The 57,106-nt window shown below is 61.6% G+C and carries 50 protein-coding genes and 1 pseudogene (2 of these 51 only partly in view); 32 read left to right on the top strand and 19 right to left on the bottom strand.

The features are described from left to right. The 6 genes from galE to GBEM_RS16025 form a co-directional block, all read left to right on the top strand. Window positions 1–276, top strand: partial view of a UDP-glucose 4-epimerase GalE gene (gene galE, locus GBEM_RS16050; protein WP_012531646.1) — the 3' end only. 714 nt of this gene lie to the left of the window's left edge; only the last 276 of its 990 coding nucleotides appear in the window; the start codon falls outside the window, past its left edge; it ends in the stop codon at window positions 274–276. Between the two features lie 29 nt (window positions 277–305). After that, a complete protein-coding gene (locus GBEM_RS16045) occupies window positions 306–1,184 on the top strand; it encodes a YicC/YloC family endoribonuclease (protein ID WP_012531645.1) in 879 nt (292 codons plus the stop codon). A gap of 58 nt (window positions 1,185–1,242) precedes the next feature. Further along, window positions 1,243–1,851, top strand: a complete 609-nt coding sequence (gmk, locus tag GBEM_RS16040; RefSeq protein ID WP_012531644.1) for a guanylate kinase — start codon at window positions 1,243–1,245, stop codon at window positions 1,849–1,851. Window positions 1,852–1,879: 28 nt separating this feature from the next. Next, complete coding sequence (rpoZ, locus tag GBEM_RS16035; RefSeq protein WP_012531643.1) at window positions 1,880–2,086, top strand: DNA-directed RNA polymerase subunit omega; 207 nt, start codon at window positions 1,880–1,882, stop codon at window positions 2,084–2,086. A 121-nt stretch (window positions 2,087–2,207) separates the two neighbouring features. Further along, window positions 2,208–4,358: a RelA/SpoT family protein gene (locus tag GBEM_RS16030; protein ID WP_012531642.1), complete on the top strand. Its 2,151-nt coding sequence runs from the start codon at window positions 2,208–2,210 to the stop codon at window positions 4,356–4,358. Window positions 4,359–4,389: 31 nt separating this feature from the next. Further along, window positions 4,390–4,773 (top strand): RidA family protein, encoded by a 384-nt coding sequence (locus GBEM_RS16025; protein WP_012531641.1) that lies wholly within the window; start codon window positions 4,390–4,392, stop codon window positions 4,771–4,773. A gap of 74 nt (window positions 4,774–4,847) precedes the next feature. Here the strand turns inward: GBEM_RS16025 and rpmB are convergent, their stop codons facing one another. Continuing rightward, the gene (rpmB, locus tag GBEM_RS16020) at window positions 4,848–5,039 is read right to left on the bottom strand and encodes a 50S ribosomal protein L28 (RefSeq protein WP_012531640.1); all 192 of its coding nucleotides are present in this window, start codon (window positions 5,037–5,039) and stop codon (window positions 4,848–4,850) included. A 105-nt stretch (window positions 5,040–5,144) separates the two neighbouring features. Between rpmB and GBEM_RS16015 the strand changes: the two genes are divergently transcribed. Further along, window positions 5,145–5,735, top strand: coding sequence for a YdcF family protein (locus tag GBEM_RS16015; RefSeq protein ID WP_012531639.1), 591 nt, complete (start codon window positions 5,145–5,147; stop codon window positions 5,733–5,735). A gap of 129 nt (window positions 5,736–5,864) precedes the next feature. Here GBEM_RS16015 and metG read toward each other — a convergent pair whose 3' ends face one another. From metG to tmk, 4 genes are all read right to left on the bottom strand, one after another. Continuing rightward, the gene (metG, locus tag GBEM_RS16010; RefSeq protein WP_012531638.1) at window positions 5,865–7,394 is read right to left on the bottom strand and encodes a methionine--tRNA ligase; all 1,530 of its coding nucleotides are present in this window, start codon (window positions 7,392–7,394) and stop codon (window positions 5,865–5,867) included. Then, window positions 7,391–8,329 carry a PSP1 domain-containing protein gene (locus tag GBEM_RS16005; RefSeq protein ID WP_012531637.1) on the bottom strand — a complete coding sequence of 313 codons (939 nt, stop codon included), beginning with the start codon at window positions 8,327–8,329 and terminating at the stop codon, window positions 7,391–7,393. Before GBEM_RS16005 ends, metG begins: the two co-directional genes overlap by 4 nt. 144 nt (window positions 8,330–8,473) lie before the next feature. Further along, window positions 8,474–9,436 (bottom strand): DNA polymerase III subunit delta', encoded by a 963-nt coding sequence (holB, locus tag GBEM_RS16000; protein WP_012531636.1) that lies wholly within the window; start codon window positions 9,434–9,436, stop codon window positions 8,474–8,476. After that, complete coding sequence (tmk, locus tag GBEM_RS15995) at window positions 9,437–10,114, bottom strand: dTMP kinase (protein WP_012531635.1); 678 nt, start codon at window positions 10,112–10,114, stop codon at window positions 9,437–9,439. Between the two features lie 213 nt (window positions 10,115–10,327). Here tmk and rnc point away from each other — a divergent pair, with 213 nt between their 5' ends. The 6 genes and pseudogenes from rnc to GBEM_RS15965 all read left to right on the top strand — a co-directional run bounded on the left by rnc (window position 10,328) and on the right by GBEM_RS15965 (window position 17,875). Beyond that, window positions 10,328–11,026: a ribonuclease III gene (gene rnc / locus GBEM_RS15990; RefSeq protein ID WP_012531634.1), complete on the top strand. Its 699-nt coding sequence runs from the start codon at window positions 10,328–10,330 to the stop codon at window positions 11,024–11,026. Beyond that, window positions 11,023–12,051, top strand: a complete 1,029-nt coding sequence (locus GBEM_RS15985) for an elongator complex protein 3 (protein WP_012531633.1) — start codon at window positions 11,023–11,025, stop codon at window positions 12,049–12,051. The genes rnc and GBEM_RS15985 overlap by 4 nt, the downstream gene beginning before the upstream one ends. 188 nt (window positions 12,052–12,239) lie before the next feature. After that, window positions 12,240–13,132 (top strand): annotated as a pseudogene (gene era, locus GBEM_RS15980) (GTPase Era). 314 nt (window positions 13,133–13,446) lie between these two features. Continuing rightward, the gene (locus tag GBEM_RS15975; RefSeq protein WP_012531631.1) at window positions 13,447–14,970 is read left to right on the top strand and encodes a NapC/NirT family cytochrome c; all 1,524 of its coding nucleotides are present in this window, start codon (window positions 13,447–13,449) and stop codon (window positions 14,968–14,970) included. Window positions 14,971–15,194: 224 nt separating this feature from the next. Beyond that, entirely contained in the window at window positions 15,195–15,872 is a 678-nt protein-coding gene (locus GBEM_RS15970) for a PTS sugar transporter subunit IIA (protein ID WP_012531630.1), read from the top strand. Between the two features lie 2 nt (window positions 15,873–15,874). After that, window positions 15,875–17,875: a proton-conducting transporter transmembrane domain-containing protein gene (locus GBEM_RS15965; protein ID WP_012531629.1), complete on the top strand. Its 2,001-nt coding sequence runs from the start codon at window positions 15,875–15,877 to the stop codon at window positions 17,873–17,875. A gap of 110 nt (window positions 17,876–17,985) precedes the next feature. On the opposite strand, the gene nrfD is transcribed toward GBEM_RS15965, so the two are convergent. The 3 genes from nrfD to GBEM_RS15950 are packed head-to-tail and all read right to left on the bottom strand — an operon-like array spanning window position 17,986 to window position 20,482. Beyond that, window positions 17,986–19,221, bottom strand: coding sequence for an NrfD/PsrC family molybdoenzyme membrane anchor subunit (gene nrfD, locus GBEM_RS15960; protein ID WP_041263354.1), 1,236 nt, complete (start codon window positions 19,219–19,221; stop codon window positions 17,986–17,988). Window positions 19,222–19,226: 5 nt separating this feature from the next. Continuing rightward, complete coding sequence (locus GBEM_RS15955; protein WP_012531627.1) at window positions 19,227–20,009, bottom strand: 4Fe-4S dicluster domain-containing protein; 783 nt, start codon at window positions 20,007–20,009, stop codon at window positions 19,227–19,229. Then, the gene (locus GBEM_RS15950; protein WP_012531626.1) at window positions 20,006–20,482 is read right to left on the bottom strand and encodes a cytochrome c3 family protein; all 477 of its coding nucleotides are present in this window, start codon (window positions 20,480–20,482) and stop codon (window positions 20,006–20,008) included. Before GBEM_RS15950 ends, GBEM_RS15955 begins: the two co-directional genes overlap by 4 nt. Window positions 20,483–20,894: 412 nt before the next feature. Here GBEM_RS15950 and GBEM_RS15945 point away from each other — a divergent pair, with 412 nt between their 5' ends. From GBEM_RS15945 to GBEM_RS15885, 13 genes are all read left to right on the top strand, one after another. Beyond that, on the top strand, window positions 20,895–22,874 hold the full coding sequence (locus GBEM_RS15945; RefSeq protein ID WP_012531625.1) for a proton-conducting transporter transmembrane domain-containing protein: 1,980 nt from the start codon (window positions 20,895–20,897) through the stop codon (window positions 22,872–22,874). 158 nt (window positions 22,875–23,032) lie between these two features. Then, a complete protein-coding gene (locus GBEM_RS15940) occupies window positions 23,033–24,169 on the top strand; it encodes an IS481-like element ISGebe1 family transposase (RefSeq protein WP_012528777.1) in 1,137 nt (378 codons plus the stop codon). Window positions 24,170–24,417: 248 nt separating this feature from the next. Beyond that, on the top strand, window positions 24,418–25,326 hold the full coding sequence (locus tag GBEM_RS15935) for a respiratory chain complex I subunit 1 family protein (protein WP_012531624.1): 909 nt from the start codon (window positions 24,418–24,420) through the stop codon (window positions 25,324–25,326). A gap of 4 nt (window positions 25,327–25,330) precedes the next feature. After that, entirely contained in the window at window positions 25,331–25,972 is a 642-nt protein-coding gene (locus GBEM_RS15930; RefSeq protein WP_012531623.1) for a hydrogenase, read from the top strand. Window positions 25,973–25,976: 4 nt separating this feature from the next. Beyond that, window positions 25,977–27,410 carry a proton-conducting transporter transmembrane domain-containing protein gene (locus GBEM_RS15925; protein ID WP_012531622.1) on the top strand — a complete coding sequence of 478 codons (1,434 nt, stop codon included), beginning with the start codon at window positions 25,977–25,979 and terminating at the stop codon, window positions 27,408–27,410. After that, window positions 27,407–28,918, top strand: coding sequence for a hydrogenase large subunit (locus GBEM_RS15920; protein ID WP_012531621.1), 1,512 nt, complete (start codon window positions 27,407–27,409; stop codon window positions 28,916–28,918). Before GBEM_RS15925 ends, GBEM_RS15920 begins: the two co-directional genes overlap by 4 nt. A 60-nt stretch (window positions 28,919–28,978) precedes the next feature. Then, complete coding sequence (locus GBEM_RS15915) at window positions 28,979–29,737, top strand: NADH-quinone oxidoreductase subunit B family protein (RefSeq protein ID WP_012531620.1); 759 nt, start codon at window positions 28,979–28,981, stop codon at window positions 29,735–29,737. Window positions 29,738–29,873: 136 nt separating this feature from the next. Beyond that, window positions 29,874–30,641, top strand: a complete 768-nt coding sequence (locus tag GBEM_RS15910) for a hypothetical protein (RefSeq protein WP_012531619.1) — start codon at window positions 29,874–29,876, stop codon at window positions 30,639–30,641. Window positions 30,642–30,856: 215 nt separating this feature from the next. Beyond that, window positions 30,857–31,057 carry a cold-shock protein gene (locus GBEM_RS15905; protein WP_012531618.1) on the top strand — a complete coding sequence of 67 codons (201 nt, stop codon included), beginning with the start codon at window positions 30,857–30,859 and terminating at the stop codon, window positions 31,055–31,057. 296 nt (window positions 31,058–31,353) lie between these two features. Continuing rightward, entirely contained in the window at window positions 31,354–31,812 is a 459-nt protein-coding gene (locus GBEM_RS15900) for a hypothetical protein (RefSeq protein ID WP_012531617.1), read from the top strand. 79 nt (window positions 31,813–31,891) lie between these two features. Further along, a complete protein-coding gene (locus GBEM_RS15895; RefSeq protein WP_012531616.1) occupies window positions 31,892–32,128 on the top strand; it encodes a YMGG-like glycine zipper-containing protein in 237 nt (78 codons plus the stop codon). A 74-nt stretch (window positions 32,129–32,202) separates the two neighbouring features. Next, window positions 32,203–32,898: a lipid-binding SYLF domain-containing protein gene (locus tag GBEM_RS15890; RefSeq protein WP_012531615.1), complete on the top strand. Its 696-nt coding sequence runs from the start codon at window positions 32,203–32,205 to the stop codon at window positions 32,896–32,898. A gap of 289 nt (window positions 32,899–33,187) precedes the next feature. Further along, the gene (locus GBEM_RS15885) at window positions 33,188–35,641 is read left to right on the top strand and encodes a hybrid sensor histidine kinase/response regulator (protein WP_012531614.1); all 2,454 of its coding nucleotides are present in this window, start codon (window positions 33,188–33,190) and stop codon (window positions 35,639–35,641) included. Here GBEM_RS15885 and murB read toward each other — a convergent pair. From murB to GBEM_RS15865, 4 genes are all read right to left on the bottom strand, one after another. Further along, window positions 35,613–36,596, bottom strand: a complete 984-nt coding sequence (gene murB / locus GBEM_RS15880) for a UDP-N-acetylmuramate dehydrogenase (protein WP_012531613.1) — start codon at window positions 36,594–36,596, stop codon at window positions 35,613–35,615. The genes GBEM_RS15885 and murB overlap by 29 nt on opposite strands. A 247-nt stretch (window positions 36,597–36,843) precedes the next feature. Next, window positions 36,844–38,091, bottom strand: coding sequence for an exo-beta-N-acetylmuramidase NamZ family protein (locus GBEM_RS15875; RefSeq protein ID WP_226373879.1), 1,248 nt, complete (start codon window positions 38,089–38,091; stop codon window positions 36,844–36,846). A gap of 231 nt (window positions 38,092–38,322) precedes the next feature. Next, window positions 38,323–39,534 carry a M20 family metallopeptidase gene (locus tag GBEM_RS15870; protein WP_012531611.1) on the bottom strand — a complete coding sequence of 404 codons (1,212 nt, stop codon included), beginning with the start codon at window positions 39,532–39,534 and terminating at the stop codon, window positions 38,323–38,325. Next, window positions 39,531–40,043 (bottom strand): GNAT family N-acetyltransferase, encoded by a 513-nt coding sequence (locus GBEM_RS15865; protein ID WP_012531610.1) that lies wholly within the window; start codon window positions 40,041–40,043, stop codon window positions 39,531–39,533. The genes GBEM_RS15870 and GBEM_RS15865 overlap by 4 nt, the downstream gene beginning before the upstream one ends. Window positions 40,044–40,513: 470 nt before the next feature. Between GBEM_RS15865 and GBEM_RS15860 the strand changes: the two genes are divergently transcribed. Further along, entirely contained in the window at window positions 40,514–42,385 is a 1,872-nt protein-coding gene (locus tag GBEM_RS15860) for an autotransporter assembly complex protein TamA (RefSeq protein WP_226373878.1), read from the top strand. After that, entirely contained in the window at window positions 42,382–46,839 is a 4,458-nt protein-coding gene (locus tag GBEM_RS15855; RefSeq protein ID WP_012531608.1) for a translocation/assembly module TamB domain-containing protein, read from the top strand. The genes GBEM_RS15860 and GBEM_RS15855 overlap by 4 nt, the downstream gene beginning before the upstream one ends. A gap of 56 nt (window positions 46,840–46,895) precedes the next feature. Here GBEM_RS15855 and GBEM_RS15850 read toward each other — a convergent pair whose 3' ends face one another. From GBEM_RS15850 to GBEM_RS15840, 3 genes are read right to left on the bottom strand one after another with little or no spacing between them, the layout of a single operon-like run. Next, entirely contained in the window at window positions 46,896–47,822 is a 927-nt protein-coding gene (locus GBEM_RS15850) for a zinc ribbon domain-containing protein (RefSeq protein ID WP_012531607.1), read from the bottom strand. A 33-nt stretch (window positions 47,823–47,855) separates the two neighbouring features. Next, entirely contained in the window at window positions 47,856–49,997 is a 2,142-nt protein-coding gene (locus tag GBEM_RS15845) for an HD domain-containing phosphohydrolase (RefSeq protein ID WP_012531606.1), read from the bottom strand. 12 nt (window positions 49,998–50,009) lie between these two features. Beyond that, the gene (locus tag GBEM_RS15840) at window positions 50,010–50,525 is read right to left on the bottom strand and encodes a prepilin-type N-terminal cleavage/methylation domain-containing protein (protein ID WP_012531605.1); all 516 of its coding nucleotides are present in this window, start codon (window positions 50,523–50,525) and stop codon (window positions 50,010–50,012) included. A 345-nt stretch (window positions 50,526–50,870) separates the two neighbouring features. Between GBEM_RS15840 and GBEM_RS15835 the strand changes: the two genes are divergently transcribed. From GBEM_RS15835 to GBEM_RS15820, 4 genes are all read left to right on the top strand, one after another. Then, window positions 50,871–51,377, top strand: a complete 507-nt coding sequence (locus GBEM_RS15835; protein ID WP_012531604.1) for a zinc ribbon domain-containing protein — start codon at window positions 50,871–50,873, stop codon at window positions 51,375–51,377. A 34-nt stretch (window positions 51,378–51,411) separates the two neighbouring features. Next, window positions 51,412–52,125, top strand: a complete 714-nt coding sequence (locus tag GBEM_RS15830; RefSeq protein ID WP_012531603.1) for a class I SAM-dependent methyltransferase — start codon at window positions 51,412–51,414, stop codon at window positions 52,123–52,125. A gap of 11 nt (window positions 52,126–52,136) precedes the next feature. Continuing rightward, on the top strand, window positions 52,137–52,943 hold the full coding sequence (locus GBEM_RS15825) for an RNA polymerase sigma factor (protein WP_012531602.1): 807 nt from the start codon (window positions 52,137–52,139) through the stop codon (window positions 52,941–52,943). Window positions 52,944–53,008: 65 nt separating this feature from the next. Then, on the top strand, window positions 53,009–53,926 hold the full coding sequence (locus GBEM_RS15820) for an alpha/beta fold hydrolase (protein WP_012531601.1): 918 nt from the start codon (window positions 53,009–53,011) through the stop codon (window positions 53,924–53,926). Window positions 53,927–54,156: 230 nt separating this feature from the next. Here GBEM_RS15820 and GBEM_RS15815 read toward each other — a convergent pair whose 3' ends face one another. From GBEM_RS15815 to GBEM_RS15800, 4 genes are all read right to left on the bottom strand, one after another. Further along, window positions 54,157–55,065, bottom strand: a complete 909-nt coding sequence (locus tag GBEM_RS15815; protein ID WP_012531600.1) for an MBL fold metallo-hydrolase — start codon at window positions 55,063–55,065, stop codon at window positions 54,157–54,159. Between the two features lie 76 nt (window positions 55,066–55,141). Then, window positions 55,142–56,362, bottom strand: coding sequence for an MFS transporter (locus GBEM_RS15810; protein WP_012531599.1), 1,221 nt, complete (start codon window positions 56,360–56,362; stop codon window positions 55,142–55,144). 148 nt (window positions 56,363–56,510) lie between these two features. Further along, complete coding sequence (locus GBEM_RS15805; RefSeq protein WP_012531598.1) at window positions 56,511–56,942, bottom strand: hypothetical protein; 432 nt, start codon at window positions 56,940–56,942, stop codon at window positions 56,511–56,513. A 105-nt stretch (window positions 56,943–57,047) separates the two neighbouring features. Beyond that, a protein-coding gene (locus GBEM_RS15800; protein WP_041263347.1) for a nucleoside 2-deoxyribosyltransferase crosses the window boundary here: on the bottom strand, window positions 57,048–57,106 show its end. It continues 400 nt past the right edge of the window; the window shows 59 of its 459 coding nt (coding positions 401–459); its start codon lies off the right edge, out of view; its stop codon occupies window positions 57,048–57,050.

Here is a 57,106-nt window from a genome sequence, read left to right as displayed (position 1 = left end):
AAGTACCTGGAGCAGGGGGGGACGTCGAGCACCATCAACGTCGGATATGGGCAGGGCGGGAGCGTCCGGGAAGTGATCAAGGTGGTCAAGGAGGTAAGCGGGGTCGACTTCAAGGTAGTCGAGGGGCCGCGCCGCCCGGGGGATCCGGCTGATCTGGTGGCCGTCGCCGACCGCATCCGCAGCGTGCTCGGCTGGACCCCCCGCTACAACAGCCTGCGCACCATCATCGAGGATGCCTGGCGCTGGGAGAAAAAACTGTTCGAAAAACAGAAATAGCCGTACAAGGCTTTCACTAAGGAGAGCGCATGATCAAGAGCATGACGGGGTATGGCAAGGGAGAGTCCACCCACGAGGGGGGAAGGTTCGTAGTCGAGGTGCGCTGCGTGAACCACCGCTACGGCGAGGTGACGGTAAAGCTCCCGCGCGCGCTGATGCAGTTCGAGAACGAGATCAAGAAGCGGGTGGCCGAGAGGCTGGTGCGCGGCAAGATCGACGTATTCATCCAGGTCGAAAACGCGGTGTCGCTCGGGGTGCCGACGGCGAACCTGCCGCTTGCGCGCGGCTACCTCAAGGCGTTCACCAGCATCAAGGAGGCGCTGGGGCTGGAAGGGGAGGTGAAGCTCTCGCTGATCGCCTGCCAGCGCGACGTGGTCACGGTGGCCGCCGAGGCCGAGGCTACCCTGGAGGAGATCCCGCCGGAGCTTGTCGTCGCCTTGGAGGACGCGCTGCGCCGGGTGGACGAGATGCGGCTTTTCGAGGGGGAATCGCTCTACGCCGATTTCCAGAAGCGGCGCGAGGTGCTGGCCCAGCTGATCGCCAAGGTGGGGGCGCGTTCCCCGCTCGTGGTGCAGGAGTACGCGCAGCGCCTCAAGGAGAGGATCGGGCAGCTCCTCACCGAGGGGAATGTTCCGGAGGAGCGCCTGGCAGTCGAGGTCGCCCTTTTGGCCGACAAGTGCGACGTGACCGAAGAGCTGGTGCGCCTGGAGAGCCATCTGCGCCAGTTCGACGAGACGCTCAATAGCGGCGAGCCGGTGGGGCGCAAGCTCGATTTCCTGCTCCAGGAGATCAACCGCGAGGTGAACACCACAGGCTCCAAGGCGAACGACGCGCAAATGGCAGCCCTGGTGGTGGAGCTGAAGGCAGAGCTGGAGAAGATCCGGGAGCAGGTGCAGAACATCGAGTAGCGGCTTGGGCCTTGCCGGGAACTCCCGGCGGGCATAACGCATAAACGGATGGAGAACCATGAAACGAGAAGGCGTACTGTATGTGATATCGGCACCCTCGGGGGCGGGCAAGACCTCGCTCTGCAAGGAAATAATTGACATTTTCCCGAACCTACGGCATTCTGTCAGCCACACGACGCGCCCTCCCCGTACCGGAGAGGTGCACGGGCGTGATTATTTTTTTGTGGGCAAGGAAGAATTCAACCGCATGGTCGAGGCGGGCGAGTTCGCGGAGTGGGCCGAGGTTCACGGCAACCTGTACGGCACCTCGCTTGCCACCTTGAAGGAATCCCGCACCGACGGGATCGACCTGATCCTTGATATCGACTGCCAGGGTGCGCGGCAGCTCAAGGGACGCTTCGAAGGGGGCGTTTACATCTTCGTGCTCCCACCGAACATCGAGGAGCTGCGCCGCCGCCTCGACCACCGCTCCTCCGACTCCCCGGAGGTGATCGAGCGCCGCATCAACAACGCCGCCGGCGAGATCAAGGAAGCGCGCTGGTACGACTACATCATCGTCAACGACCGGTTCAGCGAGGCTGTCGAGCAGCTGAAGAGCGTGCTTATAGCCGAGCGCTGCAGAACCACCCGACTCATCCAGGGTCTTTCCGCGACCTTCGAGATCTAACAGTTAAACCACAAAGGGGATTCAAATTATGGCAAGGGTAACCGTAGAAGATTGTCTCGAGAAGGTGGACAACCGCTTCCTTCTCGTCATGCTCGCCTCCAAGAGGGTGAAGCAGCTTTTCAAAGGGGCAAGGCCGCTCATCGACAACAGGGGCGCCAACAAGAACGTGGTCGTCTCCCTGAGGGAGATCGCCGCTGGCAAAATCGGCTGTGAAATAGGCAAGAAAGGTCGTTAAAAGACAGGAAGGGGGACTCGCTGCGCGGTCTCCCTTTTTTTCACGAGCTGGGGGCTAACGGCTAAAGGGGAATCGGGACCTGCTGCCGCTAGCCCCTTCTTTTTCAGCAAAGACAGGCGCGATGATAAGACTCAACGACATACTTGAAAAGGTCGCCTCCTACAATCCCGGTTGCGACCTCGACCTGCTCCGCAAGGCCTACGTCTTCTGTGCCAAGGTGCACCAGGGGCAGACCAGGCTCTCGGGAGAGCCGTACCTGATCCACCCCATGGAGGTGGCCGGGATACTGGCGGACCTGCGCCTGGACCTCCCTGCCGTGGTCACCGGGCTTTTGCACGACACGGTCGAGGACACCCTGACCACGCACGAGGAGCTGGAGTCGCTTTTCGGCGCCGAGGTGGCGAGGCTCGTCGACGGCGTCACCAAGATCGGCAAGATCCACTTCAAGACCAAGGAGGAGAGCCAGGCGGAGAACTTCCGCAAGATGCTCCTCGCCATGGCCACCGACATCAGGGTCATCCTGGTGAAACTCGCCGACCGTCTGCACAACATGCGCACCCTGCAGTACCAGCCCGAGCCCAAGCAGCGCACCATCGCCAAGGAAACCCTCGACATCTACGCCCCCATCGCCAACCGGCTCGGGATCTCCTGGGTCAAGGGGGAGCTGGAGGACCTTTCCTTCCGCTACCTGGAGCCCCAGCTCTACTACGATTTGGCCGGCAAGGTGGCGAAGAAGAAGCAGGAGCGAGAGTCCTACGTCGCGACGGTGAAGGAGATCATCAAGAAACAGTTGGAGGAGCACGGCATCAAGGGGGACGTCTCCGGGCGCTCCAAGCACCTCTACTCCATCTACCGCAAGATGCAGAGCCGCAACGTCGACATCGACGAGATCTACGACCTGATCGCCATCCGCGTCTCGGTGGAGGACATCCGCGAGTGCTACGAGGTGTTGGGGATCATTCATTCCACCTGGAAGCCGATCCCGGGACGCTTCAAGGACTACATCGCCATGCCCAAGGGGAACATGTACCAGTCGCTGCACACGACGGTCATCGGCCCTTACGGCGAACGCATGGAGGTGCAGATCCGTACCGTGGAGATGCACCGCGTGGCGGAGTCCGGGATCGCGGCACACTGGAAGTACAAAGAAGGGAAGGGGTACGACGACAAGGACGTCAAGCGCTTCACCTGGATCAGGCAGCTCCTCGAATGGCAGCAGGAACTCGACGACTCCAAGGAGTTCATGGACACCGTCAAGGTCGAGCTCTTCCCCGAGGACGTCTTCATCTTCACACCGAAAGGGGACGTGAAGGGGTTCCCCAAGGGGTCGACCCCCATAGATTTCGCCTATTCGGTCCACACCGACGTGGGGCACCGCTGCGTCGGCGCCAAGGTGAACGGCAAGCTGGTCCCGCTCAAGTACGAGCTGAAGACAGGCGACATCGTCGAAGTGATTACCTCGCCGCACCACACCCCCTCCAAGGACTGGCTGAAGATAGTCAAGAGCTCCCGCGCGCGCAACAAGATCAGGGCCTGGGTTAAGACCGAAGAGCGGATGCGGAGCATCACGCTGGGTCGCGAGATCTGTGAGAAGGAGTTCCGCCGCTTCTCGCTCAACTTCGGGAAGCTGCAAAAAACCGGCGAGTTGAAGAAGGTGGCCCAGGAGTTCGGCTTCGTGGCAGAGGACGACCTGATGGCGTCGGTGGGCTACGGCAAGCTCTCCGTGAACCAGATCCTTTCCAAGCTGATCCCTGCCGAAAAGCTCGATGCCGCGAAGGAGCAGAAGGAAACGCGCATCGGTAAGGTGATCGAGAAGCTGAAGGGGAAATCCTCCTCGGCGATCGAGATCAGCGGCGTCGAGGACGTGCTGGTGCGCTTCGGCAAGTGCTGCAACCCTCTTCCCGGCGACGAGATCACCGGCTTCATCACCCGCGGGCGCGGGGTCACCATCCACACTGCGGACTGCCCCTTCGCCATGGCGCTGGAGCCCGAGCGCCGCATCGAGGTGGCCTGGAACAAGGGGAGAAAGAGCGCGCTTCCGGTCAAGATCCGCGTCGTCTGCAACGACGAAAAGGGGATCCTGGCGAACATCGCCACCGCCATCACCAACTGCGAGGCCAACATCTCCAGCGCCTCCATCCAGAGCACCCTCGACAAGCGGGGCGAGAACCTCTTCGAGGTGGACGTAACCGACCTAGACCACCTGAAGAAGGTGTTCGCCGCCATCATGAAGGTGAAGGGTGTCATCAAGGTGGAAAGGCTGAGAAGCTAGGAACAACATTCAAGGCAGCAAGGGGGATAGCATGAAAAAGGAGATCATCGTAACGGAGCAGGCGCCCAAGGCGATCGGCCCGTATTCGCAGGGCGTGAAGGCGGGAGGGTTTCTCTTTCTTTCCGGCGCCATCGCTCTCGACCCGGTGTCTGGGGAGATAGTACAGGGGGGGATCGTCGCCGAGACCGAGCAGGTGATGAAGAACATCGGCGCGCTTTTGCAGGCGGCAGGCGTCGACTTTGGCGACGTGGTGAAGACCGTGATCTACCTAGCCAACATGGCGGACTTCGCCACGGTGAACGGGATCTACGGCCGTTTCTTCGAAGCCGAGGCTCCGGCACGGGTCACCGTCGAGGTGAAAGGGCTGCCGCGCGGCGCGCTGGTCGAGATCGAGGTGACCGCCCTCTGCGGCTAGATGTATCCTGCGGGCAAAAATAAAGCCGCGGACGCATGCTGCGCCGCGGCTTTAATTGCTTTGCGGAAGATCTACTAGAGGGCCTTGGTGACGTGACCGGAGCGGATGCAGCGGGTGCAGACCTTGATGCTCCTGACGGTACCGTTTTTAACGGCCTTGATCTTCTGCAGGTTCGGGCGCCAGATTTTGCTGGTCTTGTTGTTAGCGTGGCTGACATTATTCCCGAAGCTAGGGCCTTTACCGCAAATCTCGCATATTCTGGACATTTCTTTCTACCCTCCGGTGGTTACTGAAGTCGTAATTAATAGCAGAGTCGCACTTTCGATGCAAGCAAAAAGTGGCGAACGATGCTTTTTTTCGGGTGCTAAATCATGGCTTTATTGAAGGGACTGTTTTCGCTCATGGTGTTGATACTGATCGTCCTGAGTGTTTTGTTCGTGGACTTCGTCTATAAGACCTTTTCACTGTCTCAGCGCGACGTGCACGCCGACGCCATCGTGGTCTTGACCGGCGGTCGGGGGCGGGTCGAGGAGGGGGTGAAGCTGTACCGGGCCGGACAGGGAAAGCTCCTCTTTCTGATCGGGGTCGATCCCCTGGTGAAAAAGCACGAGCTTTACCAGGGAGCAGGCGCTGAGAACGTCTATCTGGAGAAGACGTCGAGGAACACCTTGGAGAACGCCATCTACGCCCGGGACATGATCATGAAGCACAAGGTGAGCTCCATCAAGCTGATCACCTCGCGCTACCATATGAAGCGCTCCACCATCCTGTTCCGGAACGCGTTCCCCAAGGACGTCGCCATTTATCCCCATCCGGTCGACTCCAGCAACTTGAAGGAAGAGTGGTGGAACCACAAGGGGAGCTTCAAGCTTCTCTTCTCCGAATTCTACAAGTACTGCATCCTGCGTGTCTTCTTCCTGTTCGCCCCCGGCGAACTCCGCCCGCTGCCGGGCACGGGGTAAACCGCTCTCACGCAAAGACGCAAAGGCGCAAAGAACTGCAAAAGCAAAAAAGGCGCTTCACAAGGGGGACCCTGTGCAGCGCCTTTTGTCTTTCTTTGCGTCTTCGCGTCTTTGCGTGAACTGGTTTTGCTATTCCGCTTTTTCCTCGATCCTCGGGAAGAGCGCCTCGGCCTTGGCTATGGGGGTGCCGGGCTTGAGCCCACCCCAGGCGAGGTCGCCGGCGTCGGGCGCCTGCGGCCAACCCAGGCAGCAAAGCCCCTTCTCGGAGGTCTTGGGCATGAAGGCGGAGAGAAGCGAGTAGACCACCCTCTGCGACTCCAGCATGTAGTACATGACGGTCGCCAGGCGCTCCCTTTTTTCCGGGTCCTTGGCGAGGGTCCAGGGGGCGGTCTCGTCGATGTACTTGTTGCCGGCGGAGATGACCTCCCAGATCGCCTGCAGCGCGCGGCTGAAGGCTAGGTCCTCGATGAACCCGTCCACCTGGCCGATCATGGCCGCGGTTTTCTCGCGGTAGGCCGCGTCCAGGTCGGTCTCCTCGCCGGGGGCCTGCAAAACGCCTCCGAAGTATTTCCCCAGCATCGCGGTGGAACGGTTCAGGAGGTTACCGAGGTCGTTGGCGAGATCGGAGTTGATCCTGTGCACCAGCGCCTGGTGCGAGAAGTCGCCGTCCAGGCCGAAGGGGACTTCGCGCAGCAGGAAGTAGCGCACCGCGTCCACCCCGTACTTGTCGACCAGCATGTTGGGCTCGACCACGTTCTGCAGGCTCTTGCTCATCTTCTGCCCTTCGACGGTCCACCAGCCGTGGGCGAACACCTTCTTGGGGATCGGGAGCCCGGCCGCCATCAGGAAGGTGGGCCAGTAGACGGTGTGGAAACGCAGGATGTCCTTGCCGATCAGGTGCACGTCGCAGGGCCAGTACTTGCCGAAGTTCCCTTGCTCGTCGGGGTAGCCGAGCGCGGTGATGTAGTTCGTCAGCGCATCGAACCAGACGTAGACCACGTGCTTGTCGTTGCCCGGGACCGGGATCCCCCACTGGAAGGTGGTGCGGGAGACGGAGAGGTCGCGAAGCCCTTCCTTGACGAAGGAGATGATCTCGTTTCTGCGGCTCTTGGGCTGGATGAAGTCCGGGTTCGCCTCTATGTGGGCCAGAAGCTGGTCCTGATACTTGCTCATCCTGAAGAAGTACGACTCCTCCTTCAGCTTCTCGGTAGGCCTGTTGCAGTCAGGGCACTTGTAGTCGATCAACTGCGTCTCGGTCCAGAAGGTTTCGCACGGGGTGCAGTACCAGTCCTCATACTCCCCGAGGTAGATGTCCCCTTTCTCCATCACCCTCTCGAAGAGCACCGAAACGCCTTTCTTGTGGCGCTCCTGGGTGGTCCTGATGAAGTCGGTGTTGGAGATCTCCAGCTTCTCCCAAAGCGACTGGAAACGCTTCATGACGCGGTCGGCCAGCTCCAGCGGGGTCTCGCCGGCGGCGATGGCAGCCTTCTCCACCTTCTGTCCGTGCTCGTCGGTGCCGGTCAGGAAGAAGACGTCGAAGCCCTTGAGCCGCTTGTAGCGCGCCAGTACGTCCGCGGCAAGCGTGGTGTATGCGTGGCCTATGTGCGGGACGTCGTTTACGTAGTAGATGGGGGTGGTGACGTAGTAGGCGGGCTTCATTGTGGTTTCTCCTTTTTTCTTTCCTTAACGTCCTGGGGCCTGTTGCGGCGCTGCTTGCCGGAGCCCTGCGGGCCTTTGCCCTTGTCGCCCTGCTGCTGCTCTCCCTTGCCCTGCGGTTTCTTGACGCGGTCGCTGACGTTCTCGGGGCTGATCTCGTCGCCGTTCAGCGTGACCATAGTGTCGTCTACGTTTCTCACGGTGACGGTCTGCTGCAGCACGTTCACCTTCACCACTTCGCCGTCGACGCAGCCGCACTGGACCCTTTTGCCGCACTTGGGGAGCCCCTTTCTCAGGCTGCAGTAGGTGTCGAACTCGTAGGAGAGGCAGCAAAGAAGCCTGCCGCACTGCCCGGAGATCTTGCTCGGGTTGAGCGCCAGGTTCTGCTCCTTGGCCATCTTCACCGAGACCGGCTCGAACTCGCGCAGGTAGGAGGAGCAGCAGAGTTCGCGCCCGCAGATCCCGATGCCGCCGACCATCTTCGACTCGTCCCTGACGCCTATCTGGCGCATCTCGATCCTGGTGTGGAAGGCATGCGCCAAGTCCTTGACCAGTTCGCGAAAATCGACCCGGCCGTCGGCCGTGAAGTAGAAGATCGCCTTGCTGCCGTCGAATAGGTACTCGACCCGCACCAGCTTCATGTCCATGCCCCGTTCCTTGATCCGGGTCAGGCAGAACTTGTGCGCCTCTTTCTCTTTTGCCGTGTTGGTCGCCAGCGTCGCCAGGTCGCTGGCCTCCGCCAGGCGTTGAACCGGTTTGATTCCTTCCGGCACCAGCGCGTCGTCCACTTCGATGGGGCCGGCAACGACCTGCCCTATGCTCTTGCCGCGCTCGGTCTCGACGATGACCCGGTCGCCCGGCTTGACCGTGGTCTTGCCGAGGGTGAAGTCGTAGAGCTTGCCTGCTGTGTTGAATTGTATCCTTGCGATCTTAGCCAAAAAATCCTCCAAAAGAGAAACAGGCCGTGGTCTGAGGTCCTGTCGTTTGCTGTGTCTGGGTGCTGCATTGCCCGCCGGCCAAGCCGGCATCAGGCGCTTCTACTGCTATCTTAATCCCGCCCGGGAGCTGAAGCTCTCGCGGCCCTAGCGCGTCGCAAGCTTCATGAAGAAAACTTCCAGGGCGAGCCGCGCGTTCACGTTGCGGGCGAGCATCCGGCGCATTGCCGCCAACTGCTCGATCAGCTCCATCACCCGTCCCTCGCGGCAGCGGGACGCCTCCCGCTCCACCAGTTGCGCCAGGTCCGCGTTGGCCAAGGCCTCCGGGGCTGAGCGGTAGATCAGCACGTCCCTCAAAAACGAGAGCAGCAGCTCCAAAAGCCCAGGGAGCCCTTCTTTGTCGGCCGCGAACTCCTCGGCCGCGGCGAAAAGCTTGGCAATATCTTTAAGCTCCAGGGCGAGCACCCGCTCCAGGAACCTCACCCTACCTTCGAGCACGCCGTCGGTGGCGATCTCGATTCCCCTTCTGAGACTCCCCCCGCAAAGGGTGGCGGCCACCCGCGCCGCCTCCGCCGGGAACTGCTCCCTCACCAGCCGCTCCTCGATGAGCGCGGCCGGAAGCGGCTGAAAGGTGAGCGCCTGGCAGCGCGACAGGATGGTCTGCAGCACAGTCGAGCGCTCCGTGGCGATCAGGATCATCAGGGCGTTCCCCGGCGGTTCCTCCAGCGTCTTCAGGAGCGCGTTGCCTGAGGCGAGGTTGAACTTGTCGGCCCCGTCGATGATGCACGCCTTCTTGGGAGCCTCGAAGGGGCGGTAGGATAGCTCTTTTTGCAGCTCACGCACCTGGTCGATCTTGATGAACGCGCCGTCGGGCTCCAGGATGTGCAGGTCCGGGTGCTGCCCCGAGGCGATCTTGCGGCAGGAGGAGCAGACGCCGCAGGCTTCGTCGCGGCCGCAGAAGACCGCCTGCACGAAGGCCAGGGCGGTCTTTTTCTTCCCGCACCCCTCGATTCCGGAGAAGAGGTAGGCGTGGGAAACGCGGTTCATGGCGATGGAGCGCCTGAGCACGGATACGGCCAAGTCCTGGCCGAGTACCTCGGAAAAAGGCATCTAGCACCCTGCCTTGACTGCTGCGAGTCCGGCCTTGCCAAGGCTCTGCATCCTCTGGCGAAGGGCCTCTGCGACGAGGAGCCCGGTCTGCCGCACGTCTCCCGAGCCGTCGACAACCACGAAGCGTTCCGGGAAAGCGGCCGCCAGCGTCAGGTAGCCGTTGCGTACCTTTTGGTGGAAGAGCAGGGACTCGCGCTCGAAACGTTCTTCCTTCGCCCCGCTGGTCGCCTCGATCCGGGCCAGGGCGCGGGAAAGTCCCACTTCCACCGGGCAGTCGATGAGCACGGTGAGCGCCGGCTGCACCCTCCCGGTGGCAAGGGTGTTGAGTTCTTCGATGACGGTGAGGTCGAGACCCCTGCCGTGCCCCTGGTAGGCGACGGTCGCGTCGGTAAAGCGGTCGCAAAGGACCGTCTCGCCACGCTCAAGCGCTGGGACGATGACTTCCTGCACGTGCTGCGCCCGGGCCGCCGCGTACAAAAGGAGTTCAGCCAAAGGGGTGATGGCGCTGTTTTTGGCATCCAGCAGGATGGCGCGCATCTGGTCGGCGACCGGGCACCCTCCAGGCTCCCGGGTCACGGTCACCTTCTCGCCCGCAGCTTCCAGACGCTCCTTCAAAAGCCTCAGCTGGGTGGTCTTGCCGCACCCTTCTATACCTTCAAATGTAATGAAAAAGCCCATAGCTCTTGTCTCATGATCCTTATAAAATCACTGAATTATATGGGAGGGGGGATGAATATGCAAGACTTAAATGGCCGCAAACCCGCGTGGCTAGTGCCTTGGTACGGCCCCCGGCAGCAACGGGGCGCGGGGTGCGCCGGAGATGGCTATTGCCTGCTTTAACCCTTTGCCTTATAGTTACGCACATTAAACTCAGGAGAGCAGGTTTTCATTATGAGCGACATGCTGCATGACCCCCTGGAGGGGATCGAGGGGCGCCTAGGCTACCGGTTCAGCGACCGCGGTCTTTTGGTAGAGGCGCTGACCCATCGTACCTACGTCAACGAGGCGGGGGGAAGGGACAACCAGCGCCTCGAGTTCTTCGGCGACGCCGTGCTCGACTTTTTGCTCTCCGACATGCTGCTGGTGCGTTTCCCCGACAGCCGGGAAGGGGAGTTGACAAGGATTCGGGCGGCGCTGGTGGATGAGGCGAGCCTGGGGAAGATCGCTTCGGAGCTCGACCTCGGGCAGGCGCTGCGTCTCGGGCGCGGCGAAGAGAAAGGGGGAGGGAGGCAGAAACGCTCGCTTCTGGCCGATGCCTTCGAGGCGCTTTTGGCCGCGCTCTATCTCGACGGCGGCCTGGACCCGGCGCGCCGGGTGGTCGAGGCGCTTTTCGCGCCGCTATTGTCCAGCCGCGACCTCCTCTCCGGACGCGACGCAAAGACCGAGCTGCAGGAAACAGCGAGACTCTTCAAGGGGGAGCTCCCCCGTTACCAGTTGAAACAGGTCACCGGCCCGGACCACGACAAGCGCTTTACCGTCGAGGTCTACCTTGGCGAGGAGCTGATGGGTGAGGGGGTAGGGAGGACCAAGAAGGAGGCGGAGCAGGATGCCGCCCGCGCAGCCTTTCTACTTTTGAAGGGGGAGGGGTGAGCGTCGTCCCCTTCTTCATCCCGCACCTGGGCTGTCCGCACCGCTGCGTCTTCTGCGACCAGGAAAAGGTGGCGGGCGCCTCGGGTGGGCTTCCGGCGCCGGCCGAACTCTTGGCGCGGGTCGCGCAGTACGCGGAAAAGGCGCGCGGCAGGGACCTGGAGGCCGCCTTCTACGGCGGGACCTTTACCGCCCTTCCCCGCGCCGACCAGGAGCGGCTCCTCTCCCCGCTGCAGCCGCTTCTGGCTCAAGGCGCGCTGAAGTCGTTGCGGGTCTCCACCCGGCCCGACTCGGTAGATGCCGATACCGCCTCCTTTTTGAAAAGCTTCGGCGTCGCTACTGTCGAACTGGGGGTGCAGTCCATGGACGCCGAGGTGCTGAGGCTCTCCGGGCGCGGCCATGATGCAGCTAGCGTCGAATCCGCGGTGGCAGCACTTAAGGAAGCGGACATCGAGGTCGGCATCCAGCTCATGCCCGGGCTCCCCGGTGACTCCCCCGCCCGCTCGCTGAATTCCCTCTCACGCGTGCTGGCGCTTTCCCCCTCCTTTTTGCGCATCTATCCCACGCTGGTCATCTCCGGGACCGAGCTTTCCCGCATGTACGAAGCCGGAAGCTATCACCCCCTCTCCCTGCAGGATGCCGTCAGCCTCTGCAAGGAGATGCTCGTGGCGGCGAACCGGGAGAGTATCCCGGTAATACGCATGGGACTGCAGCCTACGGCCGAACTGGAGGCGCCGGGAGTGGTTCTGGCCGGCCCTTATCACCCGGCGTTTCGCCAGCTGGTGGAAAGCGAGCTCTGCTTCGACCAGATGAGCCGGCTACTGTCGGCCCTTCCCCGCGGTAGCCGGGTCAGCTTCGTGGTGCCTAAGGGGAAGACATCGGACCTGGTGGGGCAGAAACGGGAGAACCTTTCCCGGATACGGCGCCTGTTCCAGACAGATGTCGTCGCCGTGCGCGAGGACCCTTCCCTTGCGCCGCACACAGTATCGGTGGAGTGGGACGGCGGGGCCATGAGTGCGGGCTTGTGACACAAAAGAGAAAAAGGGGGACAGGCTACTTTTTGATTTGAAAAAGTAGCCTGTCCCCTTTTTTCTTCGTATACTCTCCCCTTGTGTCTGAACCCAGACCTGCCGTGCAAAGAACGCTTTCCTTCCAGCACCTTTTCCCGTATCTTGTACCGCTTCGAATAGTTGCAATAGAGCCAGGAGGCATGGAAATGTCAGAAAAGAAGTTCCGTTCCGGGTTCGTCTCCATCGTGGGGCGTCCCAATGTAGGTAAATCCACACTTTTAAACCGGATCCTGGGTGAAAAGCTGATGATCACCTCGGACAAACCGCAGACCACCAGGAACCGCATCAAGGGGATCCACAACGTGCCGGGGGGCAGATCGTCTTCATCGACACCCCGGGCATCCATCGCGCCAAAAGCCGCCTGAACAAGTTCATGGTCGACGAGGCCCTCTCCTCGGTGCAGGGGGTGGACCTGATCCTGTTCCTCGTGGACGGCGCCGTAGATCCGGAAAAGGAAGCGGGCATGATCAAGGAGGTGCTCTCGGGGGTCGACGCCCCGGTGATCCTGGTCATGAACAAGATCGACCTCGTCCCCAAGGGGGAGCTGCTGGAGCGGATGTCCTGCTACGGCGATACCTATCCTTTCAAGGAGATTATCCCGGTTTCCGCTGGTACCGGAGACGGAGTGGAGCAGCTGGTGCAACTGGTGCACGGCCTGCTCCCGGAGGGACCCTGCTATTTTCCGGACGACATCCTGACCGACGTCCCGGAGCGCTTCATCGTCGCCGAGATCGTGCGCGAGAAGATCTTCCGGCTCACCCACGACGAGGTCCCCTATTCCACCGCCGTAGTGGTGGACAGCTTCAAGGAGCGTGAAAACGGCGTGGTCGCCATCTCCGCCACCATCAACGTGGAGCGGGACTCGCAAAAGGGGATCATCATCGGCAAGAAAGGCGAAATGCTGAAACGAATCGGCACCCAGTCCAGGCAGGAGATCGAGCGTCTGCTCGACACCAAGGTGTTCCTTGAGCTCTTCGTGCGGGTTAGCGGCGAGTGGAGCGACAATAGCCGCATGCTTAAGGAGTTCGGCTACGAGTAGCCCGGCTTACGCGGGGCGAATACCGCGTCATTTTGCGGGTACCTCACCCTTGTCAGCCCGAAATAGTCGTGCCGCCACTGTTTCTACAGTAATATAACGCTGTTTATGCAAACCAGCACTGTTCTCGTACATATACGCCATTCCCTAGTAAACATTGTGGTTTTTCAGCAGACAATTGTTTTATATATTAAATTTCTTTTTTTTGACAAAGATCATATCCGCGTGTAATGTGCTCCGCTATTATCGTTACGCCATATCACGGCACTTTTTCGCTAAATGGCTGACACCATAAGAAACGGCAAGGAGAAGAGAACATGGCACTAAAGAAATATGCCGGCTACGCCTGGAACTTGATCAGCTTGGTTGGCATGATACTGGCCGTCACCGCGACCGGTCTCATCATCGGTTTCCTCTCGTACGAGGGGATCACCGGCGTGGAGAAACCTTACCTCGGACTGATGACCTACTTCCTCTTCCCGGGGATGCTCATCGTGGGCCTTATCCTGGTTCCGCTCGGCGCCTACCTGGTGCGGGAGAAGAGGCGCAGGCACCCAGAGGCGGAGATCCACCCCTTCCCCACGGTCGATTTCAACGAGCCGCACAAGCGGCACATGTTCCTCTTCTTCGTAATCGCCAGCATCATCTTCGTGCTCATCGTCTCGGTCGCCTCGCTCAAAGGGTACGAGTTCACCGAATCGACCACCTTCTGCGGCGAGCTTTGCCACGTGGTCATGGAGCCCGAGCACGTCGCCTGGAGCAACTCCCCGCACGCCAAGGTTAAATGCGTAGAGTGCCACGTAGGCCCCGGTGCTGCCTGGTACGTCAAGGCTAAGATCTCCGGCATGAGGCAGCTCTATGCGGTCCTCTTCAAGACCTACCCGGAAACCATCGGCACCCCGATCGACAACCTCCGCCCGGCTCGCGACACCTGCGAGCACTGCCACTGGCCCGAGAAGTTCTACGCCGGCCGCCAGAAGGTGTTCTACCACTACGCGCCCAACGAGGAGAACTCCCCGCGCGAGATCAACATGCTGATCAACATCGGCGGTACGCCCAAGAGCGAGCATGCCAAGGGAATCCACTGGCACATCGGCCAGGAGGTTACCTACATCGCCACCGACAGGCAGCGCCTGAACATCCCGTACATCGCGGTCAAGGAGAAGGACGGCACGATCACCGAGTACATGGATAGCGAAAAGCCCCTGAGCAAGGAAGAGGTGGCCAAGTCCCAGAAACGCGTCATGGACTGCCTCGATTGCCACAACCGCCCGGCCCACATCTACCGCGCCCCCGGCATCGAGATGGACGAGGCTTTCGCGGCCAGAAGGATCGACGGGAGCCTGCCGTACCTGAAGAAGGTCGCGGTGGAGATCCTCACCAGGCCTTACGCCAAAAAGGAAGAGGCCAAGGCCACCATCGCGAAGGAGCTGCCGGAGTACTATGCCAAGAACTATCCGGCGGTCTCCAAGGGCAAGCAGAAGGAGATCGACCACGCGGTCGTCGTGGTTCAGGACATCTACAACAGGAACTTCTTCCCGAGCATGAAGGTCTCCTGGAACACCTATCCGAACCATATCGGGCACTTCTACACCCCGGGCTGCTTCCGCTGCCATGACGGCAAACACAAGACCGCGGCGGGCAAGGTCATCTCCAAGGACTGCAACATGTGCCATACGGTGCTGAGCCAGAAGCAGGAGAACATCCCGGCCGGCAAGCAGGTGAAGGAGTTCGTGCACCCGGTCGACATCGGCGACGAGCTCTTCAAGGCCAACTGCAGCGACTGCCATGCAGCCGGCGGGGAGGACGTCCCCGGCGGCGAGCAGCACGCGAAGCACTAGCATCTTGGCAGAAAAGCCAAAAAAGCCCCCGGAGCGATCCGGGGGCTTTTTTTATGGAAGGGGACAGGCTACTTTTCTAATAAAAAAGTAGCCTGTCCCCTTTTTATTAGACGAGCGATCCGGCAACCCGCCAGTAACACAGGCGCTTTTCTACATTAACGACCTTGTGTCTTGCCGCTAAGGGTGTTATAAATTTTTCCCAGCCCCTACACGTGGAGTGACAGATGTTGATGAAGGCGTCGGAAGTGGCCACGCTGCTCAAGGTGGACGAGAGCGTGGTGGCCAAGTGGATCAAGAAGGAAAAGCTGCCGGCCACCATGGTGCAGGGGAGTTACCGGATCAACCGCGTCGATCTCCTGGAATGGGCGACCGACCACAGCATCAAGGTACCGCCCGAACTGTTCGAGGCGGCGCAGGCGGATGTCGTGTTGCCGACCCTGAGCCAGGCACTGGAGGCGGGCGGGGTGCACTGCGGGGTTCCCGGGGACGAAAAGCTTTCCGTGCTGAGAAACGTGGTGAGCCTGATGAAGCTCCCTCCCAGGATGGACCCGGAGTTCCTGCTCCAGGTGCTTCTGGCGCGCGAGGCCTTGGGGACCACCGCCATCGGGGACGGGATCGCCATCCCCCACGTCCGCAACCCGATCCTCTTGCAGGACAAGCCGGTCCCCGCCATCTCGCTCTGTTTCCTGGAGCATGCCGTGGATTTCGGCGCTCTCGACGGCGAGCCGGTCAGGATTCTCTTCATGCTGACCAGTCCGACCGTGAAGGTGCACCTGCACCTTTTGTCGCGGCTAGCCTACGCCCTGCACGATGCCGAATTCAGGGCGACTTTGAACCACGCCTGCGACCCCGCGGCCATTCTGGAAGCCGCCCGGCGCTTCGAGCGCGGCAAAAGGAGCTGATCATGATCTTTTCCGGCGAGCCTGCGACCTGTATCTACCTGTTGTTGCTCGCCGTCGCCTGCCAGGCGCTCTCCGGCCTCCCCCTTCTTTTCCGGCGCGGCTCAGCCCAAGCACAGCGCCTATCCGCAGCACTTCTCGCCGCAGCTTCCCTGGCCGGCCTCTCCGGCGCCCTGATAGCTCTTCTTTCCCCCTCCATCGCCACAGTCACCATCGCTTCCGGCCTCCCCTTCGGCCCCTTCGAGGCAGGGGTGGACCCCCTTTCCGGGTTCTTCCTGCTTCCGATGTTCATCGTGACCGGCTGCGCGGCGCTCTACGGCGTAGCCTATTGGCCCGCCGCTCTTCATGCCGGCAACTGCGGCAAGCTCACTTTTTTCCTGGGGCTTTTGGCGGCGTCCCTCACCACGCTGTTGATCGCGAAGAGCACGATTCTCTTCCTGCTCGCCTGGGAGGTGATGGCCTTCGCGGCCTACTTCGCCCTCACCACCGAGGATGAAAAGCCCCAGGTGCGGGAGGCGGGGACCCTCTACCTCATCACGGCGCACCTGGGCGCGCTGGCGCTCTTCGCCATGTTCTCGCTGCTCAAGGGGGAAACCGGGGAATGGCTTTTCCCCGCGGCCGGCACGCTTTCGGCGCAGACGGGGCCCGCCGCCGCCATCTTTCTCACCGCCATCCTGGGGTTCGGCCTGAAGGCCGGCTGCATGCCGCTGCACATCTGGCTCCCTTCGGCGCACGCGAACGCCCCCAGCCACATCTCCGCCATCCTCTCCGGCATCGTCTTGAAGACCGGCATTTACGGCATGATGCGCGTCTTTTCCGCCTTTTCCGATCCCCCCCTTTGGTGGGGGGGGACCGTGCTGGTCCTGGGGCTTGTCTCCGGCGTCCTCGGGGTGGCCTTCGCCATAGCGCAGCACGACATCAAGAGGCTCCTGGCCTATCACAGCATCGAGAACATCGGCATCATCATGATGGGGATCGGCATCGCGCTCATAGGGGAGAGTCAGGGGAACCCGGCGCTGACGGCGCTGGGGGTGGCGGGGGCGCTGCTGCACGTGGTGAACCACGCTCTTTTCAAGGCGCTGCTCTTTCTTTCCGCCGGTTCGGTCATCCACGCCACCGGCACCAGGGAAATCGACCTCATGGGCGGGGTGGCGCGCCGCCTCCCGTACACCGCGCTCTTCTTCCTGGCAGGCGCCGTCGCCATCTGCGGGCTCCCCCCGTTGAACGGCTTCGTGAGCGAGCTGATGATCTACCTGGGCTCCTTTACCGCCATCAGTTCCACGGGGGGGCTGTCGGGGATGTTCCCTGCGCTTACCGCCCCCGTGCTGGCGCTGGTGGGGGGGCTGGCCGTGGCCTGCTTCGTCAAGGTGTTCGGGATTGCTTTTCTGGGGGCGCCCCGCTCCGAAGAGCATGCGGGGGGACACGAGGCGCCCGGGGGGATGTTGGCGCCGATGGGGGTGTTGGCTCTTTGCTGCACCTTGATAGGGGTCGCGCCGGGACTTTTAGCCAAGCCGCTCAACAACGCGCTCTCGGTCTACCGCTCCTCCCTCTCCGGGGAATGGATCGAGAACCTGGTCCCGTTTACCTGGGTCTCGGCGCTGGCCGCAGGGCTTATCACGGCCGCGCTGCTGGCGGCGTATCTGCTGCAGCGGCGCGCAACGAGGCTCCCGGTCGGCTCAGGCCCCACCTGGGGCTGCGGCTACCTGAGACCCACGAGCGCCATGCAATACACCGCGAGCTCCTTCGGCGCGACCTTGGTGAGCTGGTTCAAGATCGTGCTGCGCCCCGAGGTGCACCGGGAGGAGGTGACGGGGCTCTTTCCCGAGCGGGCCCGGTTTGCAAGCCACGTCCCTGAGACCGTGCTGGAGCGGATCTATCTCCCCTTCCTGGAATACCTGTTCGAAAAGGCGCTGCCGGTCCGCAGGCTGCAGCACGGCAAGCTGAACATCTACATTTTCTACACCTTCATCACCCTCGTGGTGCTTCTGGCGCTCACCAGCCGCTAGGAGTGAGGGGAATCCCCCCTGTCCCCCCTTCGCAAAGGTTCATCGGAAAATATCAGGGAGAGCCGCTCCAGGTTCCCCTCCCCTTGCGGGAGGGGGGGACTCTTCTCCAATTAGTGCGTCTCCTTGAAGACGGGCATCACCTTGTTCAGGATCCAGAACAGGCAGAAGGGGACCACGGCCACCAAGAGTGCGCCGCCTAGCCCTTCCTTGAAGGTTTCCATGCTGTCGGGCCAGATGGGCAGGGTGTAGTGCATGAAGCCCGAGAAGGACGAGGAGAAGGCCTGGCCGCCGATGACCACGTTCCAGCGCATCATGAAAACCCCGAGTAGCACCAGCGCCGTCCCCAGGATGGCGCGCCGGATGGTGAGCCCCGGGACGAGGAACAGCACCAGTGGGACCAGGTTCCCCAGCCCGTACTGCACCACGAAGATGTTCACGAAATCCCGCTCGTAGATGACGCTTCTCAGGATGTCCCATGATTTCACAGCCGTGTACCCCCTGAAGACCAAGTCGAGCAGCTCCAGCGTGATGGCTGCGACCATGAACATGAGCAGGTAGCGCGAGGTCATCACCACTACCTGACTCTCGGCGCTCTTCAGCTCCTCCTTGCTGGGGAGTTCGGGACGCCTGGCCGCCAGCGCCTTCCTGATCTCCATGGTGACGATGTAGGTCAGGATGCAGAGCGCAATCCCCGAAACCACCGCGGAGCAGATGAAGATGACCGGCATGAGCGGCGTCATCCAAAGGGCGTTCGCCTTCACCGAGCCGAAGATGAATCCGGCGTAGCCGTGCAGGAAGCAGGCGACGGGAATCCCGGCGGCGGCAAGCTTCTTCACCGCCCGCTCGTCCGCCTCCAGCGCCTCGTGGCTCACGTCGTAGGCGCCCATGGTGAGCGCGGAGAAAAGGAGACAGGCGAACTGCTCGCCCGCGCCGCGCCGCTCTTTAGCCTTCAAGGCCAGCGCTGTTTCGACGAAGTGCTTGCGGTAGACGAACCAGAGCTCGGAGGCGACGATCATGCCGTAGGTGGTGAAGACGATGCCGAAGGCGGCGATGGCCGAGGTGAAATGAGGCGTCAGCATCACCTCGATACCCCTTAGCGGCTGCTGCAGGTGCAGCATGAGCGGTAGCATGGCGACCGGCAGCAGCGCGAAGGAAAAGACCAGCGAAAAGCGCGCGATCCCTTTCAGCTGTTTCACGCCGAAGACGTGGTACAGCGAGGAGAGCACGAAGGCCCCGGCCACGAGGCCGGTCATGAAGGGATACATCACGATCTGGATGGTCCAGTAGATGTACTCGTTGGGGTAGGTGAAGAATTCTTTGAGGGTCCAGGCTTCTCCGTGCACCATCATGGCTACTTCACCTCCTTGGAAAGCCCCAGGTAGAAGACCTGCGGCTTGGTGCCGTACTCCTCTTTGAGGACGTTGACCCGCTCGGTCATGATCACCTTGGTGACCGGGTCCTCGGGGTCCCTGAGGTTCCCGATGCGCCTGGCCCCGAAAGCGCAGCTGTCCACGCAGGCGGTCTGCATCCCCTTGCTGATCCGGTGGTAGCAGAAGTTGCACTTGTCGGCCACGTGGTACACCGGGTGGAAGAAGCGGACCCCGTATGGGCACCCCATGATGCAGTAGCCGCAGCCGATGCACCAGCTACGGTCCACCAGCACCACACCGTCCTCGGTTTGGTAGGTCGCCCCCACCGGGCAGACCTGGACGCAGGGGGGATTGTCGCACTGGTTGCAGAGCTTGGGGACGAAGAACGCCTTCTCGAGATCCTCGTCGCGGACCTCCTCCAGCTTTCCGTGCCCTATCTCGACCTCCTTCCTTGGGAAGCCGTCGCGCGCCCCCTTGGGGGAGTCGATGTGGGTCTTGCTGTCGCTGGTGACCAGGTAGCGCTCGACCCAGGTGCGGGTCACGTTGGCGTCATAGGGAACCTCGTTCTCCACCTTGCACCCCTTGACGCAGAAACCGCAGCCGACGCATTTGCGGGTGTCCACCAGGAACACCCAGCGCGCCCCTTTTTGGTCCTTCTCGGCCAAAAGCCGCTTCGGGTCGAAGAGTTCCAGCGCCGAGAGCGGGAGCGCGAGGCCCCCGGCGATGAGCAGCGTGTTCTTGCAAAAAGTTCTTCTGTCGATCATCTCTGGTGCCCCTCCTTCCTCGGGTCGTGCGGCCAATGGCAGGTGACGCAGTCAAGGCCTACGTGGTGCGTCTTCGGATCGACCCCCTTCATGACGCCGCGGCTGCTGGTGGGGTAGGGGAGGCGGGTGTGGCAGCGGGCGCAGAGCTCGCGGCTGCGGTCGATGGTGAGGTAGCGGGGATCGTCCGGGTGGTTTCCGGCGGCGCCGTGGCAGTTCTCGCAGTTGATGTTGCGGTGCGGGGACTCTTTCATCTCGTCGTACTTGTCCCGGTGGCACTCCATGCAGTAGACGGCGGTCCGGTACTTCACCTTGACATCTTTCCACTGCTGCTCGTTGCTGGGGCGGTGCCAGCCGTACATGTACCCGCGCGGCCCGATGCCGAAGTCGGCCGGGACCAGGACCTTCCTGGCCAAAAGCACCAGGGCCACTACCGCAAGCACCACGTAGAGGGGGCGCCAAACATGATTCTTCACAGCTGCTCCTCCATAAGGGGTCGGGAAACTTACTGACATCCGGCCGGGAATTTCTCCAGCCGTATAACGCTGTTCGTAAGAGGGGGACGTTTTGCCTTTAATGATAACTGTTGTCGGCAGGAAAACAAGTAACTTGAGGCGTATTGCCATATAGTGTTGTTTTACGGGAGCCTCTTAATATTAGAAATCTTTTTTTGACAAATTTGTTCTCACGGAGTATGTTGAGCCACTCGGACCCCCCTTTGGGGCGCTACCGGCGGACTCCGCGCCGTGCCACCACCGCAGTCACGCAGCAACTTTTTCGCTCCCCTTTCCTGACCGGCTCAGCCCGCGCGGGAGAGGTTGAAACTTGATGAGAGAATACTGCTCCCCAAAGGGAGCGGCGTGACGATCCGTTTCGAAAGGATTGGCTATGCTTTTTGACATGTTGCGGGACCCCGCCCTCTTGGTCCTCTGCGCCATAACCCTTGCCGGCTGTTCCGGCCTTCCCGGTGTGTTGCTAAGGCATGGCCCGCTGGGACAGCGATTGGCCGCGGCAGCCGCGCTACTCTCGTCGCTGATTGCTTTACCGTCGCTGGTCTATCTGCTCTTCTGGCGACAAACATCAAGCTTCACCCTCAACTGGAACCTCCCTTTCGGCCCCTGCGAAATCGCTCTAGACCCTCTCTCTGCATTCTTCCTGATCCCCATCTTCCTTGTCTTTCCGGCAGGCGCCCTCTATGCCCTTGGTTACTGGCCCGCAGCCGAGCGCCGCGCCTCGGAGCGGAGCGTCACCTTCTTCTACGGGCTCTTGGCCTGCGCCATGGCGCTGGTGGTGGTTGCCCGAAACGGCGCGCTCTTCCTGATCGCCTGGGAGGTGATGGCCGTCTCCGGCTATTTCCTGCTGGTGGCGGAACACGCCGAGGAGGAGGTGAGGGGAGCGGGGACGGTGTACCTGGTGGCGAGCCACCTGGGGGCGGGGGCGCTGATGGTCCTTTTCTCCACGCTCTTTTTCTCCACCGGCGCCTTCCAATTCCCCGCCGCCGGCTCGCTGCAGCTAACTGCCGGGCTCTCGACCCTTATTTTTTGCGCGGCACTCGGCGGCTTCGGTTCCAAGGCGGGGCTCATGCCGCTGCACATCTGGCTCCCGTCCGCCCACGCCAACGCCCCGAGCCACGTCTCCGCCCTTCTCTCCGGGGTGATGCTGAAGGTCGGCATCTACGGCCTCTTGCGGGTCATCTCCTTTTTCCCCCATCCCCCTTTCTGGTGGGGCGCGCTTCTCACCGCCGCCGGCCTCACCTCTGCCTTGATGGGAATCTGCATCGCCTCGGCGCAAAAGGACATCAAGCGGCTTTTGGCCTACAGCAGCATCGAGAACCTGGGCATCATCTGCACCGGGATCGGCGTCTACCTCCTCGCCGCGGTAAGCGGCAACCGGCTGCTTGCCTACCTGGGGCTCGCCGCCGCCCTGTTCCACGTCCTGAACCACGCCATCTTCAAGCCGCTCCTCTTCTTTTCGGCGGGGAGCGTGATCCATGCCGCCGGCACTCGCGAACTGGACCGCATGGGGGGGCTCGCCAAGCGCATGCCCCGCACCGCCTTCCTCTCGCTTTGCGGGGCCGTCGCCATCTGCGGGCTTCCCCCCTTCAACGGCTTTGCCAGCGAGATGCTCCTGTACTTAGGCTTCTTCGGGGAGGCCCAGGCGGGGGCGCCGTACCTTGCGCTGGGGGCGCCGGTGCTGGCGCTTGTCGGCGGCGTCGCCGTGATCAGCTTCGTGAAGCTCTACGGCATCGCCTTCTTGGGCGCCCCGCGCACCGATGGCTCCGCCCGCAGCCACGAGGCCCCCTTCAGCATGCTCGCCCCGATGGGGCTTCTTGCCCTGCTCGCCTTAACCGGGGGGCTCTTTCCGCAGCTTTTCCTCGCGCTGGTGAACCCGGCAGTCGCGGCACTCGCAGGCCCCGGCGCGGACGCCGTAACGCTTCCGGTGGCGCCTGCGTGGTTCGCGGTCGCCGGAGGAAGCCTGCTGGTCCTCTCCGCTGCCCTGTTTTTCTTCCTCAAGGGGAGGGCCAAGGCGGTCCCCGCCGGCGCCGGACCGACCTGGGGATGCGGCTATATCCGCCCGGCCGCCAGCATGCAGTACAGCGGGAGCTCTTTCGGCGCCCTGTTCGGCTCCCTCGCCTCGACGCTGGTCCGCTCGCGCATCAGCGCCGGCAAGGTGGCCGGGGTGGCGCCGGCTGCAACTAAGCTGAGCTACACCCCCGAGGAGACCGTGCTGCAGCGCATCGTGCTGCCGACGATAAGCATCATAGGCGTTGGCTTTGCCTTCGTGCGGCGCCTGCAGCACGGAGAGGTGCACGTCTACATCCTCTACATCTTCGCCACGCTGTTGCTGCTGATGTTGTGGGTGCATTAGAGAGGTGGAGCGTCCAGTTGCCAAGCTGGAACTTAACGACAGTTTTCAGCTCTCCCCCTCCCTTGACGGATGTATAGACTGGGGACATGGTTTACAAATGTTCGGGGACATAGTTAACACTTTTGCCAAGAATGACCTTTCCTCGGAGGAGGGAGACCATGCCTTGGCGACCGGTGGATACTATGACCCTGAGATTCGAGTTCGTTCATTTGGCGTTGCAGGAAGGCAGCAACATAGCCTTCCTTTGCAAACGCTTTAACATCAGCCGTCCGACCGGCTACAAATGGATTAGCAGGTTCCTTGAAACCGGCGTCGAAGGCCTAATTGACTTATCTCGCAAGCCACTGACCTGTCCACATAAGACGGTCACTGCGACCGAAGATGCTATTCTCAAGCTTCGCGAAGAACATCAGGCTTGGGGAGCACGTAAGCTACGTAAGCGTCTTGAAAAACTTGGGCATCAGGGGGTGCCTGTACCTTCGACCATAACAGCAATCTTGCGCCGCAACGGCTGCATTGATCCAGCTGAGTCAGATAAACATACTGCTTTCCAACGGTTCGAGCACCCATACCCAAACGACCTATGGCAGATGGATTTCAAGGGCAGTATTCCGATGAAGCATCATGGTCGCTGTCATCCGTTGACTGTTCTGGATGACCATTCCCGGTTTAGTGTGGTGCTTGTAGCCTGTGCCAATGAGCGAACAGAAACGGTTAAAGCTGCTTTGATTGAGGCATTCAGGCAATATGGATTGCCATATCGAATGACCATGGACAATGGCAGCCCATGGGGTAACGATCAATACAACGACCTTACGCCATTAACGGTCTGGCTTATCAGAAACGAGATACGGGTCAGCCACTCTCGCCCCTATCATCCTCAAACACAGGGTAAGGACGAGCGGTTTCACAGAACTCTGGTTGCAGAAGCAATCGCTGGAAGAGTCTTCGAAGACCTAGCTGACTGCCAGCTTAGATTCGACACCTTCAGGCATTGCTACAACTTGGAGCGCCCACACGAATCACTAGGTATGGAAACTCCGATGACGCGTTATAAGCCTAGCCGGCGGACTTACTCAGAAATACTGCCCGAGATTCAGTACGCCCCAGACGACGAGATCCGAAAGGTCCAGGCCGAGGGTAAGGTGTCATTCAAAGGCCGATGTGTGCGCCTCGCGAAGGCGCTCAGGGGGCAGCCGGTGGCATTTCGGCCAACCATACGCGATGGCGAATATGGCGTTTATTTCTGCAGCCAGAAAATCGCAGAAGTCGATCTCAAAGAACAAAAAGTGTAAACCATGTCCCCGAACAACTGTAAACCTTGACCCCGGTCCATACAACGGGAGGGGGCAGGGGGGTGGGTGAAGTTGCCCACAGCGCAAATGTGGCACCTACCCCCACCCCCTAACCCCCTCCCGCAAGGGGAGGGGGGACCAAGTGCCGCCGTTGCCGGAGTTCTCCGGGTGAACGTTGGCGCAAACGGATGGGCGCAACTGCTGTGAATTGAAAAGGCGCAATTGAGATTAGCTTTAGGAGACTCGACATGATCGACACGCTCTTCCATATGGTGCTGGTTCTGGCCATGCCCCCGCTGCTTTTGGGGGTGATCGGCAAGACCAAGGCGGCCTTCGCCGGCAGGGTGGGGGCTCCGTTCCTGCAGCCCTACTACGACCTGTCGCGGCTGATGCGCAAGGGGGTGGTCATCTCCGACACCACCACCTGGATCTTCAAAGCCGGCCCGGCGGTCACCCTGGCGGCCACCCTCTTCGCGGCGCTGTTGGTGCCGCTCGGCAAGCACGCCGCACCGGTCTCCTTCGAGGGGGACATGATCCTCTTCGCCTATCTCTTCGCCCTGGGGCGCTTCTTCACCACGGTGGCCGCCCTCGATACCGGCTCCAGTTTCGAGGGGATGGGAGCGGCCCGCGAGGTCACCTTCTCCTGCCTCGCCGAACCGGCGCTCTTCTTCGCCCTGATCACTTTGACCAGGCTCTCCGGGACCATGAGCCTCACCCCCATGCTGAACCACGTCACCTCTCCGGTGTGGGTTGCCGCCGGCGCCTCTTTGATACTGCTTCTCGCGGGGCTCTTCGTGGTCCTTTTGGCGGAGAACTGCCGCATACCGTTCGACGACCCCAACACCCACCTGGAACTCACCATGATCCACGAGGTGATGGTGCTGGACCACAGCGGTCCCTATTTCGGCTGCATCCTCTACGGCGCCGCCTTGAAGCTCTATCTCCTGGGCGCTCTCTTCGTGAACATCGCCGTCCCCTTCGCCTCGGGGAACGCGTTTGTCGACTGGGCCCTCTTCGCGCTCTCCATGCTGGTTCTGGCCGTCGCCATCGGCGTGGTGGAATCGGTGATGGCGCGCCTGAGGCTGATCCGCGTGCCGCAGCTTTTGGTGGCGGCCATGATACTGACCGCCTTTTCCCTGGTTCTGGTAGTGAGGTGACCCGATGAACTCCCTGGCCGACCAATTCCTGGTGCTCTGCCTGCTTTTGAACTTCGCCGTCCTCGGGACCAGCAGGCTCAACTTCTCCGTGCGCTCGGTGGCGCTGCAGGGGGTGCTCTTGGGCATCCTTCCGGCGCTGGTGCACCCCTTCTCCTGGCACCTCGCCTTCATCGTGGTGAGCATCGTGCTGGTAAAGGGGGCGCTGATCCCGTTCCTGATCATCCGTGCCATCAAAAGGGCCGAGATCGAGCGCGAGTTCCAGCCCTTCATCGGCTACATCCCCTCGCTGGTGTTGGGGGCGCTCTTCACCACGCTCGCCTTCATCTTCGCGGCGAAGCTGCCGCTGGCCCCGGAGCACGCGGGGCTTTTGGTGGTCCCGGCGTCGCTGGCGACCCTCATGTGCGGGTTCCTGGTGCTCATGGGAAGGCGCAAGGCGATCTCGCAGGTCCTGGGTTACCTCCTCATGGAGAACGGGATCTTCCTCTTCGGCCTGCTTCTGGCCGACGCCATGCCGGTCATGGTAGAGGCGGGAGCGCTTCTGGACCTTCTGGTAGGCATCTTCGTCATGGGGATCGTCATCAATCACATAAGCCGCGAATTCTCGAGCATCGACACGTCGAGGCTCAGCGCGCTCAGGGAGGAATAACGACATGATGTGGGCCCTGGTCCTTCTCCCCCTCGCGGGGGCCCTGATCGCCTGGCTGATCCCCGACAACAGGAAGCGCGCCCTGGTGCTGCCGGTATTCGCGCTGGCGCAGCTTTTCCTGGTGGGAGCGCTCCTCGTCGACACCCCTCCCGTCTCCCCGGCCGGGTGGATACTGCTCGACCCGCTGGGAAAGCTCGCCCTGATCAGTAACAGCGTCCTCTTCGCGGTATGCGCCTTCTACGCCGTCGGGTACTTAGCCTACCGCAGAAGACGTCCGAACCGGGTTCTTTGCGCGGCGCTCTTGGTCTGCCTCTCCGCCATGACCCTGGTCACCATCTCGCAGCACCTGGGGCTCCTCTGGATCGCTCTCGAAGCGACCACGCTTACCATGGCGCCGCTCATCTACTTCAACCATAACGCCCGCTCCATCGAGGCCACCTGGAAGTACCTACTGATCTGCTCGGTCGGGATCGCCATCGCCCTTTTGGGACTCTTCTTCCTGGCTTACTCCACCATCGTGGCCAAGCAGGACGTGACCCTTCTGCTCCCTTCGCTCATCTCCGACGCCGCGGCGCTCCACCCCGGCTGGCGCCACGCGGCCTTCATCTTCCTCCTGGTCGGCTTCGGCTCGAAGATGGGGCTCGCCCCGCTGCACACCTGGAAACCGGACGCCTACGGCGAGGCGCCGGGGCTGGTGGGGGCGCTGCTCGCCGGGGGGCTGGTGAACTGTGCGCTCCTGGCGCTCTTGAGGGTGTACCAGATCGCCGTCGCCTCGACCGAAGGCGCCATGTTCCAGGGTGTGCTCCTCGTCATGGGGCTTATCTCCATGGCGTTTGCCGCCGTCTTCATGGCGAGGCAGAGCGATTTCAAGAGGATGCTCGCCTACTCGAGCGTCGAGCACATAGGCATCATCACGGTGGCGCTTGGGCTGGGCAAGGGTGCGCTCTTCGCCGGACTTCTGCACATGATCAACAACTCGATGACCAAGGGGGTCCTCTTCCTCTCCTGCGGCAACATACACCGGGCCTACAACTCGAAGAGCACCACTACGGTGCGCGGTGCGCTCAGGCGCACCCCCTGGTCGGGGGCGCTCTTTCTGGCCGCCTTTCTCGCCATCACCGGCTCCCCCCCGTTCTCCCCCTTCGTGAGTGAGTTCCTCATCGTCTCCTCCGCCTTCGTTCAGGGGAACTTCTGGACCGGGGGGCTCTTCCTCGTCTTCCTGGCGCTCATCTTCATAGGCATGGCTTCGACCGTGCTTCCGGTGGTGCTGGGCGAGGTGCCGGCAGACATCGAGAGGACCAGGTACCGCGACACGCTCCCGACGGTACTTCCCCCCTTGCTGCTCATGGGAATCATCCTGACCATGGGGCTCTGGCTCCCGGCGCCGTTGCAGCAGCTGTTGCATGAGGCGGCCGGGCAATTGGGAGGTGGGGCATGACGCCGGGGATGCTCTTCACTCAAAACGGGAGCGCCGTCGCTCGCAGCGAGATACCGGAACGTTCCGGCGACCGGTTCTGCGAGACGCTCATCTCCGCGGTCGATGGGGGATGGCGGGTGGTTTCCTACTTTGGCGCCGCGGAGGCCGGCTCCCTGCGGCTTTACTGCATCCTCTCCTTCAAAAGCCACGCGGCGCTCGGCATCATGAGCACCACCGTCACCGGCAACAGCTTCCCCTCGCTGGTCGAGGCTGTCCCCCAACTGCACCTGTTCGAGCGCGAGATCGCCGAGCAGTTCGGCATCTGCTTCGAGGGGCATCCCTGGCTAAAGCCGGTCCGGTTCGAGGCCCAGCTTGCCTCGCTTCCGGCGGTGCCCCCGAAGGCTCCCGAAAAAGCCGGCATCATGGATTTCTACCGCGTAGCGGGAGACGAGGTGCACGAGGTCGCGGTAGGGCCGGTGCATGCCGGGATCATCGAGCCGGGGCATTTCCGCTTCCAGTGCTTCGGCGAGGAGGTGATGCACCTGGAGATCTCGCTGGGCTACCAGCACCGCGCCGTCGAGCGCATGGTGCTCGGGCGCCCCGGTCTGCGCACCCTCAAGTGCATGGAAACGGTCGCCGGCGACACCACCATCGGCCACGGCACCGCCTACGCCATGGTTGTCGAGGCCCTTTGCGGCGCGCGGGTACCGGCCAAGGCCGAGGCGATTCGCGGCATAGCGCTGGAATTGGAGCGGCTGGCGAACCACACCGGCGACCTCGGGGCCATAGCCGGCGACGTCGGCTACCTTCCCACCGCGTCCTTCTGCGGCAGAATCCGCGGCGACTTCCTGAACATGAGCGCCGAGCTTTGCGGCAGCCGCTTCGGGCGCGGCCTCGTGACCCCGGGCGGGGTCCAGTTCGACGTGGGGAGGGAGCTGGCGGACAAGCTGAGGAAGAGGATAGACGTGGCGCGCCGCGAGGTGACCAACGCGGTGGAGCTCCTCTGGGACAGCCCCTCGGTGATGGGGAGGCTGGAAGGGACCGGGGTGGTGAGCGAAAAGGACGCGCTCGATCTAGGCCTGGTCGGGCCGGCGGCGCGGGCCAGCGGACTCAACCGCGATATCCGCCGGGACCATCCCTTCGGCATCTACAACGTGACGCAGCTCCCGGTGGAGACGGCCAAGGGGGGGGACGTCTATGCCCGCACCCTGGTGCGCTGGCTGGAGATCGAGAAGTCGCTCCATTTCATAGAGGAGCAACTGGCGCAGCTTCCGGGGGGAAGCATCGTCTCGCCGACGGCGCAGCTGGGTGAAAACCGGATGGCGTTGGCACTGGTCGAGGGATGGCGCGGCGAGGTCTGCCACGTCGCCCTGACCGACGGGAGCGGCGATTTCCAGCGCTACAAGATCACCGACCCCTCCTTCCACAACTGGAGCGGTCTCGCCATGGCGCTGCGCGGGGGGCAGATTTCCGACTTTCCTCTCTGCAACAAGAGCTTCAACCTCTCTTACTGCGGGTTCGACCTTTAGCGACCTCTCCCGCGCCGCGCGGCTAAGGCGCGGCGCCGGAGATCAAACAGGAGTTGCATCATGTTCAAGGCCATCATCGCACGCTGCAAACAGGGGCACCGGACCATGGCTTACCCCAGGGAACCGCTGGCCCTGCCGGAGCGTTTCCGCGGCTATCCCGAGATAAAGGCCGACCTCTGCCCGAAGGATTGCCGGGCCTGCGCCGATGCCTGCCCGGTCGATGCGCTCGAGTGCCAGCCCGACCTATCGCTGGATCTGGGCAAATGCCTTTTCTGCCCCGAATGCTCCCGGGCCTGCCCCCAAGGCGCCATTACCCACACCCCGGACGCGAGGCTGGCTGCCAACCACCGGGAGGAACTGGTGGTGAGGCCCGGGGACGAGCACCGGCTGGCGCAGGCGCTGGAAAAGAAGATGCTCTCGCTTTTCGGCCGCTCGCTCAAGTTCCGCTCCGTCGTAGCCGGCGGGTGCAACGCCTGCGAGGCCGACACCAACGTCCTCTCCACCATCGGCTGGGACTTGGGGCGCTTCGGCATCCAGTTCGTGGCCTCCCCAAGGCACGCCGACGGCCTCTGGGTCACCGGACCTGTCACCGAGCATATGCGGGAGGCGCTCCTCCTGACCTACGAGGCGATACCGGCGCCGAAGCTGGTTGTGGCCTGCGGCGCCTGTGCCATCAGCGGCGGCCCCTTCCGGGGCTCGCCGGAGGCGCACGACGGCGTAGAGGGGATGCTGCCGGTCGACCTCTACATTCCCGGTTGCCCGCCGCATCCGGTCACCATCCTGGATGGGCTCCTGAGGCTTTTGGACCGGATGCCCTAGCTCGTTGGAAACCTTTGCCGCGTTGCGTTGCGGACCCGAAACTGGAAGTGGAGAGCCGGAACTGCCGAGAAGCTTGTGAAACCGAGTCATCTGAGGTAGTATCCGGCCTCTCAAGTCATCACCATGGAGGGCTGCCATGACAATTTCAGGCGCCATTGCCGCCGGCGCGCGTCGTCTAGCTGGAGGGAGATTTCGTCCGCTACGGACATCCGCGCTTCTTCTCGCCACCATCCTGCTTTTGTCCGGCTGCGGCGATATCGTCTGGTTTCCGCCGTACGTGCGGCTCGGCACCACCCCGGACCAGTTCACTTTTCCCGCTAAGACCGGCACCGACAAGAGTGTCACTGTCACCTCCGAACCCATCACCGTGTCCGGCCTCACCGTGGATGCTCCCATCTTTGTCACCGGTTCCAGTGGGAGCGAGAGTGCTTACTCCATCAACGGCGCTAGCGCCACCAGCACCGCGGGCACGGTGAAAAACGGCGACAAGGTGACGGTGAGCCATAAATCGGCCGCCGACTTGGGCACAGCGACCCAAACCACCCTGACCATAGGGACCGTCAGCGCCAATTTCGTCAGCACGAACAGGTTCGTCGAGAGCCCAGTCTTCAGTACCCCGGTGCTGGATGCCGCCTCGTTCCGCGTCCAGGCGACGCTAGTAGCCGTGGGGGACGGCACCGCCGGTCTGCACGTCATCACCATCAAGGACTCCCTAAACAGCACTGGTGCCCAGTTTTCCGTGAGCGACAACGATATCCCTACTTTTTACAGCTCCAGCCAGACGGTGCCCTTCCTGAACAACCGGCGCATCTTTGTCAGGAACCTGACCACAAACGTCGATGCGGGGGCCACCACGATCCTCACCATAGACGGGGCCGATTTCGTGGTCAAACTGACCCCTTGACCCGGGGACCGCTCATTAAGCGTGAAAAAACAGCCATTTGGCTTGATGGCGGCAGTGAGGCCCCGGGCTCACTGGGACTCTCTCTGCTAAACGGTGCTGCAAAAATAACGGAAAATAAATAGCTTGCATTGGCGATATGAACTCTGTTAATGTGTCGAAGGTTTCGGATGACCGAAACAAAACTCAGTAGAAAGACATGGAGAAGGTAAAAGTAAATGGCAAATGGTACTGTAAAATGGTTTAACGACAGCAAGGGGTTTGGTTTCATCGAGCAGGACAATGGCGACGACGTGTTCGTCCATTTCTCTGCCATCACCGGCGACGGGTTCAAGTCCCTTGCTGAAGGCGATAGCGTCACCTTCGACGTGGTAAAAGGGCCCAAAGGGCTTCAGGCTGCTAACGTCGCAAGGCAGTAAGTACTTCTAGTTTCAGCGCTGATATGAGTCCCGGAGATAATCCGGGACTTTTTTTTGTCCAGAGTCAGCGTTATCCCTTCCTATGACTTCCGCTTTAGCACCTATGACAGACTGACCCCTCCCTGATTGTTTCTGCCAACGCCTCATGCCATTCGTCTCGCAGCCGCAAAAGAATCGCCGGTACCGGCGTCCCCCGCCTCGATATAGTTAGCAGACTTGCCCTTTGAAATTCATTGACAGCAAATATCTGTAATATTTATAATTAGCCAAATTTAACCAAGTGCTGGAGGTGGAGCATGCAAGTCAGCAAACTCAAGAAATTCTGTTGCCTTGTGGTAGTTGCTGCTGGGGTGGGGATGGTCGATCACGCCCTTGCGGCAGAGCTGCCGGTCGCCCTGGAGACCGGTACGGAGCTGAAGGAGATGCCGGTACTGGATGGGGAAAGCTGGCAGAGCATGTCTCCGGACGCGAAGATCGCCTTCATCTGGGGGGTCGGACACGTGGTAACCGTCGAGGAGGCAGTGGTACAGCGGCACCCCGAGTTGAAGAGGCAGGACTTCGTGGCCAAGTTGGGTGAAGGCCTGCGCGGCGTTCCCATGAGCAGCATCATCGACCGTATAGACAGCTACTACCGTCAAAACCCCGGGGACCGGGACCTGCCGGTGTTGCGTGTCATGTGGTCCCAGATCGTGAAGCCGCGGTTAAAAAGCGGCATCGCGGACATTCCCTTCGAAGGGGAGGGGACCGCGCCCTAGCCGTGGGGGAAGCCGCGGGGTGCGCGTGAGGCGTAGGTGGTAAGGGGTAACAGAGACGGTCGTCAAGGAGGAGAAATCCATGGGACTGAGAAGATGCGCAATACTGGCACTGTTTGTTGCTGGATGCTCCGGTTGTGCCGGGATGTCGGAGAGGGAGCAAAGGACCTTGACCGGTGGGGCGATAGGCGCCGGCGGCGGGGCCGTTTTAAGCGGGATCTCCGGGGGGAGGCCGGCGGTAGGCGCGGCATTGGGCGGGGCGGCCGGCGCTTTGACCGGCTACATCCTCGGGGACAGGAATGCGCGCCACAGGAGATAGCTCGTATCGCCGCGGAAATCCGACGGCGGGAGCTACCTATTCTACAGGCAAAACCAATCAAAGGAGGTTAGACCATGAGATCCGGTAAAGTCCTTTCCATCGCAGTGGTTACCGTAATGCTTCTCTGGGTGTGGTCCACCGCCGCCTTCGCGAAGAACGAGGCCAAGAAGGTTCAGGAGTCCGCCGACGTCCTCGCCCAGATCATGAAGATCCCCGAGAAGGGGATTCCGCCGGTCCTTCTGCGCGACGCCAAGGCGATCGCCATCATTCCGGGCGTCATCAAGGGCGCCTTCATCGTGGGCGGCCGGCACGGTACCGGCGTCCTCTCCGTGCGCAATGCGGACAACAGCTGGAGCGACCCGGTCTTCGTGAGCATAACGGGGGGGAGTGTCGGCTGGCAGGTGGGAGCAACCTCCACCGATCTCATCCTCGTCTTCAAGGAGGTCAAGGACGTCGATAAACTGCTGCAAGGGAAGTTCACTCTGGGGGCGGACGCGGCTGTCGCGGCCGGCCCGGTGGGGCGCAAGGCAAGTGCGGCGACCGACGTCACCCTCCAAACCGGGATACTCTCCTACTCGCGCAGCCGCGGATTGTTCGCCGGCGTCTCGCTGGAAGGGGCTGCGCTGCTCGTAGATGACGACGCGAACCATGCCTACTACGACAAGAGCGACCTCACCGCGAAGGATATTCTTGCCGGCCAAGGGCTAAAAAAGGAGCCGGCGACGGTGAATCTGCAAAAGGCACTGGCGAAATATTCCACCACGAAGTAGCAGCTTTAAACTCACTTGTACCTTCGTTCAAGCGTGCCCGGGACCTGGTCCCGGGCACCTTTCATTCTCGCCCGACGAGACCGGAATCCGGCGCGGGCGGAGCCGAAGAAACCTAGCCGCATCTTCCTTGGCGCACCCTCCTTCTATCCCCGCCATTCTTTAACATTCAAGTTCCCCCGATAGCAGTCCGAGAAGGGAAGTGTCTCCCTGTTTGTCCCGATGGCTTTGGGCAAACCTCCCGATCCGCCGAGTGGTAAGGCGGGCAACCCTTTATACGGACAACTACCTAATGCTGCTACGGTTCCGTGACATCTCCATCAGGCGAAAGATGCTCGCCATACTGCTTCTCACCAGCGCAGTGGTACTCGCCCTTGTCTCCACAGCTTTCGTCATCACCGAGGCGACCGGTTTCCGTAGCGGCATGCAGACCGAGTTGAGCGCGCTGGCAGAGATCGTGGGAAGCAACAGCTCAGCCGCCGTAGCCTTCAACGACCGTAAATCGGCGGCCGATACCCTGGCCGCGCTGCGCGCCAAACCGTACATCCTTACCGCGCTGGTCGTGCTGAAGGACCACACACTCTTCGCAAGCTATGTAGCGCCGGGCGCGACGCTGCAACTTTTGGGCTTTGTCGACGGTTCCGGCGAGGGCGCGCGGGTGGATGACCGGAAGTTGAGGGTCGAGTTGGCCCGCGCCAGCTTCCCGCTCGCCTTCGGCGGCCACATCTTCGGCATCTCCCCCATCATCCTGGACGGCCAGCAGCTAGGAACCGTAGTGATTCAGTCCGATGCCACCGAACTAAAGCACCGGCTGAAACCGTTCTTCCTCATGCTGGCGGGCGTGCTGCTGGGCGCGCTGTCGCTGGGGTATTTTCTCGCCGCGAAGCTGCAACGCATCATCTCCGAGCCCATCTCGCACCTGGCGCAAGTCATGAAAGCGGTCTCCACCGACAAGAGCTACAACCTGAGGGCGCAAAAACAGGGAAATGACGAACTGGGGACGCTGATGGACGGTTTCAACGAGATGCTGGTACAGATCCAGGAACGCGACCAGAAGCTGGAGGCGCACCGCATCGAACTGGAGGAGGTGGTGCAACGGCGCACCCACGAACTTTCCGCGGCCAACCGGGAGTTGAGCCAGACTGTTGCTGAACTGCGCTTCTCCAAGGACGCGGCCGAGGCTGCGAGCCTCGCCAAGTCCCAGTTCCTGGCCAACATGAGCCACGAGATCCGCACCCCGATGAACGGCGTCCTGGGAATGGTGAGCGTGCTTTTGGAGAGCGGTCTTGCCGGCGAGCAGCGCTGCTTCGCGGAGGCGGTCCGCAACTCCGGCGAATCCCTTTTGTGCATCATCAACGACATCCTCGACTTCTCCAAGATCGAGGCGGGCCGCATGCATCTGGACCCCGCGCCGATGGACCTGCACGGCATGATGGCGGAGGTGCTGGAGATGTTCGGCGCCGGCGCGCGCAGCAAGGGGGTGGGGATGGAATGCCGGACCGCCCCGGATGTCCCGCGCTACGTCGAAGCGGACCTGGCCCGGTTGCGCCAGATCGTGGTGAACCTGGTCGGGAACGCGGTCAAGTTCACCAGCCGCGGCGAGGTGCAGTTGCACGCCTTTCAGCTGGAAGAGCGGGGGGAGGAGCGGGTGCTCCGCTTCGAGGTCGTGGACACCGGGATCGGCATCCGGCCTGAGGCCCTGGCGCACATCTTCGACAGCTTCACCCAGGCGGATTACTCCACCACCCGCTCATTCGGCGGCACAGGGCTTGGCCTTGCCATCGCGAGGCAGCTGGCCGAGCTGATGGGGGGGGAGCTGGGCGTGGTGAGCGAATTCGGCGCCGGTTCCACCTTCTGGTTCACGCTCCGCCTGAAGGCGCTCGCCGAGGCGCCGGAGGGGATGGAGCTCCCCCACCGGCAGCCGGCGTCGCAGAATAAGGTGCGTTTCGCCGCGAGCCTCCTGGTGGCGGAGGACAACCCGGTGAACCAGGACGTGGTCCGGCACATGCTTGGCAGGCTGGGATGCTCGGTGCAGATCGTGGATAACGGTGCCGAAGCTCTCAATGCCGCTCGGGGGGGAGGCTTCGACCTGATCTTCATGGATTGCCAGATGCCTCAGGTCGACGGATTTACCGCCACCAGGAAAATCCGGGAGTGGGAGGCAGGGGAAGGCCCCGGGCGCGTCCCGATAGTGGCGCTCACCGCCAACGCCATCACCGGGGACCGGGAGATCTGCCTGGCAGCGGGTATGGACGACTACCTGAGCAAGCCCTTCGGATCGGAGCAGCTATGCGACGTCTTGCAGCGCTGGCTACCCGGGAAGATGGTGGAGGAAGAAGCAGCACCCTGGGTCGAAGCGGCCGCTTCCCCCGCGGAATCCGCATCGGCCGGGGAGGCGGGCGAGCCTACGCAGCCGCCGGTGTTCGACCGGGCGGGGCTGCTCTACCGGGTGGGCGACCCCGAGTTTGTGGGCATATTTGTAGAGAAGTACCTGGCTAGCACGGAGCAGTTGCTGGAGTTTTTGAGACAGGCCATAGCGGACGGGGATCGGGACGGCATGCACCTGCATTCCCACAGCATCAAGGGTGCGGCGGCCAGCATAGGTGCCGAGGTGATGCGGATAATTGCGTTCGAGATGGAGAAAAAGACAGCGCAGCAGGAAGAGCTTGAGGGGATGACGGGGCTTTACCAGGATCTCGAGGAGGCGTTCGCCGAGTTCAGGAGGGAAGCGGCCCAGCCGGAATGAAGCCGACGCAGCTCACCTCCTCCTCCAGCTGCACCCCCAGCGACGCCCGCACCTCGTCCTTCACCAGTTCGGCGAGCCTGACCATCTCCTGGGCGCTGGCGTTGCCGGTGTTGATCAGGTAATTGGCGTGCCTTGGGCTGACCATGGCCGCTCCCACGGAAAGGCTGCGCAGCCTGGCCCTGTCGATGAGCCATCCGGCCGGGATCCTGCCGTCCCTGCAGTGGGTCCCCTGCTCGGTCTCGAACCTTTGGATCAGCTCGGGGTCGCGCACCACCGGATTCATGAAGAACGAGCCTGCGCTCAGGTCGCATTGCAGCTGGCGGGCTTGCCGTTTTCTCACCGTCGCCTCCGCCCGGCTCAGGATCTCCTGGGGGGCCCCCGGCTCAAGGAGCAGGCTCGCCGCCACCACCACCAGCCCGTGGTCCTTCTTAAAACGGCTGTTGCGGTACTGGAACTGGCAGGCGTCCCGCGCGAGCGTGACCAGTTCCAGGGTGTCCGCCCGCAGCGCGTGGACCCTCTCGATCACGTCGCCGATGCAACTGCCGTAGGCGCCCGCATTGCCGCGCACCGCCCCCCCGAAGAGCCCCGGAATGCCAGCCAGCCGCTCGATCCCCGCCAGCCCCCAGTGTGCCGCATGCTCCACCAGCGCCATGAGGTCGACTCCCGCCTGCGCCTCGACCCGGTTCCCTTGGACCTTGATCCCTTTCATCTGCAGCCTGATCGCGATGCCGTCGAAACCGCGGTCGCTCACCAGCAGGTTGGATCCACCCCCGACGATGAGGAAGGGAATCCCTTCTGCCTTAGCGAAGGAAAGCGCCTGCTTCAGCTGTTCCAGCGTCCGGGCCTTGGTCAAAAACCTGGCCGGGCCACCGATCTTGAACGAGGTGAAGGGGGCGAGGGGGATGTCCCGCGAAAGCTCTAACGGCTGGTTGTCTTTTCTCTGGTCGGTATACATAGGCCCTATAATAGCAACAGTTTACGCTCAAGCCAACGAAGGGGCATTTTCAGCTCAAGTAGCGCCGGCGGGTGGCGATAAGAGCTGAGGTGTTGACAAGCGGGACAACCGGCGGGACAGAAGGTGCCGCGAAAAGGTGGACCATCCCTGCCAGAACGGCAGCGCTCCGCCATCCTGCAGCTCCTCTTATATGGTGCGCTCTGGCGGCCGATACCTATCAGATGGCGCACTTGGGGCACGCATCGCTTTACCGCGATGGGTGCCCCTCTTTTTGAGCCAAACCGGATGCATCCGTCGCCTTCCCCGCAGCACCGGCCGTTGAAGCGGGCTCATCGCCGTACAAAAGGTACGCTTCGCGCAGTGCCAGAAACCTGGAGAGCTCGCCGTTGCAGCGTGCCGAGATGCCGGCGGCGCTCTCACCCTGCTCCACCGCCTTGCGCAACTCAGCCGAACCCGCCATGTCGTCGAACCCCGCCCTGAAGAAGGAGGGGCGCACCGGCTCCGGTACCAAGGCGTGCAGCGCGCTCAGGACCGCGATTCCGGTCTCCACCGGCAAGACCTTGCTGTAGTCGGTGATATCGATCCTCACCCCATTCACCTCTCGGTCCCGGTACTTGGGCACGCTCGATACCCCGGGGATCCTCACCGGCGTAAACTGCACCGGCTCGAAACGGATTCCCCGCAACTGTTCGCCGTTCAGCCGGGCCGCGAGCGCCAGGGGGTCGATGCCGGGCCACCCCGCCAGTTGGAAGGGGAGAGTGCTGCCGCGCCCCTCGGAGGCGCTGGTCCCCTCCAAAAGGCCGGTTCCCGGGTAAAGGAGCACGGATTCGAACGAGGCGAGGTTGGGGCTGGTCGCCACCCACGAAAGGCCGGTGTCGGGCCAGCGCATGGCGCGCTGCCACCCCTGCATCCGCACCACCTTCAGGTCGAGTTGCGCGAGTCCCGGCAGCATCGCCTCCCCTTTAATCATGCCGGCAAGCTCGCCCACAGTCATGCCATGGGCAATCGGGATCGGGTAGAGCGAGGTGAAGCTCGCCGGTATCCCGTCCCTCAGGAACCCTCCGACGTAATCACCTCCCAGCGGGTTGGCGCGGTCCAGCACCATGAAGGGAATCCCGTCCCGGGCGGCAGCCTGCATGGCAAGCCCCATGGTCGAGATGTAGGTATAGAAGCGCACCCCCGCATCCTGGATATCGAAGACGATCAGGTCGATTCCCTTGAGGTCCTCCTGGCGGGGCTGCTTCACCGCACCGTAGAGGCTTATCACCGGGATGCCGTCGCTGGAGTCGTCCGCCAGGTGCACCCCGTCTTCGGCGGTCCCTTTCAGGCCGTGTTCCGGGGTAAAGATCACCGCCGGCTGTAAACCCTTGCTTTTCATAAGGTCCAGCAGGTGCACCTCCCCCACCATGGCGGAGTGATTGGTCACCAGGGCGAAGTTCTTCCCCCTGAGCGGCAGGAAGTTCTGCTCGGCGAGTACCTCCGCTCCGGTTTTCACCAGTGCGGCCTGGGAAGGGGGGGGGGAGAAAAGGGTCAGCATCAGTGATAGGGACAACAGGTAGGGCAAAACGCGAAACAGTCGCAACTCTAAGTACCGCCTTATGGGTCAATTGAACGGGGTCGATGCTGATACTCCAGCGGAACCTGTCCTGGGGTATCGTATCGGTTTGGGATGGAAATACTGAAGCAGCTTACAGAAAACGAAGCAGGAGGGCAAGGGGGTCCGCGTCTAATCCCGGCAACCCACCCAGCTCCCCTGCCTGTCGAACGAAGCCCAGGAGCCGCAGCGCTCCACGTTCAGCACCGCGTACCGGTCGAGCCCCAAGCAAAGCGCGGCATAGATCTGTGCCGCCGCCAAGACCTCGGGGAAGTCGACCTGTTCTTCGGGGGTGTGCGAAATCTCCAGTGCGCCGGGGCCCAGGATCAGCGGTCGGCAACCGGCGGCGTAGAAGAGGTTGCCGTCGGAGTGCGAGCGGAAGGAATCGAATTTGAGGGTGCGCCCAAGGCGCTGGTAGACCTGTTCCAGGATGCAGGAAAGTGGGTTGTCGGTACCGAGGTTGTAGCCGGCCGAGGCGAAATTGAAGGCGACGTTTAAGTCTAGACCGGGTATGTATTGACCTGCGCTGGAGACGATATGGCTAATTCCCCGCTGCACGGACTCCGGGTCGAGCTCTGGGGGAAGATGCAGGTCGATCCAGGATTCGCACCGGTCCGGGACCACGAACCCCTTCTGGGAGGAGTGCATCTCCCTGATGGAGTAGACGATGCTCCCTTGCTCCCGGTGGAACAGCGGGTCCTTGCTTAAGTGCAAAAGCACCCTCAGCATCGATTCCACCGCGTTGTGCCCCAATTCCGGCAAGGAGGAGTGGCTCCTCAACCCGTGGGTGACGAAGCCGGCCTCCAGGTAGCCGTAGTGGGCGAAGCAGGCTGAGAGGCCGGTAGGCTCCCCGATCACCGCCCAGGCGGGACTGCAGTTTTTCAGGAAACTGGCGCTGCCGTCGCCGTTCTCCTCCTCCCCCACCACAAGCAAAAGCCCCACGTTCGGGCGCCGGCCCGGTTTCAAGGCCTGGGCCATGGCGAGCCACGCCTCGATCATGGCGGCGCACCCCCCCTTCATGTCGGCGCTCCCCAGCCCTCCGATGGCGTCGCCTTCCACCCTGGCGCCGAATTCCTCCAGGTCCCACGCCGGAACCGTGTCCACGTGCCCCACGAGGTAAAGCTCAGGCTCGCCTTCCCCCATGGTCACCCGCAGGTTGTAGCGCTCCTCCTCCACCTCCTGCCGCTCGACGTAGAACCCGGCGCCAGCGAGCAGGTCCTCGAGGTAGAGCTGGATGTCCTCCTCCTTCCCCGAGGGGGAATATATGTCCAGCATCTCCAGCAGGGTTCCCTTGAGACGTGCCGGATCGATGGCGGCGAAAACCTCCTCCAGGCGCCCGGTCATGGCTTTTTCACCGGTTTCTTCTTGCTTCTCTTGGACAGGTTCAGGGTCATGTACACGTGCTCCTGGATGTTGTCGAAGCCATGCTTTTGAAAGAACTTGATGGCCGGCTTGTTGTCGGCCGAGGTATCGATGATGATCATGCGCACCCCCTGTTCCTTGAAGCGCCGCTTCAGCTCCTTGAAGAGGCGCTCGCCTACGTGCATTTTCTGCAGGTCGCGCCGCACCCCGAGCCAAACGAGGTAGCCGTATTTCCAGGGGGAGCCGTGTTTTTTCACCGTGGTCCCCAGGGCGAAGCCGAGTATCCGCTCCTCGTGCTCCGCCACTATGCAGAGCTCGTTGTCGCTGTTGAAAAGGGTGGTGATCTCGTATTCGTCCCAGGTCCTGTAGAGGCTTTGTGAATATTCGGCGGTGAAAAGTTCCTCGCCTATGTGAAACACCTCCGGCAGATCGTCAATGCTCATTTCCCTGATGCGGGGAGTCTCTTCGTCGTGCGGATGTTGTGGCAGCATTGCGTACCTCGTGACACGTTTTATTTACCTCACGGACATTATAACAGGTCCCTTACTGCGAGCCGAGACACTATTTTTTTCTGATTCTGTCGGGCAGGTGCAGGTTCCGTTGCTTTTGTCGGTTCTCTTTGCGAGAGATGGATGATCTGGACCGCTGTGAGAAGGGGGCGCTTCTTTGGTGACTCCCTGCGGCAGGGTCGACCCGGTTTTTCTGGCTCAGCGCGGCGGGCGACTTGGATAGGGAAATTTTCAAAGGGAAGAGACTTAAACTCCATCGATGGCAAAAGATGTTGCTACTGGTTTTTCATTTGCAGTTATTGCGGCCCTCTTCCCAACTATTGCTGCGCGGCATGGTAGAATTCTCGGGTTCGCGGGACCGCCTCACCTGATCCGCGGCGCCTTCGGCAGTACCCATTCCCAAAAAAGAGTGTCCAGCTCAAGCTGTCTTGCCGTCTGCGCAAACCTCTACGTTGGCTTTAGCCGAGGTTGGCGACGGCGCCGGTACGAAGGCCCTGGTTCCATCGGCGCAAAGGGCGATGCCGGGTCTGTTGCTGACACTGATGAAGGCCGGCCCGATGCCCAAGAGGTTTCCTCCATACCTGGCTCTTATCTGCCTCGCGGCGCTGCTTCTCCTTGCGTCCGCCGCCCTCGCCGCCGATCCGGTCGAGATCGAGGTGACAGGTGTGGAAGGCGATGCCCTGGAGAACGCGCGGCAGGCGCTGGCGCTTCCCTACGGCTTGGTCCGGGACGGGAAGGTGGATCGGCTCTGGCTGGACCGCTTCGCCAAGCAGGCGCCGGACAAGGTACGCCAGGCGCTGCAGCCTTACGGCTACTACAAGTCGGAGGTTTCTGCCCGGGTGGTTCAGACAAGGGACGGCAAACCGAGCCTGCAGGTCGTCGTCATCCCCGGGGAACCGGTGCGGGTCACCGAGGTGACGGTGGAGCTCAAGGGGGCAGGAGCGGAGGAGAGAAGGCTCTCGCGGGTGCGGGATGCCTTCCCGGTGAAAAGGGGGGAGGTGCTGCTGCAACCCGACTACGAGCGGGGCAAGGGGGCGCTGCAGTCTATGGCCCAGAAGCTGGGGTATCTCGATGCCGCTTTCCCCCGTCACGAGATCCGCATCGCCGAGGACCGTTCCTCCGCGCGGATCGCCCTGGTGCTCGACACCGGCCCGCGGTTCTATTTCGGCCCGGCGGTGATCCAGGGTGCGCCGGAGTACCCCGAGTCCTACCTGAAGCGTTTCGTCGCCTTCAAGGAGGGGGAACCGTTCTCCTACGCGAAGATCGGAGAGACGCAGCTCAATTTCGCCAACTCCGAGCGCTTCAAGCAGGTGGTGGTCACGCCGGAGCGCGAGCGGGCCGAGAACGCGCGGGTACCTGTCGTGGTGCAGCTCACCGAGGCGCCACGCCGCACGGTAAGGCCCGGGATCGGGTACGGGACCGACACCGGCGCCAGATTCTCCACCCACTACCGCGACTTGAACCTCTTCCACAAAGGGCACGACCTCGACTTGAGCCTCTACGCGGCGCAGCGCCTGCAGGGGTTCGCCGGCCGCTACACCATACCGAGCAGCAGCGATTACCGAAGTTCCACCGCCTTGCAATTGAACCTGCAAAAGGAAGACGTCACCAGTTACTTGAGCAAGATAGTCGCGCTGGAACTGGATCGAAACATAGGGTTGGGGCGCGGCGAACTGGCGACGGGGTACGTTAGGCTGCTGCAGGAAGTCTTCACCGTCGGCAACGTGAACGCGAACTCCAGGCTGGTGCTCCCGGGATTCCGTTTCTCCAAGGAAACCTTCAACGACTTGGTCCGCCCCAGGCGCGGTTACGCCTATACCCTGGAACTGCGCGGCGCCCACCCGTACCTGGGATCGGACACCGGGCTCATCCAGGGGATCGCCCATGCCAACCTGCTGGTTCCGCTACCCTGGCGCCTGTCCCTGCAAACGCGGGGGGATGCGGCGTACAGCCTGCTCAATGACCCCTTCTCGGACCTCCCGCCGTCCATCCGCTTCTTTGCCGGTGGCGACCAGAGCGTGCGCGGCTACACCTACCAGAGCTTAGGCCCCCGCGATTCCTCCGGGAAGGTGGTGGGGGGGAGGCACCTGCTGGTCGGGAGCCTGGAGCTTTTGCGCGCCCTTTACAAGGACTGGGGGGTGTCGGTCTTCTACGACATAGGGAACGCCTTCAACAACTACGCGGACATGCGCCTGAAAGACGGGACCGGCGTAGGCGTCCATTACTACACCGCCGTCGGGGGGCTGAACCTCTACCTCGCCAGGCCGCTGACTTCCGGGGCGGGGAGCTACCGCATCCATTTCACCGTGGGGTTCCAGCTATGAAACGGATCGCGCTCTACTTAGGCGGAGCCATCCTGGCCCTCGCCCTGGTCGTCTTCGCCGGCCTCGTCTGGCTGGTCGATACCAGCTCAGGCGCTCGTTTCGCGCTCACCACCCTCGACAGCTTCGCGGGCGTCGAGGTCACGGTGCAAAAGGTGGAGGGGAGGCTAAGGGATCGCCTGCTGCTGCAAGGCGTCACCGTTTCGCGGCCGCGGATGCTGGTCCGGGTAGAAAAGCTGCGCCTGGTCTGGGACCCCGAGCGCCTATTGGGCGGGAAGCTCCTGGTGCACGAGCTGGCCCTTCGGGGGGTGCGCATTGAGGACGATACCCCGCTCAGCGAAAAAGCCCCCGAACTGCGCTGGCCCCGGGTGAGCGGGGCGGCACGCAGCATCGATGCGGAGGTGACCCGCTTCTCGCTCAAGGAGCTCAGCTACCGGCACCTGCAGCAGCCCCCCTCGGAGCTCAAGGAGCTCGCGGCGTCGCTCGCGCTCAAAGAGGGGACGCTGACCCTAACCGGAGGAAGCATCTCGGCCTCCCGGGGAACCGCCTCGGGCGAACTGGCCGCGGGGCTCTGGCGCCCATCGCTCTCGCTCGACCTGCGCCTGAGCCCCTCGGCCGCGGTGGCTGATATGGACGCTTTTTCGGTGCAGGCGAGGCTTATGCCGGGGACTCTCCCAGAGCAGATGGCGGGGCCGCTGGTGCTTTCGGGTAGGCGAGGGGGGGCACCGCGCCTGGAGCTTACCAGCGAACTCGGCATCACCAGCACCGGTTTCAACCTGAGAAATCTCAAGCTGGTGCGGCCCGGGCGTCGCGGCACCCTGTCCGGCAGCGGAAGCATGACCCTCACCAAGACCGAGCCGGTATTGAACCTCGCCCTCAGGGCGGCGGAACTCGACCTCTCCAAGGAACTCAATACTCCCGACCTCATCTCCGGCACGCTCAACTTCTCCGGGACCCCGTCCAACTACCTGGGGAACTTCTCCCTCGCCAACCAGGGTAAGGGGTGGCGCAAGGCGACCCTTGCCGCCGGCTACCGCGGCGGCAAAAGCGGGGTGAAGCTAGCTCCGCTCTCCGGGCAGTGGCTGGGTGGAGGGGTGCGCGGTGCGCTGGATATCGGCTGGGAGAAGGGAGTGCTGGTGAGCGGGAAGCTCGCGGGGAGGAGGCTCGACTCCTCGCAACTGGCGGCAAGCTGGAAAGGGGTCGTCAACCTCGACCTCACCGGCAGCGTCGACGTGCCGGAACAGGGGGAGGTCCGGGGGAGCCTGGACGCGCATCTGCTTCAGAGCAGGCTGCAGGGTCACGAACTGCGCGGCGACCTGCAGGGGAGCTTCCTCGGCAAGACGATGCTGGTAAAACGCCTGGTCCTTGCCGGCAAAGGGTTCAGCGCCCGCGGTTCGGGGCAACTCGACCGCCGCTTCGATTTCGCGGCCGACGTGAGCGATCTCTCCGGGGCGGTGCCGGCCGCTTCTGGCGAACTGCGGGCGGGGGGATGGTTCAGGTGGCGCGACGGCGTCTTGAGCGGTGCGGTGAGCGGCAACGGGCGCAACATAGCCGCCTCCGGCGGCCGGGTCGGCTCCCTGGAGGTGAAGGCGAGCCTGGGCGAAGAAAAGGGGTACCCGGTGCATCTGGACGCGGCCTTGAAAGAGGTCTCTCTCGGCAAAGCGCAGGTGGAGACAGCGCACCTCTCGCTGGCGGGGACGCTGGCGCGGCACCAGCTCGAAGGGAGGCTGGCCTCCGGGGAGAATCACGCCGAGCTGAGCATTGAGGGGGGCTACGCCGGCGGCGAGTGGCGCGGCCGGCTGCTGCGCTTCTCCGGCGCCGACAGCGTCGGCCCCTTCGCCCTCGCGGCCCCGGCGACCGTGGTCGCGGGAGGGGGGCGCTTCGCCCTTTCGCCGCTGATACTGGTCGGGGCGCAGGGGGAGCGGGTGGAGCTGGCCGGGAACCTGGAGCGGGATAAGACTGGTTCCCTTCGAGCGAGCTGGAGCGCGCTAAACCTCTCCCGCGCCAACTACTGGCTAAGCGGCGGCGAACTTAACGGCAAGAGTTCGGGCGAGGTGGAGGTCGCTTTCCTGCGCCGCAGGCGGATCGACGTCTCCGGGCATGCGGAGGCTGACGGGGGGATGGTTATCGACGGGCAGCACCTCGACCTGGAGCGGTTCCAGGCCACCATTAACGGCGGGGCCGGCGGCCTCACCGCCCTGGCCGATCTGGCTCTCAAGGAGGGTGCCGGCGCGGCCCGTCTCGACCTCCACTCAAGCGATCCCGCGTCGCTCTCGCTGCCAAACCGCGGCGATCTCGCCATTGCCCTTTCTGGAGTCGACCTCGCGCTGCTGCGCCCCTTCCTCCCTTCCGGGATGCTGGTGGACGGCAAGATGCGGGGGGACGTCACCGGGAACCTCCTTCCCGGCGGCAGGGTCGACGTGAAAGGGGAAGGTAGCGTTTCGGAGGGGCATCTGAACTGGCTTTCCCAGGGCGAGGAATTCGACGCCTTGCTGGACCAGGCCAAGATCGGCTTTGGCTGGCGCGGCCGGATCAACCCCGCCAAGGGGAGGCGCGCAGAGCTGACCCTGAGCGCCCGCGCCGCGGCCACGGGAACCTACACCTCGAACGGGGAGCGGATGCTGGTGGCGAAGAGCACGCTGCGGCTGGACGCGGACAACACCGGCAGCCGTGCCGCCGTCGACCTCACGCTGGATCAAGGGGGGAGCCTGACCGCCACCTTCTTCTCCAACTCCCCGGCCGGGTTCAATATCCCGGAGACGGGCGATCTTTCCGCGCGCTGGAGCGGCATCCGCCCCGAACTCTTGAAGCCGTGGCTTCCGGGGACGCTGGACCTCAAAGGGGAGCTGAGCGGACAGGCCAACGGCAGGCTCATGCCGGGGCAGCGTCTCGAATTGAGCGGCGAGGCAGGCTTCTCCCAGGGGAGGGCGAGCTGGCAGGGGGGCAACGGAGTGATCGGCGCAAACCTCCGCTCGGCCACGCTCACCTTCGCCTGGCGCGGCGAGACGCTCACCGGTAACCTGGCGCTGGCCCTTGCCGACTACGGGCAGGCTCAGGGGAACATCCTGCTCCCCATTCCCGCCCGGCTCCCCGTGGCGCAGGACCCGCGAGGCGCGGTGCGGGGGAGTTTCGCCGGCAAAGTGAAGGAAAGCGGTTTCCTCACCTCGCTTTTCCCGGGGCTGGTCCAGGAGACCCACGGCGCCCTCGATCTCGACCTCACCCTGAGCGGCACCTGGGGCGACCCCGCGCTGGTCGGGAGCCTCAGGCTCGCCGATGCCGGAGCCTACCTCCCGAGCGCCGGAATCCGCCTCACCGGCGTTGAACTCTCCGCCCTCCTAACCCACAACCAGATACGCATAGAAAGGCTGCGCGCCCGCTCCGGCGAGGGGGAACTGGTGGGGAATCTGTTGGTGCAGCTAAACGGCAGGGAGATCGCCGGGTACACCGGCACCTTGAGCGGACAAGGGTTCCAGACCGTCTACCTGCCGGAACTCCGCATGACGACCTCGCCGCAGCTAACCTTCAAGGGCGAAGGGGACCGGGTGACCCTGCAGGGCGAGATCGGGGTCCCCGAGATGCTGATCCTGGGGTCGCCGGCGCACCAGGCGGAAACGGCGAGTTCCGACGTGATCCTGGAGGGGGCGCCGGCCGAAAGCGCGCGAAAGCCCTTCCCGCTGGTGCTCGATGGGCGGGTCAAGGTGGTATTGGGCGACAAGGTCCGGGTAGAGGCCTCCGGCATCGACGCGCGCCTGGTAGGCGACATGGACCTCGTGCTGAAGGGAATCGACAACATCGAGAGCTCCGGCGAGATCCGCGTGGTCCAGGGACGCTACCGCGCCTACGGCATGGATCTCGAGATCGTGCGCGGACGCATCTACTACGTGAACGACCCGGTAAACCGTCCCACGCTCGACATCCTCGCGCTGCGCACGGTCGGCGATGTCAAGGCCGGTGTCACCGTGGGGGGATTCCTGAACACCCCGGTGGTGAAGCTGTACTCCGAGCCTCCCATGCCCGAGGTCGACATCCTCGCCTACATGGTTTTAGGCCACCCGCTAGGCGCGAGCGGTGAGCAGGGGGCCCTTCTGGCAACCGCGGCAGCTTCTCTTTTCTCATTCGGCAAGTCCGAATCCGTGCAGGAACAGGTGAAGGACCGGCTGGGGCTGAGCACGCTCGGGCTGGAGACGGTGGACACCTCCAAGGCCGGAAGGATGGGTTACAAGGAGATATCTACCACCCCAGGCGGCGCCGCGGCGGCCGAACCCGCAGGCGGGCAGTCCCTGTTCACCGTCGGCAAATACCTGACCCCGGAGCTTTACCTGAGCTACGGGCGCTCGCTCATCACCGGGGAAAACCTCTTCAGGCTCCGTTACGACATCTACCGGCGTTGGCAGATAGAGACCCAAAGCGGCAGCGAAAGCGGCGCCGACCTCTACTATAAGCTGGAGTTCGATTAGGGAACGAACCGAAGCGGAACACAGAGGACCCTGAGGTCTACGCTGGACACGGAGGACTACCTCTCCCCCGTTGCGTTTTCCTGGTCCAGGAAAGTCAGATCGTATTTGACGGCCGACTTGGTGATTTCGTCTGAGAGTTGCGGGGGCATGATCTGTTTCAGCTCGCGAACCTTCAGCCGAAAAGCGGTCTTTAAGCTGTCGACCGTCGAAATGATGCTCTTTGGTGAGCCGAAGGGCCTGTTCGCCAAGGTGTGTACCTCAAGATAGATGTCATACATCTCTTGCAGCTTTGCACTACTTCTGCCCAACTTCTCCGGAGCCGGTTTCAGCTTGCTCATTACCAGGTCGATCTCGCGCTTCACTGTCGCCAGGTCTTCCGATTCCTTCCTGCTTATATCGTTCGACACCTCCCTCCCTGCATCGAGGTCCTTCTGCCAGTCGGCGGCGATGTCGCTGCATGTCCTGCCGCTCAACTCAAGCCCGGACCGGATGCCGTAAAGCGCGATCACGTAATTGGTCAGGTACTGCTGTTCGCTGTTTTTGTGCCAGAAGGAGTTCAGCGAGATACCAAGAACAGCTATTGCCGTTAATGCCAGCATGCAGATTTTCCGTCTGGCGGCAGAAGGGAATCTACCCGCCACCCGCCGCGTATCGGGAACCCCTTGTGCGGCCCGCTGAGCCTGAACCGGTTTTTCGTCGCGTCGTTTTGGGTTGGCCTTCGGTGCTCTTCTTGGCGTTTGCCTGCAGTGGGCATAGTCATAGAAGGGGCGCCCGCAGTATTGGCATCGATCGGAGTCCGGTTGCTTTGCGGCGCACCAGGAACAGACGACGATGGTGTCGTCCGTCTTTCCTGCCAGCCTGATTTTCCAGTTCACCAGGAACTCCGTGGAGCATCGGGCGCAGACCAGTGAAAAAGGCGTAATCGTGCTTTGAGGTATGTGCCCCCGGTGCCGGTGGTGGCAGTTAGGACAGATGATTTTCATGGCCTTTCAACCTCGCCTTTAAAGCCGCAACCGTCATGCCGTCTCCTGGTAGAGAAGGGGCGAAGACTCCAGGGTGCCGCGGTTACTCATTCTGAGGACCGCCTGTATTACTACCGGGTCGAACTGGGTCCCGGAGCTTTCCTCCAGATACGACAGCACCCGCCCGAACTCCCATCCCTGCCGGTAAGGACGGTCGGAGATCAAGGCGTCGTAGACGTCCGCCACTGCCAGGATGCGGGCAAGCGGCGAGATGGCGTCTCCGGCCAGCCCATTGGGATAGCCTTTTCCGTTAAACCATTCATGATGCTGGAGCACTATGGGAATGAGCTTGTGGTACGCCTCGATAGGGTTGAGGATCTCGACACCTATTTCGGGATGCTTGCGTATCGTTGCGAACTCTTCGTCTGTCAGTTTGCCCGGCTTGTCCAGTATCGATTCGGGAACGCCGATCTTGCCGATGTCGTGGAACAATCCGCCTCTATGCAGCGATTCCAGTTCCGTCGCGGAAAGCCCCAATTCCCTGCCGATGTTGAGGGCGATGTTGGTTACCCTCAAGGAATGGCCCGAGGTCCAGGGGGATTTGGCGTCGACGGCATTGGCCAGGGCTCGTATGGTCCCCAGGTTCAGGTTGTTCAATTCCTCGATGAGACGGACGTTCTCGAGCGCTATCGCTATCTGGTCCGCTATCTGCCGGGCCCGCAACAGATCTTCGCGGACGTGCTCGGGTTTCTGCCTGTATCCCAGGGTGAGGATCGCGTAAAGGCTTTTTTTGAAAAACACGGGAACGAGGAAAGTGTCCCGCGCCCCTTCCGCTGCGATGGGGGCAAGGAAAGCGCTAAAAGGCTTGCCGCCTGCGGCGACTTCCAGGCTCTCGCCGTTTTTGTGCAGCATCGACGTCTCTTGCGATTTCAGCACGGTGACGCTCTGCTTAATGGCCTCGGGCCCTGCAGGCGTGCAGCGGCTACTGAAATTAACCGTCATGTCCTTGATCATCGGGTGCATCAAAGAAACGCAAATCCAGTCGCATGGGATGATTGTGTGCAGGTTAGTCAAAACCGCTTCGACGATTTCCTCATTGTTGTGGCCTGACAGTACCTTTCGCACGATAAGAGACGTCTCGGTCAGAATGTAAAAATGCATCTTCAGGTGGTCCGACATCTCGTTGAAAGAGTCGGCGAGTCTTGCAAACTCGTCGTCACTGTTGATCGTCACCTTGTGATCGAAATCCCCTTGGCTTATTTTCTCTGCCCCTTCCTTCAGGATGGTGAGGGGAAGCAGATTCCTGCGTATCTGCCGGCTACTTATGAAAATCACCACGAGTAATGTCAGTGACGCCACCAGATAGAAGGTACGGGCAAATTTGCCGAAGGAAAGGTAAGCGTCATGGGCGGACTGACTGGTGACAACGGTAAGCGGTTCGGCGCAGAAGGAAGATTCCAGGAAGAGTTGCCAGTAACTGACGAGATAGGACCTGTTGTCCTGGCGCGCCTCAAAACCGCCGATGGTCGATTTTGTCAGCTCCGCCTTTACCCGCTCAATGAAAGCCGGCACCGGTGCAACAGAGGTGAACAGCGCCTTGCCTGCCGGATCGAGTATGCAGATGGATATGCCGGGTGGAAGAGTGTAGCCGACAACCTCCCAGAGGTAACTCCCGTTGACCTCTCCAACCAAAAGCGTTTCGTCTGGGTTCTTGTCCAAAGAGGTGGCGATGAAGATCCGACTGGGTCCCGTTCCTGCTGCCTGCAAGAACATCAGCATCTTCCCCAGGGCGAGATGCTCTTTCGCTGTCGCAGTCAGCTGCGGAAGCGGGCAGGGGGCGCCGAAGATGTTTCTAGCTTTCCCCCGGTTGAACATGGTGACTGCCGTGAGCCTTTCCTGCATGCTTTCGGACAGCGCCTGGCGCTCACCCCTCCCCGGTCTGGAAGGGACCCCTGTGACTGAAGACGCCTGAGCTTTAAGCTCGATCTGCAGCATGAGCAGGACTTGATGGATGGCCATGGCGGCGTTTTTGCTGGTGTGCCTCAGCAGAACACGGCTTTCGTTGCGGGTGCTTTCGGCGACCTGCCGCAGCGACAGCACCGCCAAGGCGCACACGGGGAGCAGTGCACAGGCGACGAAGAGGCCGAAGATGCGCCTTCCTACTCCTCTTCGTATGAATGCAAAGTTGAGTTTCATGCCCGCCCCCTGCTAGAAATCCGATGCCAGGCCGATAAACCCGCCATTGCTGGCACGAATGACGTCGTCATGGCTTTCCGCGGCGCTTAGCGGGGTGCGGCTCAAGCCGTCCGCACCCATGCTGTAGAGGTCGAAATCCGAGTTGAGGGGATTGAGGAAGCGGTCCTTTCGGAAACTCCCTTTACCTTTTACCGAGCCGTCTGCGATGTTCAGGTATCGATAAGGATGCCCCCAAGGGTCCAGAAGGTTCTCGTAGCCTGCCTCTGCCAGTGTATCCGGCTGGTGGTTGTTGCTGATTTTATAGGCCGTGATCGAGGTTTGCAGCGTCACGATCTCTGCTTTGCAGCGGGCGACGCGCGCCTTGTAGACATAGTCGGAGAACGCAGGTAGAGCTATAGCCGCCAGTATGCCGATGATAGCTACGACTGTGAGTAGTTCGATCAGGCTGAATCCTCGCTGGCCGGAGTGCATCTCCGGCGTTTCCGCTCCAGATAGGATCAAGCGTGTTACCTGCTGATTATTCCGCACGAATGATCTCCAAGAGAAGCTTCAACCCCAGACAAAGACCAAAGCTGCCATTGCAAGTGAACTCCATTGCTACTACGTGTGCAGTACCACCCTGTCAGAAGTCTTCGGATAAAAAACTACAGGACTTTAGCTGTATTCCTGTAACGCCATCGACTCAATGGAGGAGATCGATGCCTGTTTATCGACGGAGAACTTGTTTTGACAGAGCTTGAAGCAAGCAACCTTGTGCAGCCGCATATTTTTCTTTTCTAATTGTAAACATTTAGGTATATTCGCTGAACTTTATTGAATGATAGGGTTCTTACCTTGTCTATGATGCACTTTTATGCCTAAAGGAGACGAATCATGTACGGCGGACAAAACCAGGAGGTCCTCGACACCAGCCTTTGCTACCAAGCCTTGGGAGTCTGTATCAGCGACTCCCCTCAGCTGATTGAAGAAACGTACGAGCGGCTGGTGCGGAAGTACAAGGCGGAATTCAACTCTATCGACCCGAGTATCAAGGAGGTGGCTCGCGAGCAGCTGGCCATCATCGAGAGGATGTACCACACCATCACATGCTCGGTAAGCTATGCCAGTAAGTCAAAAGATCAAAATAAGACGGTCAGTGCGGTGGGCAACAGGACCCGGGGCGAGCGCCGTATCACTTCCGACCTTGCCAACTGCCCGTCATGCAGTGCGCCTGTAAGCAAAGCTGCGCAGAGCTGTCCTTTCTGCAAGGCAGTTTTACTGACTCCCTGGAAGAAGTTTCAGCGCAAGTACTTCACCATGACGAACCTGCTCCTGTTCCTGATCGCGACGGTATCGATATCCCTGGTGGCGGCCTTGGTGCAGAGCAACTTCATGCACTAGGGGATCTCTCCCCAGGGGAACAAAAGGAGAAACCATGAAGCTCTCATGCTGTAGTGTTTTCTGTTGCAGTGGCACGGTATCCCCCTATGCCAAAGGGATGCTCGACGCAAGGATTTCCCAGGACCAAATCGGAAGCGTGTACGACAGGCTGTCGAGCATCTACGACATTTGGGGGAATCTTGCCGAGTCACGTGCCAGGCATCGGGCGATTGAGCTTGCCGAGATCGAAGATGGCCAAAGAATTGTGGAGGTAGCGGTAGGGACGGGACTTGCTTTTAACGAGATCGTGAAGCGAAACCCAAACGGCCGCAACACCGGAATCGATCTGTCCGCCGGCATGCTGGAGAAGGCGAAGAACCGCTTGAAGAAGCTCTCAGGCGTCCATTACGACCTCACTATCGGCACTGCGTTCGACCTTCCTGTAGAAACGGGGTGCGCAGACTTGCTCGTCAACAATTACATGTTCGACCTGATTCCTTACGATGACATGGATAGAGTACTGGCAGAGTTCCGGCGTGTTCTCAAAAGCGGCGGCAGGCTCATCCTGGTCAACATGACGGTCGGCGAGAGTCTGCCCAGCCGGCTCTACGACTTCGTTTACCGGCTATCTCCCAAAACCATGGGAGGGTGCCGCGGGGTGCGGCTGGCCGACAAGCTGAAACAGCACGGTTTCACGGTCGAGGTGAGGGAGTACCATCAGCAGATGCTATTTCCTTCCGAGGTGATCCTGGCTCATAAAGCGCGGTGACGAGCCTGAGCGTGCCGGAACAAACCGATCGAAACAATCTGAAGGTTCTCCCCGAGCTGTTCGACCAGTTGTACCGCGACAACCTGGACCTGGTGTACAAGCTCGCCTTGGGGCTTACGGGAAATATTGCCGACGCCGAGGAAGTGACCCAGGAGGCTTTTCTCAAGGCGTTTCGTTCCTACCATACCTTCCGCGAGGAGTGCGCTTTCTCCACCTGGATCTACCGCATCGCCATCAACGTTTCCAAGGACTACCTGAGGCAGCGGGCCAAACTCCCCGTTCCCGCGCTTACCGAGGACTTGGGCTACCTTCTGGAAGAAGTGCTCGACCCAAATCCCGACAACAACCCTGAAACTGCGCTTTTGGCGAATCTAGCCAGAGACAAATGCCTGCACAGCTTGACCGAATGCCTTCCGCTCGAACAGCGCAAGGTCTTTTGCCTGGCCATCACCCTGGGGTTGCCTCACAAGCTGGTCGCCGAGATCCTGGAATGTTCGGTAGCTTCGGTGAAAACCTCCCTGCACCGCGCCAAGGCGCGCTGGTTTGGCTATATGGACGACCGGTGCCAACTTATCAACAAGTCGGGGAGTTGCTCGTGCAAGCAGTGGGTGAGGTTCGGGGTGTCACAGGGGTGGTTCAGCGCGGAGGCTGCAGCCGCTTCGTCTTCCGCCGATATGGTGCAGGTAAAGGAAGATATCGGTGCGATGAAGGCGTTGCGCGTCATCTACCAGAGTAGTTGTCGGAAAAACGCAGACGAAACCTACGTTAAGAGAATCCGCGAAGGGATTGAAAGCAAGGAATGGGGTATTTTCTGCTGATTGAAATGTAACTTTTTGCCTCCGGTTGCGTCTAATAGACATCACCAAACAAGGAGGCTGAAGACATGACAGCAAAAGGTACAAAAGGGACGACGGGTAACGCAGGTATCAGGCCGCTGGCCGTTGAGGCCAACGGGCGCACCGTGCAGGCTCTCGAAGCGGGCGAGGGGGCGTTAGCCATAGCCATCCACGGCTTTCCGGATCTGCCGCTCTCTTTCCGCCACCAGATGAAGGCTCTGGCCGAAAGCGGCTACCGCGTGGTCGCCCCCTGCTTGCGTGGGTATTCCCCTTTGGATGTCGCATCGGACGGGCCCTTCGAGGTTGCCGTACTGGTCCAGGATCTGCTGGCGCTGATAGACCGGCTGACCGACAAGACGGCGGCTCTGATAGGTCATGACTGGGGGGGCGCCGTGGTGCGCGGCGCGGCGATAATGGCTCCGGAGAAAGTGGCCGGAATCGTCACCATGGCAGTTCCTACGGCGGATAATTTTGCGCGGGCGCTGTTGACGAGCCCCATCCAGCAGCGGCGTTCATGGTACATGTATTTTTTCCAGCTCCCCATTGCGGAAAGGGCCATGGCCAACGACGATTTCAGGTTCCTTGAAGAGCTGCGGCGGGAATGGTCGCCGGGATGGGATTGCCCGCAAGAAGTGATGTACGAGGTGAAGGCGGCGTTCCGAGCCCCTTCCGTACTGAAGGCCGCTTTGGGCTATTACCGTTCCCAGTTCAACCCGGCTCTGCAGCAGCCGGAGCTAGCCCCCCTTCGCAGGCGCTTGGCCGAACCCGTTCCGGTTCCGGCCCTGCACCTGCACGGTGCCGACGACGGCTGCATCGGCGCGGAGACCGTAGCCGGCATGGAAAGCGCTTTTAAGGGGCATTTCGAAAAACACATCATTCCGTCTGCCGGTCATTTCGTGCACCAGGAGCAACCGGGCCTGGTCAACGAGCTTATCCTGGAATTCCTGAAAAAAGAGTTCTCCTGAAACAAAAGGGGACAGGCTACTTTTTATAATCAAAAAGTAGCCTGTCCCCCTTTTTGTATAAAAACAGATAACATCCTGAAAAGACTGCTAAAGAGCGCAGGCGTGGCGCTACAGTGAGTGGAGTAAGGACAAACAGGTGACTGGAAGATAAAAGGGGACAGGCTACTTTTTCGAATCGAAAAGTAGCCTGTCCCCTTTTTCTGTCGTCGCTTGGCGGCGCAGTGCTGCGCCTAGTTTTTCCCGATGTACCTGCTGAGCACGTTGTAGTTCACCATCCATTCAGCCATGGAGCGCTTCGGCAGTTCTTTCAATAACTGCGCGGAAATGACCTGGGAATCCTGCGATTTCGTGGCCAGCTCCCGCGCCCTCTTGTCGAACAGGACGATGTAATTCTTCATGTCCCGGAGGTCCTTCTTGGTGGAAAGCGGGCCGTGCCCCGGGATGATGCCGTCGATCTCCATGTCGAGCAGTTTGTCGATGCTGCCGATCCACCCTTTGAAATCGCCGTCGGCAAGAAAGGGATGGAAATCGGTGAAGAGGATGTCGCCGCTGAAAAGGATCTTCTGCGTCGGGAGGTAGACCACGATGCTTCCGGCGGTGTGCGAGGGCGACAAACGGATCAGCCGGATCTCCTCCCCTCCCAGGTCTATCAGCATCTGATCGCTGAAGGCGAGGTTAGGGAGCACGACCTCGGTACCGGCCACGTCCTCAGGTTTCAGCCCCTTGCTCCCGATGTTGCGCAGCATCAGCGGCCCGTTCGCCTCTAAACTGGCCCGCTCCGCCTGGTGGGAGATGATGGCGGCGCCCAGATTGGCGAAGACGCAGTTCCCCAGGGCGTGGTCGAGATGGGTGTGGGTGTTGACGACGTACTTGATCGGCTTATTGGTGACCTTGCGGATGTCGGCCAGGAAACGCTTTCCTTCTTTGGCGGAGATCAGCGTGTCGACGACGAGGACACCGTCCCGCCCGATGACGATCCCTGCGTTGGCGGCGAAGCTGTTGCCGGGGGATGCATCCTTTACGCCGACGTAGGAATAGACGTTGTTGGATATCTTGGTGAGTTCCGCGCAGGCGCTGTTAACGAACAGCAGGGTGAGGACCAGTGCGGAGAGTGCGGCAAGTGCGGCTGTCTTTTTCATCCGAAGTTCTCCTTTTGCATTTTGATTTAAGCATCACATGGGATAACGGCTCGATATCGGGCAGGTGCGTCCGGGCTTATTTTTCTTTCGAGGTGCTACCTCGGTACAGGAGCAGAAACAGCAAGGTCGCCGCAAAGGTGATGCAACCGGCGGCCAGAAACCCGGTGGCAAAGCCGGTCCTTTTGATCACCACCCCCATGGTGGCGGAACTGAGCATCATGCCCAGATAGACGCAGCTGTTGTAAAGCCCCATCCCCAGGCCGCGCTGGCCGGCAGGCATCACGATCGCCACCAGCGAACTCAGCGCGGTGAAACTGGTCCCCATCCCGGCCCCGAGAAGACAGGCGCCGAGGATCATGGCGGCGAGGGTGTGGCTGGCGCCGGTCAGGGCGAGGGCGACGGCGCAGACGACGAGGCCGATGCCGGACATGGCGCCGCGGTCGATGCGGTCGCTCAAATGCCCGAACGGGATGCGCAAGAGGACGTTGACCAAGGCTTGGGCCGCGAAGACGATTCCTATCTGGTCGACGCTCAGCCCCGCCGCGCGCGCATGCAGGGGGAGAAAGGAGAGGTACATGCCGAAGCCGAAACAGCCGCCCAAGGTCCCGGCGAGCGCGGCCATGAGCCGCCCGTTGGAGAATATGGAGCTTGGCGGATGCTGGCCTTCGCCGTGGGTGCGGTGGGTGGCGTGGGTGTCCTTGGGGAGAAAGCAAAGGACCGCTATCAGCGCCACGGCGATCAGCACGCCGGAAACCAGGAAGACCTGCCTGAACCCGAGCCTCTGCCCGAACCAGCCGCCGGCGGCCGGGCCGATGGTCATGGCGAGGTAGACGGCGGTCGTGTACCAACTGTAGGCGCGGCCGACGTGCGAGCGCGGGACGATCCTCGCAACCGAGGACATCATGGTCGGGGTGAAGGCGGCGAGCCCGACGCCGAAGACGAGGTAGATGGCGCCCAGTGCGACCCAGTTGCCGCTTAGCGGGATGAGTAGCGACGCCGCGCTCATCAGCGCCAGTCCGGCAAGAAGGACCGGGGTGATGCCGACCTTGTCCGATATCAGCCCGGAGGGTACGGCCAGAAGCCCCGCGGAAAGCATGAAGGCGGCGTTGATCAGGCCGATCTGCGTGGTGCTGGCGCCGATGCCGCTGGCCAGAAGCGGCAGGACGGGAATCCGCATGTAGGCGCCCAGGAAACAGACGAAGCCGATCGCGCAGCAGATCAGGACCTGTGCCGCCTGGCGCTCTCCCGGGGTTTGGTGTTGTTCGTGTGGCTGGTTGTCTGTAGCAGAGTCGCTCATAATCCGGCAAAACTAGCGCCGCAGGGCGGGGGGTGTCAATAACAAACTACTTGCCCCGCAGGCAAAGGGTGGGCTTTGGCGGGTAAGCGGGGCGGCGGCGAAGAGGAAACTGTCAGAGGGTAGGGGATTTTCTTAGGTGAGCGGGCAACTACCGGCGCCGGTTGGCGTCGTCGTAAACCTTCGCTCCGCGCAGGCGCTGGTCGCCGATCTGGTGCGCGATCTCGTGCCTTTCCAGCTTGTTGTTGACCTTAAGTTCCTCATAACCCATGTACCCGGCCTTTGCCAGTTCGGCGACGATCTTCACGAAGCTTTCCTTGTCCTCGCGGGAGAGGTTGTGGAAACCGTCGAACCTGTTGGAGTTCCCCAGATTGAAGAAGTCGTCGACGGCGCTGAAGACGTCCTGGGAGGTAGAGATGTTGACGAAGTCATGATCTGCAGCAGCTGCGCCGCTTGCTTGCTCGCCGTCGGAAAGTAAGGCGAGAGCGCCGGGCCCCGAGGTTGTCTTGTCCTCTCTCCTAGCCGGCTTATCAATGGCTGATGCTTCCATGATGGCTTTGTATGCCGAGAGCGCCCGTATCATGTCGTACCTCCAGAAGCAGGTTGACTGTAACTACGCAGCCTGAGTCAGTGCATTCTTGTAATTTTACGCTTATTTGTCAATGGTAAAGGTGGCAGTGACAGTGTACTAAAACTCTATTGCCTCGATGCTCCTGAAAAGCCTGCCGCCGCTGTACTCGATGAAAT

Source organism: Citrifermentans bemidjiense Bem (genome assembly GCF_000020725.1).
Lineage (GTDB): Bacteria > Desulfobacterota > Desulfuromonadia > Geobacterales > Geobacteraceae > Geomonas > Geomonas bemidjiensis.
The sequence above is the reverse complement of the archived record's forward strand: the minus strand, read 5'-3'. Positions and strand labels throughout refer to the sequence as shown.

What these genes read in the sequence shown, in the direction of transcription:
- GBEM_RS16045 (WP_012531645.1), top strand. Translation starts at nt 306, where the DNA reads ATGATCAAGAGCATGACGGGGTATGGCAAGGGAGAGTCCACCCACGAG.
- gmk (WP_012531644.1), top strand. Translation starts at nt 1,243, where the DNA reads ATGAAACGAGAAGGCGTACTGTATGTGATATCGGCACCCTCGGGGGCG.
- rpoZ (WP_012531643.1), top strand. Translation starts at nt 1,880, where the DNA reads ATGGCAAGGGTAACCGTAGAAGATTGTCTCGAGAAGGTGGACAACCGC.
- GBEM_RS16030 (WP_012531642.1), top strand. Translation starts at nt 2,208, where the DNA reads ATGATAAGACTCAACGACATACTTGAAAAGGTCGCCTCCTACAATCCC.
- GBEM_RS16025 (WP_012531641.1), top strand. Translation starts at nt 4,390, where the DNA reads ATGAAAAAGGAGATCATCGTAACGGAGCAGGCGCCCAAGGCGATCGGC.
- rpmB (WP_012531640.1), bottom strand. Translation starts at nt 5,039, where the DNA reads ATGTCCAGAATATGCGAGATTTGCGGTAAAGGCCCTAGCTTCGGGAAT.
- GBEM_RS16015 (WP_012531639.1), top strand. Translation starts at nt 5,145, where the DNA reads ATGGCTTTATTGAAGGGACTGTTTTCGCTCATGGTGTTGATACTGATC.
- metG (WP_012531638.1), bottom strand. Translation starts at nt 7,394, where the DNA reads ATGAAGCCCGCCTACTACGTCACCACCCCCATCTACTACGTAAACGAC.
- holB (WP_012531636.1), bottom strand. Translation starts at nt 9,436, where the DNA reads ATGCCTTTTTCCGAGGTACTCGGCCAGGACTTGGCCGTATCCGTGCTC.
- tmk (WP_012531635.1), bottom strand. Translation starts at nt 10,114, where the DNA reads ATGGGCTTTTTCATTACATTTGAAGGTATAGAAGGGTGCGGCAAGACC.
- rnc (WP_012531634.1), top strand. Translation starts at nt 10,328, where the DNA reads ATGAGCGACATGCTGCATGACCCCCTGGAGGGGATCGAGGGGCGCCTA.
- GBEM_RS15975 (WP_012531631.1), top strand. Translation starts at nt 13,447, where the DNA reads ATGGCACTAAAGAAATATGCCGGCTACGCCTGGAACTTGATCAGCTTG.
- GBEM_RS15970 (WP_012531630.1), top strand. Translation starts at nt 15,195, where the DNA reads ATGTTGATGAAGGCGTCGGAAGTGGCCACGCTGCTCAAGGTGGACGAG.
- GBEM_RS15965 (WP_012531629.1), top strand. Translation starts at nt 15,875, where the DNA reads ATGATCTTTTCCGGCGAGCCTGCGACCTGTATCTACCTGTTGTTGCTC.
- nrfD (WP_041263354.1), bottom strand. Translation starts at nt 19,221, where the DNA reads ATGGTGCACGGAGAAGCCTGGACCCTCAAAGAATTCTTCACCTACCCC.
- GBEM_RS15955 (WP_012531627.1), bottom strand. Translation starts at nt 20,009, where the DNA reads ATGATCGACAGAAGAACTTTTTGCAAGAACACGCTGCTCATCGCCGGG.
- GBEM_RS15945 (WP_012531625.1), top strand. Translation starts at nt 20,895, where the DNA reads ATGCTTTTTGACATGTTGCGGGACCCCGCCCTCTTGGTCCTCTGCGCC.
- GBEM_RS15940 (WP_012528777.1), top strand. Translation starts at nt 23,033, where the DNA reads ATGCCTTGGCGACCGGTGGATACTATGACCCTGAGATTCGAGTTCGTT.
- GBEM_RS15935 (WP_012531624.1), top strand. Translation starts at nt 24,418, where the DNA reads ATGATCGACACGCTCTTCCATATGGTGCTGGTTCTGGCCATGCCCCCG.
- GBEM_RS15930 (WP_012531623.1), top strand. Translation starts at nt 25,331, where the DNA reads ATGAACTCCCTGGCCGACCAATTCCTGGTGCTCTGCCTGCTTTTGAAC.
- GBEM_RS15925 (WP_012531622.1), top strand. Translation starts at nt 25,977, where the DNA reads ATGATGTGGGCCCTGGTCCTTCTCCCCCTCGCGGGGGCCCTGATCGCC.
- GBEM_RS15920 (WP_012531621.1), top strand. Translation starts at nt 27,407, where the DNA reads ATGACGCCGGGGATGCTCTTCACTCAAAACGGGAGCGCCGTCGCTCGC.
- GBEM_RS15915 (WP_012531620.1), top strand. Translation starts at nt 28,979, where the DNA reads ATGTTCAAGGCCATCATCGCACGCTGCAAACAGGGGCACCGGACCATG.
- GBEM_RS15910 (WP_012531619.1), top strand. Translation starts at nt 29,874, where the DNA reads ATGACAATTTCAGGCGCCATTGCCGCCGGCGCGCGTCGTCTAGCTGGA.
- GBEM_RS15905 (WP_012531618.1), top strand. Translation starts at nt 30,857, where the DNA reads ATGGCAAATGGTACTGTAAAATGGTTTAACGACAGCAAGGGGTTTGGT.
- GBEM_RS15900 (WP_012531617.1), top strand. Translation starts at nt 31,354, where the DNA reads ATGCAAGTCAGCAAACTCAAGAAATTCTGTTGCCTTGTGGTAGTTGCT.
- GBEM_RS15895 (WP_012531616.1), top strand. Translation starts at nt 31,892, where the DNA reads ATGGGACTGAGAAGATGCGCAATACTGGCACTGTTTGTTGCTGGATGC.
- GBEM_RS15890 (WP_012531615.1), top strand. Translation starts at nt 32,203, where the DNA reads ATGAGATCCGGTAAAGTCCTTTCCATCGCAGTGGTTACCGTAATGCTT.
- GBEM_RS15885 (WP_012531614.1), top strand. Translation starts at nt 33,188, where the DNA reads ATGCTGCTACGGTTCCGTGACATCTCCATCAGGCGAAAGATGCTCGCC.
- murB (WP_012531613.1), bottom strand. Translation starts at nt 36,596, where the DNA reads ATGTATACCGACCAGAGAAAAGACAACCAGCCGTTAGAGCTTTCGCGG.
- GBEM_RS15870 (WP_012531611.1), bottom strand. Translation starts at nt 39,534, where the DNA reads ATGACCGGGCGCCTGGAGGAGGTTTTCGCCGCCATCGATCCGGCACGT.
- GBEM_RS15865 (WP_012531610.1), bottom strand. Translation starts at nt 40,043, where the DNA reads ATGCTGCCACAACATCCGCACGACGAAGAGACTCCCCGCATCAGGGAA.
- GBEM_RS15855 (WP_012531608.1), top strand. Translation starts at nt 42,382, where the DNA reads ATGAAACGGATCGCGCTCTACTTAGGCGGAGCCATCCTGGCCCTCGCC.
- GBEM_RS15850 (WP_012531607.1), bottom strand. Translation starts at nt 47,822, where the DNA reads ATGAAAATCATCTGTCCTAACTGCCACCACCGGCACCGGGGGCACATA.
- GBEM_RS15845 (WP_012531606.1), bottom strand. Translation starts at nt 49,997, where the DNA reads ATGAAACTCAACTTTGCATTCATACGAAGAGGAGTAGGAAGGCGCATC.
- GBEM_RS15835 (WP_012531604.1), top strand. Translation starts at nt 50,871, where the DNA reads ATGTACGGCGGACAAAACCAGGAGGTCCTCGACACCAGCCTTTGCTAC.
- GBEM_RS15830 (WP_012531603.1), top strand. Translation starts at nt 51,412, where the DNA reads ATGAAGCTCTCATGCTGTAGTGTTTTCTGTTGCAGTGGCACGGTATCC.
- GBEM_RS15820 (WP_012531601.1), top strand. Translation starts at nt 53,009, where the DNA reads ATGACAGCAAAAGGTACAAAAGGGACGACGGGTAACGCAGGTATCAGG.
- GBEM_RS15815 (WP_012531600.1), bottom strand. Translation starts at nt 55,065, where the DNA reads ATGAAAAAGACAGCCGCACTTGCCGCACTCTCCGCACTGGTCCTCACC.
- GBEM_RS15810 (WP_012531599.1), bottom strand. Translation starts at nt 56,362, where the DNA reads ATGAGCGACTCTGCTACAGACAACCAGCCACACGAACAACACCAAACC.
- GBEM_RS15805 (WP_012531598.1), bottom strand. Translation starts at nt 56,942, where the DNA reads ATGATACGGGCGCTCTCGGCATACAAAGCCATCATGGAAGCATCAGCC.